The sequence below is a fragment of the Pseudarthrobacter ribosi genome, assembly GCF_055412865.1.
Map to the genome: position 1 here is coordinate 57,672 of NZ_JBVAYZ010000007.1, position 56,321 is coordinate 113,992.

Genomic DNA, 56,321 nt, shown 5'->3' on the forward strand with positions numbered 1-56,321 from the left:
CGGACTCGCCGGTTCGGGATCGCCGATGCCTTCCGTGAAGGAGTCTCCCATGGCCACATAGCGGGTCCAGGGGTGGGTCACGGCGTTCTCTGGAGAGTTCTCCATGGCTTCGGTTTCGCTCACCTTCATATCGTGCACTCTTCCTGCAAACCTACGCCACCGTAGGTTGTTACCTGCGGGTAACTGTAAGAATGGAGCCATGACTCAAGCACCTGCCTTCCCCGCCCCCGTTGTCCTATGGTCCAAGCCCGAGCAGGAGCGTGCCGGAAAGCCGCTCCTGCTCCTGCTGCACGGCTACGGTGCCAACGAAGAGGATCTCCTGGGCCTGGCGGACATGCTGCCGGAGGAATTCGCGGTGGCCTCGGTGCGCGCTCCGATGGTGTCCGGCGCGGGATTCACCTGGTTCCCGCTGACCGCGTCCATCGAGTACTCCCTCGACGCGGTCAAGGACGCAGCCGCGTACGTGGAGGACTGGCTCGACTCGGTCCGGCCGGACCACTCGACCGTGACGCTGCTGGGCTTTTCGATGGGCATGGCGCTGGCCACCACCTTGCTGCGGCGGCGGCCCGCGGACTACGCCGCCGTCGTCGGGCTGTCCGGTTTTGCCGTGGACGCCGGCAGCGACCCTGGCTTCCACGACGCCGAACTGGACGGGACGGTGCCGATGTTCTGGGGCCGCGACCAGCAGGATCCGGTGATCACGCCGGACAAGATCGAGTTCACCATGGGGTGGGTGCGCAAGCATGTGAAGCTCACCAAGGTGCTCTACACCGGGATGTGGCATGGCATCAACCAGCAGGAAATGGGGCACGTCTCCGAGTTCCTCACCCACGGGGTGCTGAACAAATAGCCGCACGACGCCGGGCGGCCGGCCGCCCGGCAACGGCGCTAGGCCTCGGCGGGCGTGCTGATCCGCACGGTCCGGTTGTTCACCGTGACGGTGTCGCCGTGGTGGAGCTGGCGGCCGCGGCGCTCGTCGATCTCGCCGTTGACCTTCACGAGTCCGCTCTTGATCAGTTCCGCGGCCTCCACTCCGTCCTCGACCAGGCTGGCCAGCTTCAGCAGCTGGCCGAGCCGGATCATGTCGTCGCGGATGGGGATCTCTTCAATTTCCGGGTTGCTCATACAAGCAATGATGCCTGACAGAAAGTGGCAGCAATGACGCACCAGCCGCGGCTTCCGTTCCTCGCCGGGTTGCCCCTCGCCGTGGCTGCGGGGCTGCTCATGCCGGTGCAGGGCCGGATCAACGGCGCGCTCGGCGTGGCGCTCGCGGACGGAATCGGCGCCGCGGTGGTGAGCTTCACCACCGGGCTGGTGCTGATGATCGTGGTGTCGCTGGCGCTGCCGCGGGGCCGGACCGGGCTCCGGGCGATCCTGCCGGCGGTCCGGGAACGTAAGTTCCCGCCCTACTACGTCCTGGCCGGCTGCATCGGCGGGTTCTTCGTCTTCGCGCAGTCCTTCACGGTGGGTCTGCTGGGGGTTGCCCTGTTTACCGTCGCGACCGTGACCGGGCAGACCCTCAGCGGGCTGCTCGTGGACCGGATGGGGATCGGCCCGGCCGGCAGGAGGTCCATTACCGGCATCCGGGTGATCGGCAGCATCCTGACCGTCGCCGCCGTCGCCTGGGCGGTGTCGCCGCGCTTCTCCGGCGGAGGGCCAGGGCCGGCCGAGCTGCTCGTTCCGGTACTCCTTCCCGTGCTTGCCGGCTTCCTGATGAGCTTCCAGCAGGCCATGAACGGCACCGCCGCCGTGCATTACGGCACGCCCATCGCCGCGACCTTGATGAACTTCGTCGTCGGGGCGGTCATGCTCTGGGCCGCCTGGCTGGTCAAGATCGCCGTCGCGGGACCGGGCAATCCGCTGCCGGGGGAGTGGTGGTACTACCTGGGCGGACCCATGGGCTGTATCTTCATCGGCGTCGGAGCCGTGCTGGTCCGCAGCCTGGGCGTGCTGGTGACCGGACTCGGCATGATCGCGGGCCAGCTGCTGGGCTCGCTGGGGCTGGACCTGGCGTTCCCGGCGCCCGGCACCGTGGTGGCGCTGCCCACCGTGCTCGGGACCCTGCTGACCCTCGCCGCGATTGTGCTCGCCAGCCTGCCCTGGCCCAGGGGTGCCCTGGGACGGCGGCACCGGCAGCCGACAGGCCGGTAGGCTAGGAGGCGCAGCTTCCTGCGCCGCCATCATTCAGCACCCCTCCCGGGATGTGGGCTTGGTGCGTGTGCAGGGTTCATGTCTAAAATTTGCGTTTTGTAGTGCCCCGTCCGGCAACCAGCCGGGGTCCCGGGGCTGAAACCGCGGACCGCACCCAGCGGCCCTGTAGAAAGTGGAGTTCCCATGGCAGCAAAATCCGTCCTCGACCAGATCATTTCCCTCGCCAAGCGCCGGGGTTTCGTATTCCAGGCCGGTGAAATCTATGGTGGCTCGCGTTCTGCCTGGGACTACGGGCCGCTCGGTGCGGAGCTGAAGGAAAACATCAAGCGCCAGTGGTGGCAGTCCGTGGTCCGCGGCCGCGAAGACGTCGTCGGCCTGGATTCCTCCGTCATCCTGCCGCGCCAGGTCTGGGAAGCGTCCGGCCACGTCGACGTGTTCTCCGACCCGCTGGTCGAGTGCCTCTCCTGCCACAAGCGCTACCGCGCCGACCACCTCGAGGAAGAGTTCGAGGAGAGGAAGGGCCGTCCCGCCGAGAACGGCCTTAAGGACATCGCCTGCGCCAACTGCGGCACCCGCGGCGAGTGGACCGAACCCCAGGAATTCTCCGGCCTGCTCAAGACCTACCTCGGCCCGGTGGCCAGCGAAGAGGGCCTGCACTACCTGCGCCCCGAAACGGCCCAGGGCATCTTCGTCAACTTCAGCAACGTGCTCACCACCTCGCGCAAGAAGCCCCCGTTCGGGATCGGCCAGATCGGCAAGTCCTTCCGCAACGAGATCACTCCGGGCAACTTCATCTTCCGCACCCGTGAGTTCGAGCAGATGGAAATGGAATTCTTCGTCGAGCCCGGCACGGACGAGCAGTGGCACCAGTACTGGATGAAAGAGCGGATGTCCTGGTACACCGGCCTCGGCATCCGGGAAGACAACCTGCGCTTCTTCGAACACCCGCTGGAAAAGCTCAGCCACTACTCCAAGGGCACCACGGACATCGAATACCGCTTCGGGTTCCACGGCTCCGAGTGGGGCGAGCTTGAGGGCATCGCCAACCGCACGGACTTCGACCTGTCCACGCACTCCAAGGCCTCCGGCCAGGACCTGAGCTACTTCAACCAGGCCACCAACGAGCGCTACACCCCGTACGTGATCGAACCCGCCGCCGGCCTCACCCGCTCGTTCATGGCGTTCATGATCGACGCGTACACCGAGGACGAGGCGCCCAACGCCAAGGGCGGCGTCGACATCCGCACCGTGCTCAAGCTGGATCCGCGGCTGGCCCCGGTCAAGGCAGCCGTGCTCCCGCTGAGCCGCAACGAGGACCTGTCCCCGAAGGCCAAGGACCTCGCCGCCCAGCTGCGCAAGAGCTGGAACATCGACTTCGACGACGCCGGCGCCATCGGCCGCCGCTACCGCCGCCAGGACGAGATCGGCACCCCGTTCTGCATCACCGTGGACTTCGAGACCCTGGACGACCAGGCCGTCACGATCCGCGAACGCGACACCATGAGCCAGGACCGCGTGTCCCTGGACAAGGTGGAGGGCTACCTGGCCGCACGGCTGATCGGCGCCTGATCGTGGCGATCACCTACCGTGAATGGCGCGACGGCGATGACCTGGCCCTGCTGGAAATCTGGGGCGGGCCCGAAACCGAGCAGGCCCGGCAGTTCCGCGGCACCCTGGCCCCCTCGGGCAACGCACCGTGGCGCCGCTGCATCGTGGCCGAGGACGTCGTCGACGGCGTGGCCATCCCGGTCGCGGCCGGTGTGGTCCACGAGGCCTCGCTGCACCCGGAACGGCTCTGGGCCTACATCGAGGTCGACCGGCACCACCGCCGCACCGGCGTCGGATCCACGCTGCTGACCATGCTGCGGCACGAGGCGGCGCAGTCGCCGTCGGGCGTCTCCCGGCTCCGGACCAAGGTGGAACCGGGCACTCCCGGGGCAGCCTTCGCCGAGGCGGCGGGGCTGGCCCCGATCCAGCGCTCCCGGCTCGTCGTCGTCGAACCCGGCGCCCTCCGCCTGCCGGTCTTCGGTGACGGTTCCGAGGCTGCCGCCTCCGAGCAGGTCGGGGACCTTGCCACCGGGTCGGTGGAACTCAGCGACGTCGTGGGCCGGTACTACACGTCCGTGCACGGCTGGGACAGCCCCGGGGACCTGAGCATCGCCACGGTCCAGCGGCTGTTCCTCGACGAGCTCAGCGGGGCGCACGGCGCCATTGTGCTGCGGGCGCCGAAGGCCAGCGCCTTCGGCCAGGGCGTGCCGGCCAGCAGGAAGGGCCGGCTCGAGGCGTTCGCCATCAGCTACGCCGAACTGGCCCCCGCCGACAACCCCTCAGGGGACAAAACAGCAGGGGACAACACAGCAGGGGACAAAGCAGCAGGGGAGGGCGCTGCCCCGGCAGGCCAGCCCACCGATGTGTTCCTGGGCCACGAGCCGAAGCTCTCCGCGGAGGAGGCCCGGGCCGCCGTCCGGGACCTGCTGGCGCTGATTGCGTTCCAGCACCCCGTGCTGCTGGAACTGGACGACTCGATGGAGGCGCTGCGCGCCGTCGTCGGGCCGCTGCTGGAGAGCGGCAAAGCCCGCGTCCTGGGCGCCCAGACCCTGGTCGTCTCCGACCCGGCGTAGGTCCGCTTAACCGGACTGACCCGCAGCTGTTGCCGTTATGAAGCGTGATAACGGCCACAGCTGCGGGTCAGTTTGCGTTCAGCGCGGTTATTTGGGCATCACCGGCGGGACGAAGTCGAAGGTCATCCCCAGCAGCCAGACGAGCAGCAGCACCACCGGCAGGTGGAAGAGGAACTGCAGGAATGTGAAGCCGACCAGGTCGCGGGCCCGCAGCCTCAGGACCGCCAGCAGCGGCAGCATAAAGAACGGGTTGATCAGGTTCGGCAGGGCTTCGGCAATGTTGTAGATCTGCACGGTCCAGCCGAGGTTCATCTGCACATCGGTCGCGGACTGCATCACATACGGCGCCTCCACCAGCCACTTGCCGCCGCCGGAGGGGACCAGCAGGCCCAGCAGGGCCGTGTACAGCGCAATGACGACGGCGAAGCCGCCGCCGCTGCCGATCTCCGTGAAGAACTCGGCCAGATGCGCGGAGATGGTCATGCCGCCGTGGCCGGTCGCCTTGGTCAGGATCGCGGCCATCGCGGCGTAGAGCGGGAACTGGACCAGGATGCCGGCCGTCGCCGAGACGGCCTTGGTGACGGCCTGCAGGAAGTTCCGCGGGGTCCCGTGCAGCACCAGGCCCAGGATGAGGAAGACCAGCAGGTAGCCGTTGAGGCTGCTCACCACGGTGAGGAAAGGCTTGGTCAGGAACTGCGAGACCAGCCAGCCCAGGGTCAGGATGCCGGCCAGAATGGGCAGGATCATGCTGTATTCGAGCCATTCGCCCGGGCGGGAGCGCGGCTCCGATTCGCTAGGCTCGTCGTCAAGGTCGACGCCGAGGTCCTCCGCGGTGCGGATCGAGCCGCCCTCGGGGGCCGAGAAGTGCGCGATCACCGTGGTGAGTGCCATCAGGATGGCCAGGGTCAGCAGCGACTGCCAGGTGAAGATCGTGGTGCCGAAGTCCAGGATGCCGGTGATCTTCAGGAGTGCCGGCGGCAGCGAGGCCGCGGTGGCCTGGAGCTGCGCGGCGGAGGAGGACAGGCCGAGCGCCCAGACGGCGCCGAGGCCCATGAAGGCTGCCGCGCCGAGCGCGCGGTAGTCCACGGTCAGGTCCTTGCGGCGGGCGATGGCGCGAGCCAGCAGGCCGCCGAAGATGAGGCTGAGGCCCCAGTTGAGGAAGGACACTGACATGGACATCAGCGCCACGAAGCTCACGGCGGTGCGGGCGGTCGCCGGGATGAGGGCCAGCCGGTTGATCAGCTTTGCCACGGGCGGGGAGGTGGCCACGACGTAGCCGGTCAGCACCACCATGGCCATCTGCAGGGTGAACGCGGTGAGGTCCCAGAATCCGTTGCCGAAGGAATCGGCGATCGACTGGGGCGAGGCGCCGATGGCCAGGGCGGCCACCGCGATGATGATGACGCCGGCGAGGGCGAAGATGTAGGCGTCCGGGAACCATTTCTCGGTCCACGCCGCCATCCGTTGGGCTATGCGGGCGAGACCGCGTTCTTCGCCGATTCCGCTTGTCGTCAGGACTGTGTTTGCCACGGGGGGATACCTCTCCGTTTGGTGGGATTTTGCACCCGGGAGAGTTTAGTCACTAGGTTCGCGGTAACCGGGCTTATCGGCGCCGGCCGCCGGCGCGCCGCGGACCCTCGGCCTCATCCAGGCGCTGCCGTTCCTCGTCGGTGGGCGCTCCGCCGCCGAGGTCCGCCGGCATCCACCACGCACCCGGGGTCGGGGTCAGGGGGAAGTCTGCGATGCAGGCATCGATCCCGGCCTGGAGGACCCCGCGCAGCGCCTCGGTGGCCTGCTGGGCGTCCTGGGCCGGGTCAACGGCCACCGGTTCGCCGACATGGATCCGGACCGGGGCGCGCCAGGCGCGGGCCGGGGAGAAGCCGTGGCGGCGGGTCATCAGCCGGTGGGCGCCCCAGACGGACACGGGGATGATGGGCACTCCGGCTTCGGCGGCCATCCGGACGGCGCCGGTCTTGCATTCCCGCACCCGGAAGCTGCGGCTGACGCCGGCCTCCGGCAGGATCGCGATGTACTCGCCGTCTCGGAGCCGGTCGACGGCGGCGTCATAGGCGTGGGATCCCGAACCGTATCCCACCACGACGTGCCCGGCGGCGCTGACCGCGGGCCCGGCAAACCAGTGGTCGGCGGCCGCTTGGGTAACCAGGAAGCGCATCTGGGTCCGAGCGTGCCGCCACAGCAGCAGCTCGGCGAACGCGAAGTCGAGGTACCCGAAGTGCGTAACGGCGACGACGGCCCCGCGGCCGGGGACGATGCGGCGGGACGAACCGCGCGGGGCATCGTCGAGGCGCTCCGGTGCCGGGAGGTGCTCGCGTCCGGTGACGATGACCCGGATCCGGAACAGCCCGCGCAGCGCCAGTCCGGCGCGGACGATGACGCGGTAGAAACGGTCGCTGGGCCGGGGCCGCCACGGCATGCTAGCGGCCGCCTGACTGGTGTCCGCCGGGCTGGTGTCCGTCCGGCTGGTGTCCGCCGCCGCGGGGGCGGCGGGGCGGCAGGGGCAGGAAGCCCGAGGTGGCTTCCACGTATTCCTTGTAGCCGGGGCGGGCGGACATGGCCTTCTCGGTGAGCGGCTTGCCGGACTTGCCGGCCAGCAGCCAAATCATCAGGACCGGGGAGAGGACAGTCAGAGCCCCCGGCCAGGAATCAGCGGCGACGAGGAAAATCCCGGTCCACACGGCGGCGTCGCCGAAGTAGTTCGGGTGGCGGGTGTAGCGCCAGAGTCCCGTGTCCAGCACCGTGCCGCGCCGGGCCGGATCGGCCTTGAACTGAGCCAGCTGCCGGTCGCCGACCGTCTCGAAGACGAAGCCGACCACCCAGAGCAGCACGCCCAGCCAGGCCAGCCAGCCGAGGCTCCCGGTGCTGAACATCCCGACCTGGACCGTGAGCGAGACGAAGAACAGGATTACGCCCTGCGGCAGGTAGACCTTGCGCAGGGCGTAGACGTTGCGGGACCCGGGGGCCGGGGAGAGCAGCTCCACGTACCGCGGATCCTCGTGACCGCCCCGGGCCCGGAGTCCGATGTGGAGTGCGAGGCGGATGCCCCACACCGCCACGAGCGCCAGCAGCAGCAGGCGGCGGCCGCCGTCGCCCTGTCCGGCCGAGAGGAACCAGGAGATGGCGGCCACAACGACGAACCCCAGGCCCCAGACGGTGTCGATGACGGAATGGCGGCTCTGGCGCACAGCGACGGCGAAAGTGCCGGCCAGCAGCACCACGAGGCCCGCCGCCACCCACGGAAGGCTGGCCAGGAAGGCCCCCAACGGGAAAACGCTGAGCGGAAAGTCCGGCATCACAGCACCACCGGGAGGCTGGCGCCCGAGGCGGGGAGGAGGCTGCGGAACGCGTCGGCGCCGCCCCGGAGATCGCGGCCTGAACTGGCGGCGAAGGTGTCGAGGATGAAGCCGCTGGCGAGTGAGTTCCACAGGCCCACCCGGCGGAACATAAAGTGCCCGGCGCCCTTGAGCGCGACGTAACCCACGGACTTGGCGACGCCGTCGGCCCGGCGGGCGTAGGCGAGTGAGTTCGCCGGGCTGGTCCAGCGGTCCTTGGTGCCGTGGACAATCAGGATCCGACGGCCGGCCACGCGCTCCACCGGGGTCTGGGCATCGAGCCAGGGCGCCAGGGCGACGACGGCTTCCACCTGCGGGTGGTCCGCGACGCAGAGCGCGGTCAGGCCGCCCATCGAGTGGCCGAGGAGGTAAATCGGGACGCCGGGGTGTTCGCGGCTGATCTGGGAGAGCGCCCAGCGGGCGTCCTGGACGGGGGACATGTCCCTCCCGTTCCAGCCCCGGTACCGGTTCCGGAGGGTCCAGACGGCCAGCCCGTCGCGTCCGCCGCCGTTGTGCAGGGCCCGGGCGAAGGGCAGCATCCGTGCGGGACTCAGGTGCGTGCCGCGGACGGATTCGAAGCTGTTGGACCGCCCGCCGTGCAGGACCAGGGCGACTCCCCGGGTTTCTCCGCCGGCCCGGGCAATGCTCAAAACGGCCCTGGCATCCGCCCCGGGACCTGCCGGCCCAGGCTCGCGGTCGTCGATCTTGCGTATGGCCACGCCAATCCTCCACATCGTGTCCGTCATTCCAACCATAGGGCGAAGCGCCCGCAGTTCAAGGTGCGCTGTGCAAGGTCCGCAGCTCGGCTGCCGACCGGCGGGGCGCCCCAAGTTCCGGGGGACATTCCCATTGAACATTCGGAGCGGCGCCGCCCAAAGATGGGACCGGAGGACCGTAGGCCGCGAATCTTCGGGCGCCCGCCGGGAACCTCTTGACGGAGCAGGGCCGGAAGAGTAGGCCTGTGCTGGTAATCCTCCGGACTCCTGCCGGCTGGGAGCACGGGCCACCGTCCGGATCGGGTCTCATGACATTTTCGCCGATACAGAAAATGGGACGGTACGAAAAATGAACGGAAACAGCTTCGATAGCCTGCGCGAGCAAGTCCGCGGGCAGGTCATCACCCCTGGCGACGTGGACTACGACGCGGCACGGGCGGTGCACAACGGGATGATCGACAAAAAGCCGGCCGCGGTGGTCCGGGTATCCCAAGTGGCCGACGTCATTGCCAGCGTCAACTTCGCCCGGGACAACAACCTGGCCGTGGCCATCCGCGGCGGCGGACACAGCGGGCCGGGTTTTGGCACGGCGGATGACGCGTTGGTCATCGACTTTGTGAACACCAGAGGGGTCCGGGTCGATCCGGCCGGGAGGACGGCCAGGACCGAGGCCGGCGCGACGTGGGCCGATTTCAACCACGCCACGCACGCCTTCGGACTGGCGACCACCGGCGGCATCGTGGGTTCGACCGGTGTTTCAGGACTGACCCTCGGCGGCGGCATCGGCTACCTTGACCGGAAATACGGGCTGAGCTGCGACAACCTCCTCTCGGCCGACGTCGTCACCGCGGAGGGGAAGTTCCTCACTGCCAGCGAAAGCGAGCATGAGGACCTGTTCTGGGCGCTGCGCGGCGGTGGCGGGAACTTCGGCGTCGTGACCTCGCTGGAATTTCGCCTGCATCCCGTGGACATGGTCCATGCTGGCATCATCATCTACCCGGTGGAGCACGCCGAAACTGTGGCGAAGTTTTACCGTGAGCAGCTGGCGGCAGCTCCGGAAGAGCTGGGCGCTTTCCTTGCGTTCCATCAGGGGCCGCCGGTTCCATTCCTCCCGGAAGAGTGGCACGGGAAACCGGTTTGCATCGTGGTCGGCATGTGGACCGGTGACCCGGCCGAAGGGCCAGCCCGCTGGCAGCCGTTTCTGGACGCTGCGCCGGTGGCAGGGTCCATGGTGGGGCCGATGCCCTATCCCGCCTTGAACTCCGCCTTCGACGGGATGTACCCCAAGGGACTGTTGGCCTATTGGAAGGCGGCCTTCCTGACGGAACTCAATGACGGGGCCATCAGCGCCCACCTTGATTACGGCAGCCGGGTGCCCAGCGTGCAAACCGCCGTGCACATCTATCCCATTGACGGTGCCGTGCACCGTGTGGGAGCCACGGATACAGCCTTCCCTAACCGGAACGCTAGGTTCTCCCCGGTCATTGCCTGCCATTGGGAGGATCCGCGGGACAGTGAGGCGAACATCGCCTGGGTACGAGATTACGCGGCGGCGCTACAGCCCTACTCGGAGAGTGCGGGCTACATCAATTTCATGGACGGCGACGATTTGACCAGGGTCGCGGACAACTACGGGCCGAACTACCAGCGCCTCCGGGAGGTCAAGGCCAAGTACGATCCGCAGAACCTCTTCCACGTCAACCAGAACATCACCCCGGCCTGACCGGACCGGGCGCGGCCGGGGCGGCACCGGGGGACACCGGCGCCGGCCCGACGTCGTGCGTCATAACGGCGCCGCCGCCGGCTGCCGCGTCAGAACGGTACCGCGAAACGCCGTAAAGTCTTCGGCATGAGGTTGAACTGCTGATGGGCGCCGGACATTCACACACCCCGCAAGGACACGCGGATCCGACACCCCAGGCGCTCGTTGCACGGAAGAAAGCCAACCTCATCCTGGCGGCCATCCTGATCCCGCTGACGCTGCTGACCCTCGTGGCGATGGCGTTGCTGTGGCCCTCGGGCAGTAAGGAGGGGATCACCCTCGCGAGCCCCTACGCGGCCGCGCCGGGCGTCACGTTCGACACCGGCAAGATCCAGCGCGTTGTCACCGGCAGCTGCATGGACGCCCTCCCGCAGGATCAGGCCGGGACGGACGCGGCCCCGCAGCAGGGATCGGAATGCACTTTTGCGTTCACGGACCCGGACAGGGGCGGCAATCCCGTCAAGGTCGTCATCAACCCCGACGTCGCCAAATCCCACGGCGTGAAGACCGGCGACAACATCCGCTACCTGAACCTCTCCAAGGTCCAGGGCGCCGAAGCCCCGGGCACGCCGGCCTATGTCTTCGTCGACTTTGTCCGGACCCTGCCGATCATTTTCCTCGCCGTGCTCTACGCCGCCGTCGTGATCGCCGTGGCGCGCTGGCGCGGGCTGCGCGCGCTGGTCGGGCTCGTCGGCGCCTACGGGGTGCTGGTGTCCTTTATGCTCCCGGGGCTGGTGGAGGGCAAGCCGCCGCTGCTGCTGGCGCTGGTGGGGTCCACGGTGATCATGATCGGGGTGCTCTACTTCGCCCACGGCTTCTCCGCCCGGACCTCGACGGCGCTGCTTGGCACCATGTTCGGCCTGGCGATTACCGCGCTGCTGGCGGCCTGGGCCACCGACGCCGCCAACCTCGCCGGTGTCGGCAGCCACGATTCCGCCACCCTCGCGAACATCTCGGGCAATATTTCCATCTCCGGCATCATCCTGTGCGGCCTCATTATCTCCGGCCTGGGCGTCCTCAACGACGTCACCATCACCCAGTCCTCGGCCGTCTGGGAACTGTGGGAACTGGCCCCGGAAACCTCCGCCCGCCAGCTATTCACCTCCGCGATGCGGATCGGCCGGGACCACATTGCCTCGACCGTTTACACCATCGCGTTCGCCTACGCCGGTGCGGCGCTGCCCGTGCTGATCCTGGTGATGCTCTACGAGCGGCCGCTCGGTGACGCCCTCACCAGCGCCGAGCTCTCCGAGGAAGTGATCCGCACCCTGGTCGGCTCCGTCGGACTGGTCCTGGCGATCCCGGTCACCACGCTGATCGCGGTCCTCGTGGTGAAGGCAACCGGGATCAAGGCCCTGGGCGGGGCGGCGGGAACGGGCCGCGCGACCGGCGGCAGGGCCGGCGTCGTTCCCCCCGCCAGCGCCGCGGACGACGCCGACCCCCGGCCGGAGCTTGGTCCCGTCCGCGGGCGCGGGGTCACCGCCGCCGCGCCCGACTCCGCCCCCGACTCCGCGTCCGACGATGCCCCCGACGGGGCCTTCGCAGCGGCGCCGGCAGGGCGCCGCGGGCGGCGCGCTGCCGCAGTGGACTGAGCCCGGGTTTCCACATAGCAGGGGCGGATCCGGCCGATTTGCCCGGATTTGAGACAATGAACAGGTGACTGTTGTAGCTACCCCTCCCGCCGCCAAGCTGGAACTCCCGCCCCTGAAGCTGGGTCCCATCACGGTGGACACCCCCGTGATCCTGGCTCCCATGGCAGGCATCACCAACTCCGCGTTCCGCCGGCTCTGCCGTGAATACGGCGGCGGCCTGTACGTCGCGGAGATGGTCACATCCCGCGCCCTGGTGGAGCGCACGCCGGAATCCCTGCGCATCATCGCGCACGACGAGGACGAGTTGGTCCGGTCCGTCCAGCTCTACGGTGTGGACCCCGTCACCGTCGGCCAGGCCGTACGGATGCTCGTCGAGGAGGACCGCGCGGACCACATCGACCTCAACTTCGGCTGCCCCGTGCCCAAGGTCACCCGCCGGGGCGGCGGTTCGGCCCTGCCCTGGAAGATCGATCTGTTCACCTCGATCGTGCAGACCGCGGTCAAGGAAGCCTCCCGGGGCAACGTCCCGCTGACCATCAAAATGCGCAAGGGCATTGACGAGGACCACTTGACCTACCTCGACGCCGGCCGGATCGCCCGCGATTCCGGCGTCGCCGCCGTCGCGCTCCACGGCCGCACCGCCGCGCAGTTCTACTCCGGCCAGGCCGACTGGTCCGCGATTGCCCGGCTGCGTGAGGCGCTGCCGGACATCCCGGTGCTCGGCAACGGCGACATCTGGTCCGCGGAGGACGCCATCCGCATGGTCCGCGAGACCGGCGTCGACGGCGTGGTGGTGGGCCGCGGCTGCCAGGGCCGCCCGTGGCTGTTCGGCGACCTCATGGCGGCGTTCGAAGGCAGCGACGCACGCCACAAACCGGCCCTGCGGCAGGTCGCGGAAGGTGTGTACCGTCACGCGCAGCTTATGGTCGAGACGTTCGGTAACGATGAAGGCAAGGCGCTCCGGGAGATCCGCAAGCACATGGCCTGGTACTTCAAGGGCTACGTCGTCGGCAGTGAACTGCGGACCAAACTGGCCATGGTGACCAGCCTCGAGGTCCTGCGCGACACCCTGGACCAGCTGGACCTGGACTCGCCGTACCCCGGCGGGGACGCCGAAGGCCCCCGCGGCCGTGCCGGTTCGCCCAAGAAGCCCGCCCTGCCCAAGGACTGGCTGCTTGACCGCAACATGGACGCCGACCAGTCGCGTGAGATCACCCACGCGGAACTGGACGTGTCCGGTGGCTGAAACCAGGACCACCGCCCCCGTGCTCGACGGTTACGTCGTCCGGGACACCGCCCGCTGGGTGGAGGAGCCACCCAAGTCCACGTACCGGTCCGACTTCGAACGCGACCGGGCCCGGGTGCTGCACTCCTCGGCCCTGCGCCGGCTCGGTGCCAAAACCCAGGTTGTGGCCCCCGACACCGACGACTTTGTCCGGACCCGCCTCACCCACAGCCTCGAAGTGGCACAGGTGGGCCGCGAACTGGGCCTGGCTCTGGGCTGCGACCCCGACGTCGTGGACACCGCCTGCCTCAGCCACGATCTCGGCCACCCGCCGTTCGGCCATAACGGCGAATCGGCGCTGAACGAGGTCGCCCACGCTATCGGCGGCTTCGAAGGCAACGCCCAGACGCTGCGCTTGCTGACCCGGCTGGAGCCCAAGGTCCTCACCACGGACGGACGTCCCGCCGGGCTAAACCTCACCCGCGCCAGCCTCGATGCCGCGGCAAAGTACCCGTGGTCGGCGGCGAACGCGCCCGTCATCCACGGCGAGCGGACCAGCAAGTTCGGCGCGTACGAGGATGACCTGCCGATCTTCGACTGGATCCGCGAGGACGCCCCGGAGCGGCGCTCCTGTCTCGAAGCGCAGGTCATGGACCTCGCCGACGACATCTCCTATTCCGTGCACGACGTCGAGGACGCCATCGTCGCCGGGCACTTCCAGCTGAGGTGGATGGACAATCCGGACCACCGTGCCCGGGTGGTCGGCTACGCCAAGCAGTGGTACCTGCCGCAGAACGACCCGGCCGCGATTGATGCGGCCCTGGCCCGGCTGGAAGCCACCAGCGTCTGGGTGCGCGAGGCCGACGGCAGCCGCAAGTCGATGGCGGCGCTCAAGGACATGACCAGCCAGCTGATCGGGAGGTTCTGCCAGAGTGCGCTGGCGTCCACCCGCGCCGTCTACGGCCCGGAGAACCTGACCCGCTACAACGCGGAGCTGATCGTTCCGGATGAGACCGTGATGGAAATCGCCGTGATGAAGGGCCTGGCCACCACCTTCGTGATGACCACCGAACACCGGCAGCCCATCTACGAACGCCAGCGCGAGGTCCTGCACGCCCTCGTGACGGCGCTGAGCGCCACCGGGGACCGCCACCTGGAGCCCATGTTCGCCGCCGACTGGCGCGACGCGGAGGACGACGGCGCGCGGCTGCGTGTCGTGATCGACCAGGTGGCGTCGTTGACCGACGGTTCCGCGCTGGCCATGTACGAGCGGCTCGTGGGCAGCCTGCCCTCGCTGTGGTGACGGCCCTGGTGACCTTGCCCGCAGTGCCCTGCTATGCGCCATTCCGGTCGGGGCGCGGGACTAGGATGGCACTGTGGCCGGCCTGATCAAACGTGAAGATATCGATGAAGTACGCCAGCGCACCGACATCAAGGAAGTCGTCGACGGCTACGTGACCCTCAAGGGGGCGGGGCTGGGCTCATTCAAAGGCCTGTGCCCGTTCCATGACGAGCGTTCGCCATCGTTCACCGTCCGCCCCCAGGTGGGCAGGTACCACTGCTTCGGCTGCGGCGAGGACGGCGACGTCATCTCCTTCGTGCAGAAACTGGACCACACCACCTTCCACGAGGCCGTCGAAAAGCTCGCCGCCCGGATCGGCTTCGAGCTCCGGTACGAGGACGGCGGTTCCGGACCGAACCGCGAGGACGTCGGCCGTCGGCAGCGGCTGATCGATGCCCACAAGGTCGCGGACGAGTTCTTCCGCGCGCAGCTGCTGACCCCCGCAGCCACCGAGGGCCGCACCTTCCTGCACGACCGCGGCTTCGACCGGGCCGCAGCCGACCAGTTTGGCGTCGGCTACGCCCCGCAGGGCTGGGATTCGTTGCTCAAGCACCTCCGCGGGCGGGGCTACACGGATCCCGAGCTCAAACTCACGGGGATGTTCTCCGAGGGCGGGCGGGGGATCTACGACCGGTTCCGCGGCCGGCTGATCTGGCCCATCCGCGACATCGCGGGGGACACCATCGGCTTCGGTGCCCGCAAGCTCTACGAGGACGACCAGGGACCCAAATACCTCAACACCCCCGAGACAGCGCTCTACAAGAAGTCGCAGGTACTGTACGGAATCGACCTCGCCAAGCGCAGCATCGCCAAGGACCGGCAGCTCGTCGTGGTGGAGGGCTACACCGACGTGATGGCCTGCCATCTCGCCGGGATCACGACCGCGGTCGCCACCTGCGGCACGGCCTTCGGCACCGAACACATCAAGATTGCCCGCCGCCTGCTCTCCGACGACGGCAGCGGCGGCGAAGTCATCTTCACGTTCGACGGCGACGCCGCCGGCCAGAAGGCGGCCCTGCGGGCCTTCGAGGAGGACCAGCGGTTCGTGGCGCAGACCTACGTGGCCGTGGAGCCCAACGGCGCGGATCCCTGTGAGCTGCGCCAGTCCAAGGGCGACGCCGCCGTCCGGGACCTGATCGCAACCCGCCGTCCATTGTTCGAATTTGCCATCCGTGCCGCCCTGAAACGGCACAACCTGGACACGGTCGAGGGCCGGATCGCCGCACTGCGGGAATCCGCCCCGGTCGTCGCGCAGATCCGCGACGCCGGCATCCGTCCCGCCTACGCCCGGGAACTCTCCGGCTGGCTGGGCATGCCGGTAGAGGAAGTCAGCCGGGCGGTGGGCGCCGCCGCCAAGCGTGCCGCCCAGGCGCCGTCGGGCGGAGCCGGGTCCGGCCTGTACCAGGGGCAGGGCCGCGGCCAGGGCTCCGGGTACGCTACGGTGACCGGCGGCGGAACCGCCCCGGGCGTGGCTCCCTTGCCGGCGTCGGCCGCGCTGCCGTCCTTCAACCGTCCGGACCCGCGCGACCCCGTGGCGGCGATGGAACGGCAGGCCCTGGAGGTTGCCCTCCAGCAGCCCGGGATGCTTGAAGGTGAGACCTGGCAGCGTTTCACCGACGCGAGGTTCTCGACGCCGGCGTACCTGGCCATCCACGAGGCCATCCGTGCCACCGGCCTGGCGTTCGCTGGCGACCCGGTGCGCTGGGTGGAGCAGCTGCTGCGGGAGGTGCCCGAGCCGCTGCGCCCGCTCGTGTCCGAGCTGGCGGTGGTCCCGTTGCCGGCCAGCACCGCCGACGGGGTCCTGCGCTACTGCAAGGACATCCTGGCGCGCCTGTTCGAGCTGCAGATCACCCGGGTCAAGGCCGACAAGATGGGACAGCTGCAGCGGCTGGACGCGACAGCCGACCCGGAGGAGTTCCAGCGGCTGAACCGCGAGCTTATGCAGCTGGAGATGCAGAGGCGGTCCCTGCGCGCCGAGGGCTGATCTTCGAGCCCGATTGCCGAGGCCCGGTCGTCCCGTCGGGTTGTCCTGCAGGGGGCAATTTCGCTTCCCGGCAGGGTGTTTGCTAGGCTTAGATCCGCTTCATTCCTCCTTAGCTCAATTGGCAGAGCATTCGACTGTTAATCGAAGGGTTGCTGGTTCAAGTCCAGCAGGAGGAGCGCGCAGTCCCCGTCCCGGGTCACCGGGACGGGGACTTTTTTATACCCGTCAGGGGTATAGGCGGGCAATGACCGGGAGGTCGGAGGGCCGATTTCCTAAGCGGCAAAACCTTTGCTAATGTCGTACCTGCTTCATTCCTCCTTAGCTCAATTGGCAGAGCATTCGACTGTTAATCGAAGGGTTGCTGGTTCAAGTCCAGCAGGAGGAGCGGACAGGTCCCGCAGCCGGTGAATAACAGGCTGCGGGACCTTTTTTGTGCCCTCTTACGGCGGCCTGCTGCGTGCTCAGACGAAGTCCATCTCAACCTGGAGGAACCGCTCCGCCTCCGCCACGGCTGCACTGAAGGCTTCGAGTTCCGTGGGGGACGTGCGGGGTTCCCGGGGGTGCCATTCGTGCGGCGCGGAGTGCACCTGGGTGAAGCCGCCGCCGGGCGGGGCGTAGAAGATGCCGAAGCGCTGCACGGGCCACTCGGGGGACGACTCGGGTGCGACCAGGAGTGCTGAATCGAAGGCCGGGTTGTACCACTGGGCGATCGGGCGCCGGCGGTCTTCGGTGAACAGGCCGGCCGCGAAGAGGGCCGCCGACTGCTGGCTGGTCTGGCTGCACAGGCGATCCCACCACAGAGGCAGGATTCCGGTGTCGCACCGCTGCCACGTGGCCGGTTTGCGCGGAGGATCCTGCCAGTGGGGCACATCAACAACTTTATCGCCCGCCGTGGAGCGGCAACAGGGCCATTGGACAACTGCGCGGCCCCGCCCCGGAGGGACATGCCCAGCGCTAGGGCCGGCGCGTGGACCTAGTGCCCATATGCCCGCCCGTGGCCGCGGAGGCTGGGCATGTCCTCCGCACGGGGTCGTCCTGAGTTTGGCGCTGCCGGGGGACATGTTCAGTGCTTGGGCCGGCGCGTGGACATGGTGCCCATATGCCCACCCGTGGCCGCTAACATAGGGCATGTCCCGCGGGGTGGTGGGGCGCGGGGGTGGCTACTGGATCGGCGGGACCGTGCGGGGCCGCACGATCAGCCAGAGGGCAGCCGCGGCCAGGAAGATGCATGCGGCCTGGACGGCGCCCATCGGGGTGGATGACGTGACGCCGAGCCAGCCCACTACCGGTGAGATGAGGCCTGCCATCAGGAAGGTGGCGGCACCGAGCAGGGAGGCCGCGGTCCCGGCCTGGGCGCCGTGCTTGGCGAGCGCCAGCACCTGGACGCAGGGGAACGTGAAGCCGGCGCCGAGGATGTAGAACCACAGCGGCACCATCACCCCCCACAGACCGAAGCCCAGCTGGTCGAAGAGCACGATCAACAAAGCCATCAGGAACATCCACGCCGTGGAGCACGCCAGGATCCACTGCGGCGGGACCTTGCGGATGAGCCTCGAGCTGGTCTGCACGCCCGCGACGATGCCCAGCGAATTCACGCCGAAGAGCAGGCCGTACTGCTGCGGGCTGAAGCCGTAGACGTCCTGGAACAGGAACGGCGACGCCGACAGGTACGTGAAGAGCCCCGCGAAGTTCATTCCGCCCACCAGCAACAACCCCACAAAGATGCGGTCCTTGAACAGCACGCCGTAGCGCTGCCGGGCAGTCATGCCGGTTTTTCCGCGGAGTTCCCGGGGCAGCGTTTCGCGCACCACGAAGATCGCAGCGATGAGGACGCACATGCCGTAGCCGGCCAGGAAGAAGAAGATCCCCGGCCACGGCATGAACAGCAGCAGCTGAGAGCCGATCACTGGAGCGAGGATCGGAGCCAGGCCGTTCACCAGGGCCATCCGGGAGAACATCCGCACCATGGCGAAACCGCTGAACAGATCCCGCACCATCGCCATGGCCACCACGCCGCCGCCCGCGGCGCCGATACCCATCAGTACCCGGAAGAAGCCCAGCGTCGTGATGTCGGTCGACAGGGCGGCCCCCAGGGAGGCCACAATGTGCACCGCCGTCGCCAGGATCAGCGGCATCCGCCGGCCGAACTTGTCGCTCAGCGGCCCCACCACCAACTGGCCCAGCGCAAACCCGAGCGTGGTTCCGGTCAGCGTCAGCTGCACGGCCGCCTCCGAGACGGCCAGGCTCTCTTCCAGGGCCGGGAAAGCCGGAAGGTACAGGTCCACGGTGAAGGGACCCAGAGCGGTCAGGGCGCCGAGCATCAGAATGTAGAGGAGTTTGCGGCGGCGGCTCAGGGAATCGCCGGGATTGGTGGGTGTAGTCACAGAGGTCAATCCTAGGGCGCAGGACAGCCGACCACGTCTGCAGCGGAGGGCGCGCCACAGCCCGCGCCGCGCGGCGGCCGGGAGCCTGAATGGTACTTTTGACACCGGGGTGTGCGTGAAGCAGCGCAGACCGGCAAGCCCGCGGAAGCGGAATCACAGACGTAACCAGTTAGGCGGGACCGATGAGCGGACGTCACAGCGGCGGGAAAAGCGGAGGGCTGCGCATTTCCGCGCTGCCGAGGACCCTGAAACTGATCTTCAAACTGGCTCCGCGGCAGCTCAGCGACGAGATTGCCCTCGCCAAGGTCGAGATCAAGCGCAAGGGCATGCAGGTCGGCGTTGCCTCCGCCTTCCTCGGCGTCGCACTGGTCTTCGTCGCTTTTCTGGTCACCGGCCTCATCGTCGCCGCCATCATGGGACTCGCGACGATCATGCCCGCCTGGCTCGCGGCCCTGCTGGTCTGCGGCGTGTTCCTGATCATCGCCCTGATCGCCGGCCTGGTCGGGGTCGGCAAGTTCAAGAAGGCCCTGCCGCTGGTCCCCGAAGACACCCTCCGGGGCCTGAAGTACGACCTCGGCATCGCCAAGGAGGGCTCCGCGTTCGATCCTGCCGTGCTGGATCCGGAATCCGAGCAGTACAAGGCCGCCAAGGCCGCCAAGGCAGAAGCCGCTGCCAAGGCCCAGGCCGAGAAGGAAGCCAAGAAGGCCGCCGAGCCGGACCTCGGTCCGCCGCCCACCGAAGCGGAACTGCGACGCCGGCTGGACCAGCGCCGCACCCACCTCACCGGAGTCCGCGACGAACTCAACGAGGAACTGGACGTCAAGACCCAGGCGCAGGCCCTCCTGGCCATTGCCCAGGTTAAGCTGCAGGACGGCAAGGAACAGCTCAGCGGCAAAGTAGCCGAGGTCCGCTCCGCGGCCAGCCGCCGAGCAAAGCGGCCAGCGACGGCGGCCGGCGCCCGTGCAGACTCCGCAGGCGTGGCAGGCCAGCTGGGCCAGCGCTGGAAGCCGCTGGTAACACTCACCGCCTCAGCCGCAGCCCTCGTGTTCCTGCTGCGCAAACTGATCAAGGGCTAGGAAGCCCGCTAAACTGCAACGCCCGGTCGTTGCCGGCCACGGAAAGGGGGACTGGATGAAGTTCATCGGCGCTGGTTCCCGGCCTGGTCAGCCCCAGGTCCACCACGACCGGGTTTTCACCATCCCCAACGTGCTGACCGTCGTGCGGTTTCTCGGCGTCCCGCTCTTCATCTGGCTCGTGCTCGGGGCGCAGGAATACGGCTACGCCGCCCTCGTCTTGGCGATCATGGGCAGCACCGACTGGGTGGACGGCTACGTCGCCCGCCGGTTCGACCAGATGTCCAACCTCGGGCGGGTGATGGATCCGATCGCGGACCGGCTGTCGCTGATCGCGGTTGCCGTGACGCTGGTGATCGCCGGCGTCGTCGAGTGGTGGTACCTCGCAGCGCTGCTGATCCCCGACGCTATCCTGCTCGCCCTGTCGCTGTATTACTTCCACGGCCACCCCGACCTCCCCGTGAGCCGGATCGGCAAGATCCGGACTGCGCTCCTGCTGGTCGGCACCCCGCTGCTTGTGCTCTCGAAACTCCCCATCCCGGGTACCGAGGTCTACCTCACCGCCGCCTGGATCTTCCTGGGGCTGGGGCTCGTGGGGCACTGGATCGCCGGCTACAACTATTTCTGGGCCATCATCCGCAAGGGCAAAAAGCTCAAGCGCGGCCAGCCAGACGTCGACGGCGGCACCCGCTGATGGTGTGGTTCGCTGTCCTGCTTGCTGTGCTGGGAGCGTTTTGCCTCGCGTTCGGCGCCCAGCGCCAGGGCAGTGCTGTCAAGGCGGACACCGGGGGACTGGCGCTCAGCAACCACGGCATGATTCGCCTGATCCGCAACCCGCGCTGGGTGTTCGGACTGCTGCTGCTGTGTGTGGGCATGGCGTTGAACTCCGTCGCCCTGGTGATGGCGCCCCTGACGGTGGTGCAGCCGATCGGGGCGATTGCCCTGGTCATCACCACAATCGTCAACGCCAAGGACCAGGGGCTGACCATCAACCGGGCCACCGTGGTTGCCATCTCCGCCTGCGTTACGGGTTCGGCCCTGTTCGTGATCCTGGCGGTCACCGTGACCCAGGAAACCCATCAGGTCAGCTCCTCCGACGAGCTGACCGTTGTGCTGCTACTGGCCCTGGTTGTCGGATTGTTTGGGACGCTCGCCCTGGTGTTCAGGCAACGGATGAGCGCCTTCATCTACATCCTGGGGGCTGGCATCCTGTTCGGCTTCGTCGCCGTCCTGACCCGTATCATCGGCAAGCACCTGCTGGATCCGAACGGCCTGGGCGTCCAGAATGTGCCGTGGTATTCGGTGGTCGCCATCGTCGCCGCGGGCGTCCTGGGCTCGTGGTTCGTCCAAAATGCCTACTCGGGGGGCCCGCCGGACCTCGTGATCGCAGGACTGACCGTGATTGACCCGATCGTCGGCATCGCGATCGGCATCACGATCCTCGGCGAGCTGCGCCCCGATGTCCACGCCGTGACGGCGATAGCGATGGGGGCGGCCGCTTTGCTTGCTATCGTGGGAGTGATCGCTTTGTCCAGGCACCATCCCGAGGTCACCAAGCGCAAGAAGGACGCGCGGAAGGCCGCGGGGCGGGAGCCGCAGGACGTCAACAGACCTCAGCAGTAGGCCCGGCACGCCTGCGCCGGCGGCCAGCCGGCCACCACAAGTCCCAGCTGCCCGCACCGTGACCACCAGGAGCCCTCCCCGTGACCATGCCTGACAACCAGCACCCGCTGACCATCCTGATTGCCGCGGACACGTACCCGCCCCACGTCAACGGCGCGGCCATGTTCGGCTACCGCCTGGCTAGAGGCATGAAAGCCCGCGGACACGATGTTCACGTGCTTGCCTGCCGACCGGACAAAGGCAAGAGCTACACCGAGTTCAGCGACGAGGGCACGGTCCACCGGATCCGCTCGCACTCAGTTCCCACGCACGAATACTTCCGGATAACCTTCCCCTGGGAAATCAAGAAGGAAATCAGTCTGCTGTTCGACCGGATCCAGCCCGACGTGGTGCACATCCAGAGCCACTACATGATCGGCGAGCACGTGCTCTACGAGGCCGCGAAGCGCGGTATCCGGATCGTGGCAACCAACCACTTCATGCCGGAGAACCTGAACCCGTTCCTGCCCTTCCCGCAGTGGTTCAAGGACCTTGTGGGACGCATTTCCTGGAAGGACATGGGCAAGGTCATGGGCCAGGCCGACGTCGTCACCACCCCGACGCCGCTGGCGGCCAAAGCGATGCACCAGCACGCCTTCCTCCGCAAAGTCCTGCCACTGTCCAACGGCGTCGACTCCGCGGCCTACGAACTCAATCCGGGGGAGGAGCTGGAGCGCCACTCGAGCCCCACCGTGCTGTTCGTTGGCCGGCTCGCCGAGGAAAAGCACATCGATGTCCTGGTCGACGCTGTCGCCAAGACGCCTCGGGAACTGGATGTCCACCTTGAGATCGTCGGCGGCGGCGAAGTGCGCCCGGCTTTGGAGGACCAGGTTGCCAGGCTCGGGCTGCAGGACCGGGTCACGTTCCTCGGCCTGGCCAGCGACGCCGATCTCCGCAAGGCCTACCTGGCCGCTGACCTGTTCTGCATGCCCGGCACAGCGGAACTGCAGTCGCTCGTGACCCTGGAGGCCATGTCGGCCTCCACTCCGGTGCTGCTGGCTGACGCCATGGCACTGCCTCATCTGGTGCACGACGGCGAAAACGGCTACCTGTTCACCCCCAATGACAGCGACGACCTCGCGGCCAAAATGGTCCGCGTGCTGTCGCTCCCCGCCGATGAGCTGGCGGCGATGGGCAAGGCGAGCCGGGGCCTGGTGGAGAACCACAGCCTCGAGCACACCCTGCAGGCCTTTGAGGATCTGTACCGGGGCGCGAGCTACGACGACCTCGTCGTCTGATCCGGGGCACTACTATTGTTAGAGTAATTTTCGCCCGGAAACCCTCCGGCCCCGCGCGGGCAGGAACGATTTCCGGGCGCAAGGGGCTATAGCTCAGCTGGTTAGAGCGCGGGACTCATAATCCTAAGGTCCTCGGTTCAAGTCCGAGTAGCCCTACTGAAATAGAGAGGCCCGGTTCCCGCAAACAATGGGAACCGGGCCTCTTTTCCTGTCCTCTCCGAGCACGCCATGCCGCCGTCTCAACCGGACGACAATCTGATGATGGCCGGTCCAAGGAAAACCACAGGTCCCGTGCTTACCGTGTCGTCGGGACGTGGCACTCATCGGTGACGGTGCCACACGGCACACCCCAGCGAAGTGCCGCTCCCCGAGGCTGGCTCCAGAATCACATGAAACTGGAGCCAGCCTCTGGTACGGCAGACCAAAAAGGGCCGCAACGCACGAGAAGCCCCGCCCCAAGCGAACGGGACGCAACCATGTTCCGACCGCCGATAACGCTAGCTACGGCAGTTTGGCGGGCCTCCTGATGGGTGGGAACCTGCCCCTGGACAATTAGCCCGGGATACCCGGCCCTGAGGTCCCTGCGGCACTGGGCGCATTCCATATGGCCTCCGTCACTTGCGGCGTCCTTCCGGCGTGCGGTAAGTTACTCGTGAGTAACATTCCGCCGGCGCAAGGCCCGCGTTCCCTGGTCGCTGCTGATCTCCCGTGAAGGAACACCATGTCCAAAGCTGACATCGACATCAACAATCTCCCGTACGCCGATGGCGACTTTTTCGCGTTCGAGCAGCTGCTCAGCGGCAAAGAGCAGGACCGGCTCGCGGAGGTCCGCGCGTTCCTTGCCCGCGAGGTCAAGCCGATCGCCGTTGACTGCTGGAACCGCGCCGAGTTCCCGATGGACCTGATTCCGAAGCTTGCCGAGATCGATCTGGTCAGCCCGGTCCGGAGGCAGGGTTACTCCAACCTCTTCGCGGGCATCATGCACGCCGAAGCAACCCGCGCCGACACCTCCATTGCCACCTTCATCGGCGTCCATGACGGACTCTTCACCGGCTCGATCGAGGCGCTGGCCTCGCAGGAGCAGCAGGACGCGTGGCTGCCGGACATCTACTCGCTCAAGAAAATCGGCGCGTTCGGCCTCACCGAACCCCTCGGCGGATCCGACGTCGCCGGCGGCACCCGCACCACGGCCCGCAAGGAGGGGGACAGCTGGATCCTGAACGGGGCCAAGCGCTGGATCGGCAACGCCACATTCTCCGACTGGGTCGTCATCTATGCCCGCGACCTCGCCGACAACCAGGTCAAGGGCTTCCTCGTCGACACCAAGACCGAGGGCTACAGCGCCACCAAGATCGAAAACAAGATCTCGCTGCGCACCGTGCAGAACGCCGACATCGCCCTCGACAACGTCGTGGTGCCCGAGTTCTTCAAACTCGCCCACGCCAACAGCTTCCGCGACACAAACAAGGTCCTCAAGGTCACCCGCCTTTCCGTTGCCTGGCAGGCGGTCGGCCAGCAGCTCGCCACGTTCGACGTTGCCCGCCGCTACGCCGTGGAGCGCAGCCAGTTCGGACGCCCGATTGCCTCCTTCCAACTGGTGCAGCACCAGCTCGTGCAGATCCTCGGCAACGCCGTCAGCTCGATGGGCATGATGGTGCGGCTCTCCCAGCTGGAGGACCTTGGCCAGGCCAAGGACGAGCAGTCGGCACTGGCCAAGGCCTTCACTACGGCCCGCATGCGCGAGAGCGTTGCCCTGGGCCGCGGCCTCCTTGGCGGCAACGGGATCGTCACGGACTACGAGATGGCCAAGATCTTCTCGGATGCCGAGGCCATCTACTCCTACGAGGGAACCCACGAGATCAACACCCTCGTCACAGGCCGGGCGATCACGGGCATCTCCGCGATCGTCTAGGAAAAGGCCCAAGGCGCACGCACCTCCCAAGACGCCCGGCGGTCGGCGCCGCTTCCCGCGGCCCTTCGTCCTGATCCGCCCGCCACGCCCCTACCCGGGCGCCGGATCGAGGGGAGGAAGCAGGACGGAGGGCCGCAGGTCTGTCACGAAGGCCAGCGGATTGAGGTATTCCGCGCCGCGGCGGACGCCCCAGTGGACGCAGGGCGCCGGCGTGCAATGGCCGGGCTGGATCCACCCCAGGACATCCCCCACAACGACGGCGTCGCCCGCCTCGAGATCGCTGAGAACCGCCTCAAAGCTGCTCCGCAATCCGCTGCCGTGGTCGACGGTGATGACGCCACGGTCCGCCACCACGCCGGCAAAGCTCACGGTGCCCGACGCCGGGGAAGTGACCGGGGCGCCGTGGTGCGATGCCCGCAGATCCACACCGCGGTGCCCGCTCAGCCAGGGTTTTGCCGGCGGATCAAAGGCGCGCAGCACACCCGGCCGGGGGCTCAGCGGCCAGCTCCACCCGGCAGCCACCGTGCCGGCGCCGGCCGTGGGGCCCGGCGTGTCGCCCGGCGGGTGACCGGGAGCCGCTTCCGGGCCGGCGGACGCCGTCACGGGGGAGAGCGCCAGAAAAAGTGCGGCAGCCAGGACGGCAGCATACGCCGGAGTTCTCATGAACCCAGCCTGCTGTTGCCGCCTGCTCGGCGGAAGCGCCCCACCGGCGTATGTGGACAGCGCCGCGGAAACGCCGGAGGCGGGGCCCCCGCAAGGTCGCCCGCGCAGGCACGGCGAAGCCCCGCCGTGCCCTCCGGTCTGGGCCTCCGCCGCTCCTCCGCCGGCCCGCCGCCCCTCCTCTGCTGGGCCTCCGGCACCCCGCGGCCAACCCCCGGAAACCGTCCAATCCGGCACCGCCCCTGTAGTACACTTGGTGGAGCAGTTTGCTGTGCCCTCACGCTTGATTACTGTCTTTGTGCTAGCAAGGTAATTGTCTAAGCCGGCACGCCTCATTCAGGGGTGCGGGGGAGCAGCGGCTGACTACGCGTATCCAGCCCTCCTCATTCGAAGCTTGAACTCTTCAGGGTGCGGAGGACTGTGCTTCTTTCGGTCCGGGCCTGTGGTCCGGTGGAGAGGCGCAGTGGATGCCAGGAGCACCGCCCGCCTGGGTGTTGCTATTTAACCGTCAACTATTGGCAGGGTAAGACAGCCCTTGGGCTGTCTCATGAATGACCTGCCGGAAGGAGCGCCGGCATGCCCGTCGTAACTATGCGCCAGCTGCTTGACAGCGGCGTCCACTTTGGACACCAGACCCGCCGTTGGAACCCGAAGATGAAGCGATTCATCTTCACGGAGCGCAACGGCATCTACATCATTGACCTGCAGCAGTCGCTGTCCTACATCGACCGTGCCTACGAGTTCGTGAAGGCCACCGTTGCACACGGCGGCACCGTTCTCTTCGTTGGCACCAAGAAGCAGGCGCAGGAATCCATCGCCGAGCAGGCCACCCGCGTTGGCCAGCCGTACGTCAACCAGCGTTGGCTCGGCGGTATGCTGACCAACTTCCAGACGGTCTCCAAGCGCATCCAGCGCATGAAGGAACTCGAAGAGATCGACTTCGACGACGTCGCCGGTTCCGCGTACACCAAGAAGGAACTGCTGCTCCTTCGCCGCGAACTCACGAAGCTGGAAACCAACCTCGGTGGTATCCGCAACCTGACCAAGGCGCCTTCGGCGCTCTGGATCGTTGACACCAAGAAGGAACACCTGGCTGTCGACGAAGCCAAGAAGCTGAATATCCCGGTTGTTGCCATCCTGGACACCAACTGCGATCCGGACGAAGTCGACTTCCCGATCCCGGGTAACGACGACGCCATCCGCTCCGTCAACCTGCTGACCCGCGTTGTTGCTGACGCCGTTGCTGAGGGCCTCATCGCCCGCAACCAGCGCGCCACCGGCACCACGGAAGCTCCGGAAGAGCCGCTGGCCGAGTGGGAGCGCGAACTCCTCGAAGGCAGCAAGACCGAAGAGGCTGCTGCCGCTCCGGCCGCAGAAGCCGCTCCGGCTGCTGAAGAGGCACCCGCCGCTGCCGAGGCTGCTCCGGTTGCTGAAGAGGCACCCGCCGCTGCCGAGGCTGCTCCGGTTGCTGAAGAGGCACCCGCCGCTGCCGAAGCCGCTCCGGTTGCCGACGACGCCGCCGACGAAGCCAAGTAGTCAGACAGGCTGCTTTTCTCAGCTGACAAATAAATCCGGATCTCCCCGCACGCCCTGCGCGTAAGGGGAACTGACAGGATGGCCGCTCACCGGGTGAGCTGCCGTCCTGTCAGTCCGTACACCACATAAAATTTTCTAGACAGAGGGGTTCACATGGCGAACTACACTGCCGCTGATATCAAGGCTCTGCGCGAGCGCACGGGCGCCGGCATGATGGATGTCAAGAAGGCTCTTGACGAGGCCAACGGTGACGCCGAGAAGGCCATCGAAATCATCCGCATCAAGGGCCTCAAGGGCGCTACCAAGCGCGAGGGCCGCTCAACCGCGGAAGGCCTGGTTGCCGCCAAGGTCGCCGGCGGCGTCGGCGTGATGATTGAAGTCAACTGCGAGACCGACTTCGTTGCGAAGGCTGACAAGTTCATCCAGCTCGCCGACAAGGTCCTGGCCGTTGCCGTCGAGTCCGGCGCTGCCGATCTCGAGACCCTGCTGGCCACCGAGGTCGACGGCAAGCCGCTGTCCGAGGTCGTCGTCGAAGAGGGCGCCGTTCTGGGCGAAAAGGTTGTTGTCCGCCGCATCGCCCGCCTCGAAGCCGCCACGGTCGACGCTTACCTGCACAAGACCTCCAAGGATCTCCCGGCTCAGGTCGGCGTCCTGTTCGCTGTTGACGGCGAAGGCGAAGCAGCTGCCACCGCAGCCCACGACGTCGCCGTTCACATCGCTGCGATGTCCCCGAACTACCTCTCCCGCGAGGATGTTCCGGCCGAGCTCGTCGAGTCCGAGCGTCGCATCGCCGAAGAGACTGCCAAGGCCGAAGGCAAGCCCGAGGCAGCAATGACCAAGATTGTGGAAGGCCGTGTCACTGGCTTCTACAAGGGCGAGGTTCTCCTCGACCAGGCATTCGCCAAGGATGCCAAGAAGTCTGTCGCGCAGGTTCTCGAAGAGGCCGGCGTCAAGGGCACCGCATTCACGCGTTTCCGCGTCGGTTCCTAGCCAGACACCAGTCAGGCACTGAGTCAGACACTAGTCAGACACGCTGAGGGGGTGGTCACTGCGGTGGCCGCCCCTTTTGCATGCACACAGGGTATGCCCGCAGGGCACGCCGGCAGGGTATGGACCGGGAGGCCATCCCGGGGCAGCACCGGGTCCCGGCGGAATGACGCCTTTGGTCCCCGGCACGATACCCTTTTTCAGAGTTCACCAACGGGAAGGCACCATGGAAACCGTCACTACTTCAGTCCAGCCAAAGAAGAGCCGGCGCCGAGTCCTGTTGAAGCTATCGGGCGAGGTCTTCGGCGGCGGGAAGCTCGGCGTTGATCCCGACACGGTCCGCGGCGTGGCCAAGCAGATCGCCGCAGCAGTCCCCGACGTCGAGGTTGCGATCGTCGTCGGCGGCGGGAACTTCTTCCGCGGCGCCGAACTGTCCCAGAGCGGCATGGACCGTTCCCGCGCCGACTACATGGGCATGCTCGGCACGGTCATGAACTGCCTGGCCCTCCAGGACTTCCTGGAACAGGCCGGCGTCGAAACCCGTGTCCAGAGCGCCATCACCATGGGCCAGGTCGCCGAAGCGTACATCCCGCGCCGCGCCATCCGTCACATGGAAAAGGGCCGTGTCGTCATCTTCGGCGCCGGCGCCGGCCTTCCGTACTTCTCCACCGACACCGTGGCCGCCCAGCGTGCCTTGGAGGTCCACGCCGACGTCGTCCTGATGGCCAAGAGCGGCGTCGACGGCGTGTACACCGCGGACCCGAAGAAGGATCCCACGGCCGAGAAACTGCACCACCTCAGCTACGACGACGCCCTGCGCCGCGACATCCGCGTGATGGACCAGACCGCCATGACCATGTGCAAGGACAACAACCTCACTATGGTCGTGTTCGGCATGGAAGGCGAAGGCAACGTCACCCGCGCCATTCTCGGCGAGGACCTGGGCACCGTCGTCACCCCCTAGCAACGGCTAGGATGTTTTCAGGACACTTCCGTTGCCCGGATCCGGGCAGGCCTACGGAACACAACCAAGACCGTGCAGCATCCCGCCAGCGGCGGGTGCACCAATTTCTGAGGAGAGACCGTGATCGAAGAAACCTTGCTCGAAGCCGGGGAAAAGATGGACAAGGCGGTTGAAGTAGCCAAGGAAGACTTCGCCTCGATCCGGACCGGCCGCGCCACCCCGGGCCTCTACAACAAGGTCCTCGTGGACTACTACGGCTCCCCGACGCCGCTGCAGCAGCTGGCCTCCTTCGCCGTGCCGGACGCCCGCACCATCCTCATCACGCCCTTCGACAAGACCGCCCTGCGGGACATCGAGCGTGCGCTGAGCGATTCCGAGGTCGGCGCCAACCCGTCAAATGACGGCAACGTCATCCGGATCACGATCCCGGACCTGACGCAGGAGCGCCGCAAGGAATACGTCAAGATCGTCAAGTCCAAGGGCGAGGACGCCAAAGTGTCCATCCGCAACATCCGCCGCAAGGCCAAGGAAACCCTGGACAAGCTGGTCAAGGACGGCGAGGCCGGCGAGGACGAGGGCAGCCGCGGCGAAAAGGAACTAGATGCCATGACCAAGGCTCACGTCGACGGGATCGATGAGCTGCTCAAGCGCAAGGAAGCCGAGCTGCTCGAGGTCTGATGGCGCAGGAACAGGGGGACCCCGGGGCGGACGTCCGGTCTCGGGGAAAGCAGCGGAGGAATCCGACGCCGAAGGCCGGCAGGAACCTGCCCGCCGCTACGGCGGTGGGCGTTGGCATGCTCGTGTTTGTCCTCGGCGGACTGCTGTTCCTTCCGCTGGGGTTCGTGCTCATTGTCACCGCCTTCGCGGTCTTCGGTGTCTGGGAAGTTTTCCGGGCACTGGAAACCACCGGCACCCGGCTGCCGATCGTTCCGGTGATGACCGGCACCGTTGCGATGCCGGCCGCCGCCTACTTCGGCGGCACCGAAAGCCTCCTGTTCGCGATGCTGCTCAGCAGCGTCGCGGCGCTGATCTGGCGGTCCCTGGAAGGTGCCGCCGGTTCCGCGCGCAGCATCTTCGCCGGTGTCTTCACCCTGGCCTGGATCCCGTTCCTGATCAGTTTCGCCGTGCTGCCGCTCCACACCTTCGTGGGGGAGGCACCGGTGGGGCTGTGGCCCGACGGCGTTGTTCCCCCCGGGGCGTGGCAGATAGCCACCCTCCTGCTGCTGGTGGTCGCCAACGACACCTTCGGGTACCTCGTCGGGGCCTCCCTCGGCAAGCACCCGATGGCGCCGAAGATCAGTCCCAAAAAAAGCTGGGAAGGCTTCGCCGGATCCATCGCCGGCGCCACGGCCGTCGGCGTCCTCGCCGCCGTCTTCCTGCTGGACCGGCCCTGGTGGGTCGGTGTCGTCCTGGCCGTGGGCATGGTGGCCGCGGCCACCGCCGGAGACCTCTCCGAATCCATGGTGAAGCGCGAACTCGGAATCAAGGACATGAGCAGCATCCTGCCCGGCCACGGCGGGGTCATGGACCGGCTGGACTCGATAGTCTTCGCCTGCCCGGTGGCATTCATCCTCTACTCCGTCTTCACGGGCGCGTGAGGCACCACCTGTTCCACCTTCCGGCCCCTAGAATGGTGCCGGGCAAACCAGTCGAACGGCATTGAAGGAAACAACAGTACAGTGGACATTCAACGGCAGATTCCTTCGTCTTTTGACCGCGTGCAGCGGAACGAATACGGCTACAACGCCAAGCAGGTCGATCAGTTCATGCAGCGCGCACGGGTGTCATTCGAGGCGGCCCAGTCCGCCGACCGGCCGGTCAAGAGCGGGGACGTCAGGTCCGTTTCCTTCGACCCCGTCAAGGGCGGCTATGCAGCGGCCGGCGTGGACGCGGCCCTGGACCGGCTGGAGGACGCCCTGGCTCTTCGGGAACGCGATGAACTCGTGGCCGAACGCGGCGAGGAAGCCTGGCTCCGTGAGATCGGCCGGCTCGCCGGCGTGCTCCGCGGTCGTCTGCACCGCCCTGACGGGGAGCGCTTTCGGCGCCCGACCAAGGCCAAGGCCCGCAGCTACAACACCACGGACGTGGATGACCTCTGCCACGACCTGATCGGATACCTCGAAGAGGACAAGCCGCTGAGCGTGGACAATGTCCGCCGCGCCGTCTTCCGTCCCGCCGTCGGCAAGGACGGCTACGAGGAAAACCAGGTGGACGCCTTCATGGACCGGGTCGTCGAACTCATGGCCGCGATCGACTGAGCGTGCTCAGCGCTCGGTGACCAGCGGCCGTTCCGGAGTGTGCAGCCGCGTCATGAGCCGGGTAATGCCCCGCGGCACGCGGGTCCTGGTGGCCCGCGACACAAGGACCATCACGGCAAACGCGGCCGGCACCGTCCAGGCGGCGGGCTGCGCCAGCCACGACGGGGTTCCGCCGGCACCCAGCAGGGCCCCTGCCACCATGGCCCCGCCGCACAGCACAGCCCCCGTCGCCATGCCGGCAATCGCCCCGGAATCGGTCAGCCCGCGCCACCAGATGCCCAGCAGGAGCACCGGGCAGAGCGTGGACGCGGTAAACGCAAACACCATCCCCACGCTGCCAGCCAGCGCGAGCGAACCCGTCATGGACGCCACACCCAGCGGCACCAGCGCCGAGATCACGGCCGCCCGGCGGAAGCCCTTCACGCTGCCGCCGAAGAGGTCCTGGCTGATCACCCCGGCAAGCGAGACGACCAGCCCGGAGGTCGTGGACAGGAACGCGGCGAACGCACCGGCCACCACCAGGGCGGACAGCAGATCACCCGCCATCCCGCCCACCAGCTCCCCGGGGAGCAGCAGCACCACCGCGTCGGCCTGCCCGCTCTGCGCCAGGTGGGGGGCGAACATCCGGCCGATCAGCCCGTACGCCGTCGGGAACAGGTAGAAGACCGACAGCAGGCCCAGCACGATCAAGGTGGTCCGGCGGGCCGACTGCCCGTCCGGGTTCGTGTAGAAGCGCACCAGCACGTGCGGCAGCCCCAGCGTCCCGAACAGCAGCGCCACCAGCAGGGAAATGTTCTGGTACATCCCCGCCGGAGCAGCGCCCGTCGGGTTCACGGACGCTTCCGCCACGGGGGGAGTTCCGGAGTCCGCCAGCACGAAGACCATAAAAAGGATCGGTACGGCCAGCGCCGTCAGTTTCAGCCAGTACTGGAACGCCTGGACAAAAGTGATCGAACGCATGCCGCCCGCCACCACCGTGACGCAGACGACGGCGACCACGGCCACCATCCCCACCCAGGCCGGCAGCCCGGTGGTGATCCGGATCGCCAGCCCCGCGCCGTGGAGTTGCGGGACGATATAGAGCCAGCCGACCATCACGACGACGACGCTCGTGACGCTGCGGACCACCCGGGAGTCGAGCCGCGCTTCGGTGAAGTCGGGAATCGTGTAGGCGCCGGAGCGTCGGAGCGGGGCGGCGACGAAGAGCAACAGCATCAGGTAGCCGGCGGTGTACCCCACCGGGAACCACAGGGCGTCCGTGCCGGAGAGCAGGATCAGCCCGGCCACGCCGAGGAAGCTCGCCGCCGAGAGGTACTCGCCGCCGATCGCGGAGGCATTCCACCAGGGCCGGACCGTCCGTGACGCCACATAGAAATCCCCCGTGGTGCGCGAGATCCGCAGCCCGTAGAAACCGATGACGGCCGTGGCCAGCGAGACGGCGGCGAACGCCGCGATGCCGACGACCGGGTTCACGGTCGCCTCACTTGTCCCCGACGAGATCCCGGTAGCGGGCCTCGTTCCGGGCAGCCGTCCGGATGTACAGCCAGGCGCTGAGTCCGATTACCGGGTAGATCCCGGCGCCCAGCAGCACCCAGTCGAAGGGCAGACCCACGATGGTTGACTCCGCGAGGCCCGGGACCAGTCCCAGCATGAGCGGGAACGCGACCAGGATCAGCAGGAATCCCGCGGCCACGACCACGGCGAGCCGCAACTGCGAGCGGATCAGTGAGCGGACAAACACCTGGCCGGCGTCGGACTCCTCGGCGGCGTCGCGGGAATCGGCGGCCGACCACGTGGCAGGCAGCGCCCCGCTTCCCGGAAGAATCGTGCGGGGGGCAGTGACGCGGACGCGGGTCATGCCTGCGGCCGGATCCGGGTCGTCTCGAGCTTCTCCCGCACGGCGGGCAGGTGACGCCGGCTGATGGGCAACTCGGCCCCCGCCACGGTGACGCTGGGCCGGGCGGCGGCAAGCTTCATGTGGCTGACATGGTTCAGCGCGATGAGGTAGGAGCGGTGGATCCGCAGGAACCCGGCTTCGGCCCACTGCTGTTCCAGATCGGCCAGCGGGACCCGGATGAGGTAGCTGACGTCCGCGGTGTGCAGCCGGGCGTAGTCGCCCTGCGCCTGGACATAGGTGACGTCTTCGCGGCGGATCATCTTCGTGGTGCCGCCGAGGTCCACGGTGATCATCTCCGGCCGCGGGCCGCCGTCCTTGAGTAGCTCGCTGATCCTGCCGATCGACTTCGCCAGCCGCTCGGCGCGGACCGGTTTCAGCAGGTAGTCCACCGCGGCCAGGTCGAATGCTTCCAGGGCGCAGTCCTCATCGGCGGTGACGAAGACGACGGCGGGAGGCTTGCTGCTGCGAGCGATGACGCGGGCGATGTCCAGGCCCGAGAGTGCGGGCATGTGGATGTCGAGGAACACGGCGTCGACCTCCTCGGCCTCGAGGGTCCGCAGGGCCTCGGCTCCGGAGGACGCGCGGTGGATGGTGCCGATCCGGTCGTCCCGGCCGAGCAGGAAGGCCAGTTCCTCCACGGCGGGCAGCTCGTCGTCGGCGACGAGGACGTTAATCATGGTCCAAGACTAACGCCGGACGCGTTTGGCCCCTATCAGGCATCGTGGCGGGGCTGGGACTTGGGGACGCGCATCGTGATCAGCGTGCCTTCGCCGGGCGCCGTCTCGATCACCAGACCGTGTTCGTCGCCGTAAACCTGACGCAGCCGGGCATCGACGTTGCGCAGCCCGACATGCTCGCCGTCGCGGTGCCCGGCAAGGACAGCCTGCAGCTGCGCCGGATCCATGCCCACCCCGTCGTCCTCGATGGTCACCTCGGCGAAGGCGCCGGCATCGTTGGCCGTGATGGAGATGTGGCCGGGGCCCTCCTTGGCCTCGAGGCCGTGCCGGACCGCGTTTTCCACCAGCGGCTGCAAGCTCAGGAAGGGGATCACGGTACTGAGCACCTCGGGGGCGATCCGCAGGCTCACCTGAACACGGTCGCCGAACCGGGCCCGCTCCAGCAGCAGGTACCGGTCGATGCAGCGCAGCTCCTCGGCGAGGGTGGTGAAGTCCCCGTGCCGACGGAAGGAATAACGGGTGAAGTCGGCGAACTCCACCACCAGCTCCCGGGCGCGGACCGGATCGGTATTGATGAAGGACGCGATCGCGTTCAGGGAGTTGTAGATGAAGTGCGGACTGATCTGGGCCCGGAGCGCGCGCACCTCGGCCTCCATCAGCAGCGTGCGGGACGCGTCGAGTTCGGCCAGTTCCACCTGCGTCGCCACCCAGTCGGCCACCTCGCTGGTGGCCCGGACCAGCCCGGCACCGGCCGCAGGGGCGAAGGCTGCCACGACGCCCACCACCCGGGTGCCGGCCCTGATCGGGGCGATCACCGCGGCGCGTTCCACATCCGCGCGGGTCGCCACCGCGCCCTGGCCCTGGGCGAGTTCCTGCACTTCGCCGGCCGGAATGACGGCGGTATGGCCGCCGTCGAGCACTCCGGCCGCGAGCTCCATCAGCACCGGCTTGAGCTCTTCCCCGGCACCGTCCCAGGCCAGCACGCCGTTGGTATCCGTGATTGCAAGCGCGTCGCAGCCCAGTAGGCTGCGCAGCTGCCGGCTGGCCTTGGCGGCACCGGCAGGATTCAGGCCCGTCCGCAGGTGCTGGCCGGCGCGCGACGCCGCGTGCAGCGTCTTGTACGTGGCCCGTTCGGCGTCCGTGCCAAGCTCCCGGAAGGAGCGGAGCACCTTGAGTCCAACGGCGACGACGACGGCGATCGCCGCCGCGATCACGGCGATGGCGGCGGCGATGAACAGGGGAGAGTCGGGCATGGGCCCAGCGTATCGCGGCACCTGCCGGGCAGGGGCTGACGAGCGCCGTACCGGGCTGGAGCCACCGCTGACCGCAGCATCCCGACCGCTGAGCGACGTTGGGCGGGGCGGATATGGATGTTGGCCGCGTCAGGGGAGAGAGTGATTGTAGTCACATTGGCCGGAGGACTGTTTGGAGCAGGCCAAGGCAGCCGGTGTGGACTCAAAAGTCTCAATGAGGAGGAACGATGGGTCACGAAGCCCAAGAAACGGACGCCACGGCGGCCGTGGACTTCAAAGAAGTCCAGTCGACGCCGCGGTTCCAGGAACTGCGCAAGCGTCAGCGCAGCTTTGTCTTTCCGATGGCCATTGCATTCCTGCTCTGGTACTTCGCCTATGTCCTGCTGGCCGACTACGCGGTGGAGTTCATGTCCATCAAGGTCTGGGGCAACATCAATGTCGGCCTGATCATGGGCCTGGCTCAGTTCGTGACCACGTTCGCCATCACCGGCTGGTACGTCAGCTACTCGAATCGGAAGCTTGACCCGATCGCAGCGGAAATCCGCCACGAAATCGAGGGCCACGAATTCGACAAAGACGGCAACCAGATCAGCGGGGTAGAGAAATGACATTTATGGTCCCCGCAGTGAACGTTGCGGATCTCAAGGAAACCACACTGCTGAACATGGGCATCTTCGCCCTGTTCGTGGCGGTCACGATGATTATCGTGATTAAGGCCAGCCGCAACAACAAGACGGCCGCCGACTACTACGCCGCCGGCCGGTCCTTCACCGGACCGCAGAACGGCACCGCCATCGCAGGCGACTACCTCTCGGCGGCGTCGTTCCTGGGCATCACCGGCGCCATCGCCGTCAACGGCTACGACGGTTTTATGTACTCCATCGGCTTCCTGGTCGCCTGGCTCGTCGCCCTGCTGCTCGTGGCCGAACTGCTCCGCAACACCGGCAAGTTCACCATGGCCGATGTCCTCTCCTTCCGGCTCAAGCAGCGTCCCGTGCGCATCGCGGCGGCCATCTCCACCCTCGTGGTCTGCTTCTTCTACCTCCTGGCCCAGATGGCCGGAGCCGGCACCCTGATCTCGCTGCTCCTTGGCATCAGCGACTGGGGCGGACAGGCGCTGGTGATCATCGTCGTCGGCGCCCTGATGATCATGTATGTACTGATCGGCGGCATGAAGGGCACCACCTGGGTCCAGATCATCAAGGCCGTGCTCCTGATTGCTGGCGCTGCCGTGATGACCTTCTGGGTCCTCGCCATCTACGGCTTCAGCCTTTCCGATCTGCTGGGCGGCGCGGTGGAAACCTCGGGCAACCCGAATATCCTGAACCCGGGCCTGCAGTACGGCAAGTCCGAAGTCTCCAAGATCGACTTCATGTCCCTGGGTCTGGCCCTCGTGCTTGGCACCGCGGCCCTGCCCCACGTTCTGATGCGCTTCTACACGGTTCCGACCGCCAAGGAAGCCCGCAAGTCCGTGGTCTGGTCCATCTGGCTGATAGGCCTGTTCTACCTGTTCACCCTGGTCCTGGGCTTCGGTGCTGCTGCGCTGGTTGGCGCTGAAACGATCAAGGGTGCCCCGGGCGGCGTCAACTCCGCCGCACCGCTGCTGGCGTTCCACCTCGGTGGGCCGCTGCTGCTCGGCTTCATCTCGGCGGTGGCCTTCGCCACCATCCTGGCCGTCGTCGCCGGACTTACCATCACCGCGGCGGCATCGTTCGCCCACGACATCTATGCCAGCGTTATTGCCAAGGGCAAGGCCGACGCGGCCACTGAGGTCAAGGTGGCGCGGCGCACCGTGGTCGTCATCGGCCTGCTGGCCATTATCGGCGGCATCTTCGCCAACGGCCAGAACGTGGCGTTCCTGGTGGCGCTTGCCTTCGCGGTGGCGGCCTCGGCCAACCTGCCCACCATCCTGTACTCGCTGTACTGGCGCAAGTTCACCACCCAGGGCGCCCTCTGGAGCATGTACGGCGGGCTCGGCTCCGCGATCATCCTGATCGCGCTGTCCCCGGTGGTCTCGGGTGCGAAGACGTCCATGATCCCGGGCGCCAACTTCGCGATCTTCCCGCTCAGCAACCCCGGCATCGTCTCCATCCCGCTCGCGTTCTTCCTGGGCTGGCTCGGTTCGGTGCTGGACAAGAGGCTGGAAGACACCACCAAGCAGGCCGAAATGGAAGTCCGCTCCCTCACGGGTGTGGGCGCCGAGAAGGCCACCGACCACTAAGCATCAACCGCTGGTGACCCACACCGGCTGGCAAACGGCAGGAGCCCCCGTGCAACCGCACGGGGGCTCCTGCCGTCTTCTTAGACCTCCGCGGAGCCGCGTTCCAGCAGCGGCTGGATCCGGAACGGGATCAGCTCACCCATGGCCAGGGCGGTGTCCGTCCGGTCCACGCCGTCGCAGGCCAGGATCTTGCCGTTGATCCGGAACAGATCCTCGGCGTCGAGCGCCACCACCCGGAGCAGCAGGTCCGCCGATCCGGTCAGGCCGTAGCCCTCCAGGATCTCCGGAATATCGGCCAGTTCCCCCGCCAGCGTGCCAAGCTTCTGCTGCTGGACGTGCACCGAGATGAAGGCCATCAGCGGGTAGCCCAGCGAGGCCGGATTGATGCGCCGCTCAAAGGACAGGAAGACGTGTTTTTTCTCCAGCTGGGCCATCCGGGCCTGCACGGTATTCCGTGACAGCCCCAGCTTCTGGGCCAGTGCCACCACGGTCCGGCGGGGGTCCAGGGCCATGGCCGAAAGCAGGCGGGTGTCGGTGCCATCCAGGGGTTGCATAATGCGCAAGATTAGCACGGTGCCGAGGCGCCGGACAGGGCATAATGCTCAATTAATTCGTAGGTGGTTGTACCCAATGGGCATTGTGAGTAGGGTCACAGATATCCGGGGCAACGGCGCCCGGGCGGCCGGTGCGCACCGGGATCACGAGTCCCGCGGGTACCGGTCAGACGACGTCAGAAGGTGCGGACAACTGTGTTTACCGACGACGCGGGCAAGGGCGGCATTTCCGCCGGGGGCCCCGGAAACAGTGCAGAATCAAACAGGCGTACGGGCGGGGATCTCGTCCAGCTCATCACCCCCGGGGGTGAACGCGTAAGCCATCCGGAGTTCGATCCCTGGGTTCAGGATGTCAGCGACGAACAGCTTGGCGCGCTGTACGAAGACATGGTGGTCATCCGGCGGATCGATGCCGAGGCCACCGCCCTGCAGCGCCAGGGTGAGCTGGCCCTCTGGCCGCCGCTGCTGGGCCAGGAGGCCTCGCAGATCGGTTCGGCCCGTTCCCTGCGTGACGACGATTTCGTCTTCCCCAGCTACCGCGACAACGGTGTGGCCTACTGCCGCGGGGTGAACCCCGAGGACATCGTCAAAGCCTGGCGGGGCAATGCCCTGGCCGGCTGGGATCCCTACACGGTCAACGTCGCAACCCAGCAGATCATCATCGGCGCCCAGACCCTGCACGCCACCGGCTATGCCATGGGAATCCAGAACGACGGCGCCGACTCGGTCGCCGTGGCCTATTTCGGCGACGGCGCCACGAGCGAGGGCGACGTCAACGAGGCCCTGGTGTTCGCTGCCAGCTTCCAGTCCCCGGTGGTCTTCTTCTGCCAGAACAACCACTGGGCCATCTCCGAGCCCGTCCGGCTGCAGTCGCACATCCAGATCGCGGACCGCGCGGCCGGCTTCGGCATCCCCAGCATGCGGGTGGACGGCAACGACGTCCTGGCCGTGATGGCGGCAACCCGGACCGCCATCGACCGGGCACGCCACGGCGGCGGCCCCACCTTCATCGAGTCCGTCACCTACCGGATGGGCCCGCACACCACGGCAGATGATCCCACCCGCTACCGCGACGCGAACGAACTAGAGGACTGGGTTGCGAAGGACCCGATCGCGCGGGTGAAGGCGCTGCTGGACCGCAAGGGACTGCTCACCGAGGACCTCGAAGCCGCCGTCGCCGCCAAAGCGGACGCCGTCGCCAAAGCCCTTCGGGCCGGCACCATCAACATGCCCGAGCCGCAGCCGTTGGACATTTTCAAGCACGTCTACAGCACGCCGCATTCCCCGCTGGACCGCCAGCAGGACCACTATTCCCGTTACCTGGCTTCCTTCGGCGATCCCGCAGAAGCCGCTTCTGAAGAAGGTGCACGCTGATGACGCAGATGACCTTTGCCCGAGCCATCAATTCGGGCCTGCGCAAGTCCCTCGAAAACGATCCCAAGGTGATCCTCATGGGCGAGGACATCGGCGCCCTCGGCGGTGTCTTCCGCGTCACGGACGGCCTGCAGAAGGACTTCGGCAAGCACCGCGTCGTGGACACCCCGCTGGCGGAGTCCGGCATTATGGGTACCGCTGTGGGCCTGGCCTACCGCGGGTATCGCCCGGTGGTGGAGATCCAGTTCGACGGGTTCATCTACCCGGCGTTCGACCAGATCGTCAGCCAGGTCGCCAAGATGCACTACCGCACCCAGGGCGCGGTCAAGATGCCCATCACCATCCGCGTGCCCTTCGGCGGCGGCATCGGATCCCCGGAACACCACTCCGAGTCACCGGAGGCCTACTTCACCCACACCTCGGGCCTGCGCGTGGTCAGCGTTTCCAACCCGCAGGACGCCCACACCATGATCCAGCAGGCCATTGCCTGCGATGATCCGGTGCTCTACTTCGAACCCAAGCGCCGCTACCACGACAAGGGCGAGGTGGACGAGACCCTCGACCTCAGCACCGCCCTGTCGATGGAGAAGGCCCGCGTCGTCACCGAAGGGACCGATGTGACGCTCGTGGCCTACGGCCCGCTCGTCAAGACGGCCAGGGACGCAGCGCTCGCCGCCGCCGACGAAGGCATCTCGATCGAGGTCATCGACCTGCGCTCGCTCGCCCCGGTGGACTTCGCGACCTTGGAGGCCTCGGTCCGGAAAACCGGCCGGCTGGTCATCACGCATGAAGCCTCCCAGACCGGCGGGATCGGCGCCGAGGTGGCCGCCAGCATCACCGAGCGCTGTTTCTACCACCTCGAGGCTGCCCCGGTCAGGGTCACCGGCTTCGACGTTCCGTACCCGTACTCAAAGCTTGAAATGCACCACCTCCCGGGCCTGGACCGCATCCTGGACGGCGTGGACCGCGCCCTGGGCCGCCCCAACTCCCTGAGCGGGCTGGAAGGATGAGCGCCACCATGATCAAGGAATTCAGGTTGCCGGACCTCGGTGAAGGTCTGACCGAGTCGGAAATTGTCGCCTGGAAAGTCGCGGTGGGGGATACCGTCACGCTCAACCAGATCATCGCCGAAGTCGAAACGGCCAAGGCCGTCGTCGAACTGCCCTCACCGTTCGCCGGTGTGGTCGCGGCCCTGCACGAGCAGCCCGGCACCGTCGTGGAGGTCGGCAAGCCGATCGTCTCCTTCGAGGTGGAGGGCGACGACGGCGGCCCCGCCGGTGACTCCGGCACCAACGGAGCTGGGGGCGCCGACGCGCCCACGAAACGCGAACCGAACCTCGTCGGCTACGGCGCCGTCCTCGAGAACTCCGGCCGCCCGGCCCGCCGCGCCCGCAGCTTCGCCGCCCCTGTGGCCGCAACGGCAACCGCGCCTGCACCGGCGCCGGTGGCTGAGCGCGTCGAAGCAGCCCCGGTGGTTCCGTCGGCCGGGCCTGTCGCTGCTCCCGCGGTTCCGGAGGCAGGGCGTGTTGAGGCCCTGCCTGCGTCCGAATCCGCGGAACGCCCGCGGTCCACGCCGCCGGTGCGCAAGCTTGCCAAGGATCTGGGTGTCGACCTCGGCCTGGTCACCGGCACCGGGGAGTTCGGGCTCATCACCCGGGACGACGTCCGCAACTTCATCGGCGGGGGAGACCTGCCGGCCGCACCCCGGGACCTGGCCGGTGTGTCCGCGCAGGCTCCCGCCGCGGCGCAGGGCGAGCGGGAAACCCGGACTCCGATCAAGGGGGTGCGCAAGTTCACCGCCGCCGCCATGGTCTCCAGCGCGTTCACGGCACCGCATGTCACGGAGTTCCTGACCATTGACGTGACCCCGACCATGGAGCTGCTGGCGAAACTCAAGGCCAGCCGCGCGTTTGCCGGCTATAAGCTCACGCCGCTGACCCTGGTGTCCAAAGCCGTGCTCATCGCGCTGAAGAACCACCCCACGCTCAACACCCGCTGGGATGAAGCCAACCAGGAGATCATCCAGTACAACTACGTCAACCTCGGCATCGCGGCCGCCACTCCGCGCGGCCTGACCGTGCCGAACATCAGGGACGCCGACCGGAAGTCGCTGCTGGAGCTCTCCACGGCGCTGACCGAACTGACGGACACTGCTCGTGCGGGCAAGACTGCTCCGGCCGATCTGTCCGGGGGCACGATCTCCATCACGAACATCGGTGTCTTCGGCATCGATGCCGGCACGCCCATCCTCAACCCGGGCGAGGCCGCCATCCTGGCGCTCGGTGCGGTGCGGAAGATGCCCTGGGAGTATCAGGATGAGGTGGCGCTGCGCCAGGTCATGACGCTCAGCCTGTCCTTCGACCACCGCCTGGTCGACGGCGAGCAGGGCTCACGGTTCCTGCAGGACCTCGGCGCCATGCTGTCCGATCCGGGCATGGCCCTCGCCATGGTCTAGCGGCCCCGGGCCCACTCCTGGACTCACGGCTGCCGGCTGCACCCTCACTTGGGGGAGCGGCCGGCAGTTTTGTCTTATGGCGGGTTGTTAGGCGCGGGGTTCCTCTCCGCGGATTTGCCGTCCGGGGGCACTTTGGGCGCAGTATTCGACGTCGGCGGCCCGGGTGCCGGCGTGTCCGCGCCGATGTGCCCCCGGAGCGCTGCCCCCAGTGGATGCCCTGGATGTGGGGGCCCCGAGTTGTGGGTGGGTGAGGCCCGAGGCTGCCGGCAGCCACGGGCTGCGCAGAGTTCTTTGTGCAGAGTTGTATTGGTGCAGAGTTGTTTGTGCAGGATTTGCCGTCCGGGGGCACTTTGGGCGCAGTATTCGACGTCGGCGGCCTGGGTGCCGGCGTGTCCGCGCCGATGTGCCCCCGGAGCGCTGCCCCCAGTGGATGCCCTGGATGTGGGGGCCCCGAGTTATGGGAAGGTGTTGCCCCGGGCCGGGGGGAGCCGGACGCGAGGGGGAAGCCGCTAGCCGAGCGGTTCGGGGACGGCCGAAGCCATCAGGGCCGCCAGTGCCATGCTCTGCAGCAGCGGCCGGGCCCGCTTGACCGCAATCCGCCGCCCGTGGCTGCGCACCGAGTGCGGGGTGGAGTTGATCAGGCCGAAGGTGGCGTGGGCGCGCATCCGGAGTTCAGCATCCTCGGTCCCGGGGTGCAGCCCGGCCAGGACCTCGACCCAGAGCTCCACGTAGTTCCGCTGCAGCGTGCGGACCTCGGCCTGGTCCTCGTCGGCGAGGTTGCTGAAGTCCTGGTCCTGCACGCGGATGACGTCGGGGTTGCTGAGCGCGAAATCCACATGGAACGCCACCAGCCGGTGCAGCGCAACGGCGGAGCCGTCGGAATCGGCGATCACGCGCCGGCCGCCGTCGAGCAGTTCCTGGCTGACGCTCAGCAGCAGCGCGCCCAGGACGGCCTGTTTGCCGGCGAAATGTCGGTAAACCGCCGGCCCGCTGACACCCGCGGCGGCGCCAAGGTCCTCGAGGGAGACGCGGTTGAAGCCGTCGACGGCGAAGAGCGCGGCCGCCGAGGACAGCAGCGCCTGGCGGCGGTTCTCCTTGGCCTGGCCGCGCAGTGTCGTTGGTTGCGTGGCGGCAGAAGGCAGGGGGGCCGAAACTGGGACCGCGGGAGCAGCAGGAGCCCGTGTCGCGGGAGGCAGGGGCGCCGGAGGGCGCATGCCGGCGGGATTCATCTCGATGGGTTCGGTCACCGGCACATCCCTCATTTCAAAAAGCCGTTTCCGTGGCGCCGTGGTGGACATCACAGTTAATAGAGACTAACCTAAATCTCAGTTATGCGGTACTAACCGAAATGGCTGGAACGGGCGCAGTGCAGGCCCCCAGCATGCAGGCCAGGAACGGAAGCAGTCAATGGAGACAATCGCCAGCCAGGTGGACGCCACGAGCGCCGCCTTCGCCGCGAACCGCGAGGCCCAGCTGGGGCTGGCCCGCGAGCTGAAGGAACGCCTCGCCACGGCCGCGCTGGGCGGGCCGGAGAAGTCCCGGGAACGCCATGTGGCCCGCGGCAAGCTCCTGCCGCGCGAACGCATCGACCGGCTGCTGGACGACGGAAGCCCGTTCCTCGAAATCGCGCCGCTCGCTGCCAACGGAATGTACAACGACGACTCGCCCGGCGCCGGTGTCATTGCCGGGATCGGCCTGGTCCACGGCCGCCAGGTCCTGGTCATTTCCAACGACGCCACGGTCAAGGGCGGCACCTATTACCCGCTGACGGTGAAGAAGCACCTCCGGGCGCAGGAAATCGCGCTGGAGAACCGGCTGCCCTGCATCTACCTCGTGGACTCGGGCGGGGCCTTCCTGCCCAAGCAGGACGAGGTCTTCCCGGACAAGGAACACTTCGGCCGGATCTTCTTCAACCAGGCCAAGATGTCCGCGGCCCGGATCCCGCAGATCGCCTCCGTGATGGGCTCCTGCACCGCCGGCGGCGCCTACGTCCCCGCGATGAGCGACGAGACCGTGATCGTCCGCAACCAGGGCACCATCTTCCTGGGCGGCCCGCCGCTCGTGAAGGCCGCGATCGGCGAGATCGTCACGGCCGAGGAACTCGGCGGCGGCGACGTGCACGCCAAGATCTCCGGGGTCACCGACCACCTGGCCGAAAACGATGAGCATGCCCTCCAGATCGTCCGCGACATCGTCTCCACCCTGCCGCGTCCGGCCGCCCCCGCCTGGGAGATCGACACCGTCGTCGAACCCCTGGCGGATCCGGAGGAGCTGTACGGCGCCGTCCCCACCGACGTCAACGCCCAGTACGACGTCCGGGAGGTCATCGCCCGGCTGGTGGACGGCAGCAGGTTCCACGAATTCAAGAAGAACTACGGCACCACCCTCGTCACCGGCTTCGCGAAGCTCCACGGCCACCCCGTGGGCATCGTCGCGAACAACGGCGTGCTGTTCAGCGAATCCTCGCTCAAGGGCGCCCACTTCATCGAACTCTGCGACCAGCGCGGCATCCCGCTGCTCTTCCTGCAGAACCTCTCCGGCTTTATGGTCGGCAAGGACTACGAGCAGGGCGGCATCGCCAAAAACGGCGCCAAGATGGTCACCGCCGTCGCCACCGCCCGGGTGCCCAAACTGACCGTGGTGATCGGCGGGTCCTTCGGCGCCGGCAACTACTCCATGTGCGGGCGGGCCTACTCGCCGCGATTCCTGTGGATGTGGCCGGCCAGCCGGATCTCGGTAATGGGCGGCAACCAGGCCTCCGGCGTGCTCGCCACGGTGAAGCGGGACCAGTACGAGGCCCGCGGCGAGGAATGGTCCGCCGCGGACGAGGAAGCATTCAAGGCCCCGATCAAGGCCCAGTACGAGGACCAGGGCAGCCCCTACTATTCCACCGCCCGCCTCTGGGATGACGGCGTGATCGACCCCGCGGACACCCGCACCGTCCTGGGACTGGCGCTCGACGTCGTCTCCCGCACCCCGCTGCCGGAGACCTCCTTCGGCCTTTTCCGGATGTGAGCCACTTGTGACTATTTCTTTGTCGACTGCACCTTCGACACCCAAGAAGCCCCTGTTCGGCACCGTGCTGGTCGCCAACCGCGGCGAGATCGCCTGCCGTGTCATCCGCACCCTGCGTGCCCTGGGGATCCGTTCGGTCGCCGTCTATTCCGACGCCGACGCCGGCGCCCGGCACGTGCGCGAGGCCGACGTCGCGGTCCGGATCGGCCCGGCCGCCGCCTCCGAAAGCTACCTGAAGATCGAGGCCATCCTGAAGGCGTGCCGCGACACCGGCGCCGAAGCCGTGCACCCGGGCTACGGGTTCCTGAGCGAGAACGTCGACTTCGCCCGCGCCCTGGAAAAGGCGGAGATCACGTTCATTGGCCCCGGCGTCGAATCCCTCAACGTTATGGGCGACAAGATCCGCTCCAAGAACCACGTCACCGGCTACGGCGTCCCCGTGGCCCCGGGCATCGCCGAACCGGGCATGACGGACGCGCAGCTCATGGAGGCCGCGGCCGGCGTCGGGTTCCCGCTGCTGATCAAGCCCTCCGCCGGCGGCGGCGGGAAAGGCATGCACATCGTTGAAGAGGCCGGGGACCTCGAGGCCACCCTGGCCACCGCCCGCCGGGTCGCCGCGAGTGCGTTCGGCGACGACACTTTGTTCCTGGAACGGCTCGTGCTCACCCCGCGGCACATCGAGGTCCAGGTCCTCGCGGACAACCACGGCAACGTCATCCATCTGGGGGAGCGCGAGTGCTCGCTGCAGCGCCGCCATCAGAAGGTCATCGAGGAGGCCCCGTCCCCGCTGCTGGAATCCCTGTCCGACGGCGCGGAAATCCGGGCCCGTCTCGGCGAAGCCGCCTGCAACGCCGCGCGCAGCGTCAACTACTCCGGCGCCGGCACCGTGGAATTCCTGGTCTCGGACAACGCCCCGGACGAGTTCTTCTTCATGGAAATGAACACCCGCCTGCAGGTCGAGCACCCCGTCACCGAGATGGTCACCGGCATCGACCTCGTCGAATGGCAGGTGCGCATCGCTGCCGGCGAGGAACTCACCGTCCGCCAGGACGACGTCGTGCTCAACGGCCATTCGGTGGAAGCCCGGGTGTATGCCGAAGTCCCGGAGAGAAACTTCATGCCCTCCGCGGGCAGGGTCCTGGTGCTGGACGAACTGCGCAGTGATGCAGATGGCGACGCAGATGGCAAAGTCCGGGTCGATTCGGCCCTGGTGGAGGACCTGGAGATCTCCTCCAGTTATGACCCGATGATTTCCAAGGTCATCGCGTGGGGCGTGGACCGCACCGAGGCCCTCGACACCCTGGACCGGGCGCTCGCCGGCTACACGGCACTTGGCATAGACACCAACGTTGAGTACCTGCGGCTGCTGATCAATGACGCAGACGTCCGGGCCGGGCGCCTCGACACCGGCCTGATCGAGCGCAAGATGCCGGACTTCATCTTCCGGCGTGTGGGCGACTTCGAGGTATCTGCCGCTGCCGTGTACGTCGCCGCTATGCAGGAGCATGATGCGCAAGCCCCGGGGACGGGCCCGTGGAACGTCCGCGACGGGTGGAGGCTCGGGGCTCGTGCCCCAAGGCGGATCAGCCTGGGAACGCCCGACGGCGGCGTCGCCACGGTAGAGGTCTCCGGCGCGGTAATGCAGGGCACGGCGGCGGTGAGCGTCGACGGCGGCCCGCAGCGCACGGCGTCGCTTGGTTTCCCCCAGCGGGGCCACGCCGAGTTGATCCTCGGCGGGGTAGCCCGGGTGTACTCGCTGGCACCGGTTCACCGCGGGCCCGTCCGCCCTGCCCCCGACGACCTCATGCCTTCCGAACTCTTCCTCGGCAACGAGGGCTGGTCCTGCCGGCTCGAGGTGCTCACCCGGGAGACCCGGCTGGCCCGGGTCCTCGCGGCGATTGAACGCGAGGAGGGCGCCGCGGACCCGGCCGTGCGCTCGCCGATGCCCGGCACCGTGGTCTCCGTGTCCGTCAGCAACGGCGACACCGTGGCGGCCGGCCAGGTGTTGCTGTCCGTGGAGGCCATGAAGATGGAACACCAGCTCGTGGCGCCCCTGGACGGGACCGTGCACATCAGCATCGCCTCCGGAGACCTTGTGAAGGCAGACCAGGTCCTCGCCACCATCCACCCTGTTCACCCGGCGGAGCCCTCCAGGGCCGAGGACACCATCGAGGAAGCCGTCATCGCCATGGGCGCGGCGGAGTAGCCACCCCGGCGCCGGCACCAGGCCGGAGCCACAGTTCTTAGACAGCACCACAAACAGCACGACAGACAGCACAACAGACGAAGGAGTCATCATGCCGGATTTTGAACTCAGCGAGGATTACCAGGACCTCAGCGACACCGTCCGCGAATTCGCCGACCAAGTGGTGGCCCCGGTCTCCGCCAAGCACGACGAGGAGCACAGCTTCCCCTACGAGATCGTCTCCCAGATGGCGGACATGGGCCTATTCGGCCTGCCGTTCCCGGAAGAGTTCGGCGGCATGGGCGGCGACTACTTCGCGCTCGCCCTCGCCCTGGAACAGCTCGGCCGCGTGGACCAGTCCGTCGCCATCACGCTGGAGGCCGGCGTCTCCCTCGGCGCCATGCCGATCCACCGCTTCGGCAACGCCGCCCAGAAGGAGGAGTGGCTGCCGCTGCTCGCCTCCGGCAAGGCGCTCGCCGGCTTCGGCCTGACCGAACCGGAAGCCGGCTCGGACGCCGGCGGCACCAAGACCACCGCCAAGCGCGGCGGCGGAGAGTGGGTCATCAACGGCAACAAGGAATTCATCACCAACTCCGGCACCGACATCACCCGGCTCGTCACCGTCACCGCGGTGACCGGCCAGCAGGAGCGCCCGGACGGCAGCATCAAGAAGGAAATCTCCACCATCCTGGTGCCCACCGACACCCCCGGCTTCAAGGCTGAGAAGGCCTACAACAAGGTCGGCTGGAACGCCTCGGACACCCACCCGCTGACGCTCAACAACGTCCACGTCCCCGAGGAAAACCTGCTCGGCACCGAGGGCCGCGGCTACGCCAACTTCCTCTCCATCCTCGACGAGGGCCGGATCGCGATCGCCGCGCTGGCCGTCGGCGCAGCCCAGGGCTGCGTGGACCAGTCGGTGAAGTACGCCAAGGAACGCAGCGCATTCGGGCAGAACATCGGCAAGCACCAGGCCATCGCCTTCAAGATCGCCCGGATGGAAGCACGCGCCCACACCGCCCGCCTGGCCTACTACGACGCCGCCGCCCGGATGCTCGCCGGCAAGCCGTTCAAGACGCAGGCGGCCATCGCTAAGATGGTCGCAGGCGAGGCAGCCATGGACAACGCGCGGGACGCCACCCAGGTGTTCGGCGGCTATGGCTTCATCAACGAATTCACCGTGGCACGCCACTACCGCGACTCCAAGATCCTTGAAGTTGGCGAGGGCACCACGGAGGTGCAGCTGATGTTGATCGCCCGCGAACTGGGGCTCTAGCGGGCCCGCTGGCCGCACCCGCCGAGAAAAGGATCACCGATGATTAACAAAGTTGTTGCCAGCGCCGCCGAGGCCGTGGCGGACATCCCCGACGGCGCGTCGCTCGCCGTCGGCGGGTTCGGGCTCTGCGGCATCCCGGTGGCCCTGATCGAGGCCCTGCACCAAAGCGGCGCCACGAACCTGGAGACCGTGAGCAACAACTGCGGAGTCGACGACTGGGGACTCGGGATCCTGCTGAAGGACGGCCGGATCCGCCGCACCATCAGCTCGTACGTGGGGGAGAACAAGGAGTTCGCCCGGCAGTACCTCGCCGGTGAGCTCGAAGTCGTGCTCACACCGCAGGGCACGCTGGCCGAGAAGCTGCGCGCCGGCGGCGCCGGCATCCCGGCGTTCTACACGCCGGCCGGCGTCGGCACCCAGGTGTCCGACGGCGGCCTGCCGCAGAAGTACGACGCCGACGGCAACGTCGCAATCGCCTCCGCGGCGAAGGAGGTGCGCGGCTTCCACGGCGCCGACTATGTCCTCGAGGAGTCGCTGACCCCGGACTTCGGCCTCGTGCACGCCTGGAAGGGCGACCGCCACGGCAACCTCGTCTTTCACGCCACCGCGATGAACTTCAACCCGCTCTGCGCCATGGCCGGGAAGATCACCATCGCCGAGGTCGAGGAACTCGTGGAGCCGGGAGAACTGGACCCCGAACACGTCCACATTCCCGGCATCTTCGTCCAGCGCGTGGTGCTCGCGCCCGGGGTCGAGAAGCGGATCGAGAAGCGGACGGTGGCCTTGGCTGCTCCGTCCGCGCCCGGCAACGCCGCCAACGCCGCCGGCACCGCAGCTACAGCAGCAAACCAGTCAGGAGCGTAGGCCATGGAATCCAACAGCGTGCAGGGGGCGCCGCCCCGGCCCGAAGCGGTCCGCCACGAGTACCGGCCGGCCGCTGTCGATCACCCTGCCGGGGTGGAGAGCAAGGGCTGGACGCGCAACGAACTGGCCGCAAGGGTGGCGCGGGAACTGCACAACGGGCAGTACGTCAACCTCGGTATCGGCATGCCCACGCTGATTCCCAACTACATTCCCGCCGGCGTCGAGGTGGTGCTGCACTCCGAGAACGGCATCCTTGGCGTCGGGCCGTACCCGGCGGAGGACGCGGTGGATCCGGACCTGATCAATGCCGGCAAGGAAACCGTCACGGTCAACAAGGGCGCCGCTTTCTTCGACTCCGCCGCGTCCTTTGGCATGATCCGCGGCGGGCACGTGGATGTTGCCGTGCTCGGCGCGATGGAAGTGGCGCAGAACGGTGACCTGGCCAACTGGATGATCCCGGGCAAGATGGTCAAAGGCATGGGCGGTGCCATGGACCTGGTGTTCGGCGCCAAGAAGGTGATCGTCATGATGGAGCACGTGGACCGGAACGGCCGGCCCAAGATTGTGGAACAGTGCACGCTGCCCCTGACCGGCATGGGCTGCGTGGACCGCATCATCACCGACCTGGCGGTCATCGACGTCGTGACCGAGGGAAGCACCTCCCGGCTGGTCTTGCGTGAACTCGCCCCCAACGTGACCGCCGAGGACGTGGCCGCGGCCACCGGCGCCGAACTCTTCGAGGAAGACCAGGAACTGACCGTATGACGACTGAACCCCGGCAGGAGCGCGCCACCGAATCCCGTGTCATAGAACAGCGCGGGCTCTACTTCGACGAACTCGAGGAGGACGTCATCTACGCGCACCGGCCGGGCCGGACCGTGACCGAGGCGGACAATGTCCTCTTCACCACCATGACCATGAACACCCAGGCCCTGCACCTCGATGCCGCCTGGAGCGCGGAGCAGCCGTTTGGTCAGCGCCTGATGAACTCCATGTTCACCCTGGCCACCGTGGTGGGGCAGTCCGTTCCGCAGTTGACGCAGGGCACCATCATCGCCCAGCTGGGGCTCACGGATGTGGCCTTCCCGCACCCGATGTACCACGGCGACACCCTGTACACGGAGACTGTCGTGACCGGGAAAAGGCTGTCCTCCTCCCGCCCGGGCCAGGGGATTGTGACCATGAAACACACCGGCCGGAACCAGCACGGCGAGGTCGTGGCCCTCGCCACCCGCAGCTGCCTGATGTGGACCCGGGACGCGCACACCGCCGCGCAGCAGGCAACCGCCGCGCAGCGGGAAACCTCTGCGCAGCAGGCACAGACAGCCCGGAAAGAAGCCGCGTCAAAGGGGAGAATAGACTCATGAGTTTCCTGATGGGCCCCGCCCTGCTGTTTTGCCCGGCCGACCGCCCCGAGCGCTACCAGAAAGCCGCCGAGCGCGCCGACGCCGTGATCGTGGACCTGGAGGACGCCGTCGCTCCGGCGGACAAGCAGCGTGCCCGCGGCGCCATCCTCGCCCAGCTCGGCCCCACCGGGGACGTCCCCGAGCTGGACCCGAGCCGCACGATCATCAGGATCAACCCGGCCGGCACGGAGGAATTCGAGAAGGACCTGCACTGCCTCAAGCACACCCCGTACCGGCACATCATGCTCGCGAAGGCCGAGAGCGCGGAGCAGCTCAGGGAGCTGGAGGGCTACAGCGTGATCGCGCTCTGCGAGACGGCGCTGGGGGTCGTCAACGCCGCCCACATCGCGGCCGAACCCAACGTGGTCGGGCTGATGTGGGGTGCCGAGGACCTGCTCGCCTCGCTCGGCGGCACCTCCAGCAGGACGGACGACGGCGCCTACCGCGCAGTGGCGCTGCATGCCCGCTCCACTGTCCTGCTCGCCGCCCGGGCCTTCGGCAAGGAAGCCGTCGACTCCGTCTACGTCAACATCCCGGACCTGGCCGGGCTCGCCGTCGAATCCCGCGACGCCGTCGCCTCGGGCTTCGGTTCCAAGGCCTGCATCCACCCGAGCCAGGTGGCCGTGGTGCGCGGGGCGTACGCGCCGTCCGAGTCCGAGGTCGCGGAGGCCACCGAACTGCTGGCGGCAGCGGCCGCGTCAGGCTCGGGTGTGTTCCAGCACCAGGGCAAGATGATCGACGGGCCCATCCTCAAGCACGCCGAATCAACTCTGCGGCGGGCCGGGCACTAGGTGCTGGAGGTACCGGCCGTGGCCAGGCTCCGCGGGTGTGGGCCTCGTCGATTCGCCACGAATGGCCGCTATGGCGCGTCCAATAGCGGCCATTTGCGTCAGATGGGTGCTCCGTAAGGTCGGTTGGTGGGCCCATAGGGTTTGAACCTCGCCGATTCGCCACGAATGGCCGCTATGGCGGGTCCGGTGGCGGCCATTCGCGTCAGATGGGTGCACAGTGGCGGCCATTTGCGTCAGATGGGTGACTCATCGTTAGCAAACCGGCACTGGTGCTTCACCGCGACGAATGAACATGCTCGGTGCCGCGCCTGAAGACTGGACATGCTCAGCGCTTCCACAAGTACCGGTTCTCCGGCCGCCCTGCAGCACCGTAGCGGGGCGTGAGTCGGACGAAGCCGGCGATGACCAGATACTCAAGGTAGCGGCGTGCGCTGACCCGCGAGAGTCCGAGCTGGAGGGCCATCCCGGCCGCCGAGACGTCCGCCGGGCTGGACTTGAGCGCCTCGATGACGGCATCCAGCGTGGGCCGGGACAAACCCTTGGGAAGCCTCGCCGGGGGCCCCGCCAGAGACTCCGCCACGGGACCCGCGGCATTGGCCCGGCGTGACGGGGCCACGAGCCGGTCGATGCTGTCCTGGTCCAGCGGCCCGGCGGCCCCGCCCGCAGCGAGTTCGCGGCGCAGGAGCAGGTACTCGTCGAGCCGTTCATTCAGGGACTGGGATGTAAAGGGCTTCACAAGATAGTGCAGTACCCCGCCGGCCATGGCGCCGCGGACGGTGTCCAGTTCCCGGGAGGCCGTGATGACCAGGACGTCCAGGGCCTGCTGGCGGCCACGGAGTTGCTGGAGGACGTCCAGGCCGGACATGTCCGGGAGGTGGATGTCCAGCAGGACCAGTTCCGGCCGCAGCTGCGCCGCCAGGTCCAGGCCCTGCTGCCCGGTGTGGGCCAGGCTGACGACGTCGAAGCCGCCGCGGGCCAGCAGGAACCCGTGGTGGATCCCGGCCACTGCCACGTCATCGTCGATGATGAGAGTGCGTATGGAGCTCATTGCTTTATTAGTTCCGCCTCTTTTGTCTGCAGGATTACGGTGAAACAGGCGCCGCCCAGCGCGGAGGACGACACTGACGCCGCGCCGCCCCGGCGCCGGGCCACGCGCTGGACCAGGGCCAGCCCGAAGCCCCGGCTGTTGATGCCTTCCGCCAGTTTGGTGGTGACGCCGGCTTCGAAGACGGCCGCGCGTTCCGGCTCGGGGATGCCGGGACCGTTGTCCTCGACCGTGATGGTGCGTTCGCCGTCGGGTGTTTCATCGAGCCGGACGGCGACCGTGCTGTCGTAGCCCGCAGCGTCCACCGCGTTGTCGATCAGGTTCCCCAGGACGGTGATGACGTCGCCGGTGCCGTCCGCGGTGCACACAGAAGCCGGGCTCACCAGGATCTCGATCCCGCGCTCGGCGCACACCGTGGATTTGGCAATCAGCAGCGCCCGGACGTCGTGGTCGGTGATTCCTGCGGCCAGCGGGCGGTTGACGAAGGCGGCGTCGCTGTGGCTGCGGCCCAGGTACTCCACGGCTTTGGCCTGCTCGCCGAGCTCCAGGAGACCCGAGATAACGTGCAGTTTGTTGGCGAATTCGTGGGCCTGGGCCCGCAGCGCCTGCGTCACGTCCAGGGCGCCGTCGCGGTCGCGGAGGATCGAGTGGAGCTCGGTACGGTCACGCAGGATAAGGACCTTGCCCACTTCCCGGCCGTCCACCGTGGCGGCGTTGACCTTGCCCAGCAGGATCCGTTCCCCGGAGAGCACCAGTTCCTCGGTGGCCGATCCGGCGGCGAGCATCCGGCGGATCCCGGGTTCCAGGGATTCGCTGGCGGGTTTTCCGGTGATCTCCTCACCCACGCCCAGGAGCCGGCGGGCTTCATCGTTGACGAGCGCGACCTTCCCCTCGGCGTCGACGGCGACGAGCCCCTCGCCCAGGCCGTGGAGCATCGCGTCGCGGGTCTCCAGCAACGCCGCAATGTCCTCGGGCTCCAGGTTGTAGATCCGCCGCCACACGAGCTTGGAGATGTACATCGCCCCCAGCGACCCCAGCAGCGCGGCCCCGAGGAGCCAGCCGAACAGTTGCGGCAGGTCCTCGTACAGGTCCTCAGCCAGGGTGCTTTCCAGCACGCCCACCGAGGCCGAGCCGATCACGGTGCCGGCACTGTCAAAGATGGGGACCTTGACCCGCCAGGATTCACCCAGGGTTCCTGTCTGGGTGCCGACATAGATCTCACCGGACAGCGGCACGGACGGGTCGGTGGACACGGGCCGGCCGATTTCCGCGGGGTTCGGGTGGGACTGGCGGACACCGTTGCGGTCCGTCACCACCACGTAGGTGACATTCGAGGCCTGCCGGATGACTTCGGCGATGGGCTGGATGGTCTGGGCCGGCTCCGGTGTCCCGAAGGCATTCACCACGGAGGGCAGCCGGGCCACGCTTTCGGCGACTCCGATCAGCCGGCCCTTGTACGCGTCCCTGAGCTGCTGCTCCTGCATCCGGATGGTCACGGCCCCCACCGCCGTCAGGACAGCCAGCACGATGCCGAGCTGCAGCGCGACCAGCTGGAAGCGTAGGGGGATCCTGTGAACCATGTCACAAGTTTCCCATCCTGGCTGCGCCGCGCCGGCCAATCCCGGGCTCAGGGCCGTGACCAATATGACCACTACTACCTCTACGGCCAAATTCTGGCCCCCGGGCCGGGCCGCTCCTAGTCTCTGGGAAGTGATTCCGATGACGTGCGTCACATTGATACAGGAGAAACCATGACTTCCCAGTCCAATTTCACGCGGCCCACCTTCACCCGCCGGGCTGCGCTCGCTGCCGGGGCGGCCGGCGTCGTCCTCGCCATGTCGGCCTGTGCCGGCGGTGCCACCGGCGCAACGGCAGGCCAGAGCTCGGCCGCGGAGCCGATCAAAAAGCTGAGCATCATTGTTCCGGCCAACCCGGGCGGCGGCTGGGACCAGACGGGCCGGGCCATGCAGCAGGACCTGCAGTCCAACAAACTCGTCACCTCCGCGCAGGTCAGCAATATCGGCGGCGGCGGCGGCACCAACGGCCTGGCGAAGCTCGCCACCGAAAAGGACGTCAACACGCTCATGGTGATGGGCTACGTCATGGTGGGTGCCGTGGAAACCAACGCCGCCAAGACCCGGCTGGAGGACACCACCCCCATTGCGCGACTGACCGAAGAGCCGCTGGTCCTGGTCGTTCCGGCGTCGTCCAAGTACCAGTCCGTCCAGGACCTCGTGGATGACATCAAGGCCAACGGCAAGGGCGTGGCGATCACCGGCGGTTCAGCCGGCGGCGCGGACCACATCCTGGCCGGCCAGATCCTGAAGTCCCAGGGCGTCGAATCCGACAAGTTGAACTACATCGGCTACTCCGGCGGCGGCGAATCAATCGCGGCCCTGCTCGGGAACAAGGTCCAGGCCGGCATCTCCGGCGTGGGCGAGTACGCCGAGCAGGTCAAGGCCGGCAAGGTCCGGGCGCTCGCCGTCTCTGGCACGTCCGAGGCGCCGGCCCTGCCCGGCGTCAAGCCGCTGAAGGACCAGGGCATCGACGTCGTCCTGACCAACTGGCGCGGCGTTGTGGCACCGGGTTCCATCGACGAGGCGCAGAAGGCAAAGCTGACCGAGGTCGTCACCAAGCTGCACGGCACCGAGGCCTGGAAGGCCACCCTGGCCAAGAACAACTGGGACGACGCCTTCCTCGCCGGCGACGAGTTCAAGACCTTCCTGACCGAGGACATCACCAAGGTCAAGACCACGCTGACTGAGATCGGTCTGGTCAAGTAACAATGTCCACCCAAGTCAGCACGCCCGCCAAGCGGCCCACGGGGGAGATCCTCTTCGCCCTGGTGTTCGTGAGCGTGGGCGCAGCGGGCCTCCTGGCGGCGGGGTCCATTCCGATCCCGCCGTCGGAGACCGGCATCGGCCCGCGGGCCTTCCCCTACATCGTGTGCACCATGCTGGTGCTCGTTGGCACCGGCATCGTCGCCCAGGTGTTCCGCGGCAAGGTGGGCCAGGCCGAGGAAAGCGAAGACCTCGACGTTGACGCCAAGACCGACTGGCTGGCCCTCGCGAAACTCGCGGGCTTCGTGGTGCTCCACATCTTCCTGATCGAACCGGCCGGCTGGCCCGTTGCCGCGGCCGTGCTGTTCAGCGGTGCGGCCTGGACCCTTGAGGCCAAGCCGCTCTGGAAGGCGGTCATCATTTCCGTCGCGCTGGCACTCGTGCTGCAGTACGTCTTCGGCGGGCTGCTGGGCGTCTCCCTGCCGCCGGGCCCGCTGCTTGAGGGGGTGCCGTTCTTCAATGGATAGCTTCATGCTGCTCCTCGAGGGCTTCTCGACGGCGCTGCAGCCGGTCTACCTGCTGTACGCCCTGGGCGGCGTCTTCGTCGGCACCGCCGTCGGCGTGCTTCCCGGCATCGGTCCGGCGATGACGGTGGCGCTGCTGATGCCCATCACCTACGCGCTGGATCCCGCGGCCGCCCTGATCGTGTTCGCCGGCATCTACTACGGCGGCATGTACGGTGGCTCCACCACCTCCATCCTGCTCAACACGCCGGGCGAGTCATCCTCGATCGTCACGGCGCTCGAGGGCAACAAAATGGCCAAGGCCGGCCGCGGCGCGGCGGCACTGGCGACGGCGGCGATCGGCTCGTTCGTCGCCGGCACCATTGCCACGGTGCTGCTGACCTTCCTGGCCCCGGTCGTCGCGGAACTTGCCGTGGGCCTGGGACCCGTGGACTACGTGGCACTCATGATCGTGGCGTTCCTCACCGTCGGTGCCCTGCTGGGCGCCTCCGTGCTGCGCGGCCTCGCGTCACTGGCCCTGGGGCTATTCATCGGGATGATCGGCATCGATGACAGCACCGCACAGCAGCGCTTCACCTTCGACAACC

Annotated in this window: 52 protein-coding genes and 3 tRNA genes (2 of these 55 cut by a window edge); 38 read left to right on the top strand and 17 right to left on the bottom strand. The window is 67.5% G+C overall.

Features of this window, described 5'->3' with window-relative positions; all coding sequences use genetic code 11:
• Positions 1-129, bottom strand: the 5' portion of a protein-coding gene (locus ACZYZ5_RS09300) for an SGNH/GDSL hydrolase family protein (RefSeq protein ID WP_463901194.1). The gene continues 747 nt to the left of window position 1, outside the view; the window shows 129 of its 876 coding nt (coding positions 1-129); it begins with the start codon at positions 127-129; the stop codon falls past the left edge of the window.
• A gap of 70 nt (positions 130-199) precedes the next feature.
• Between ACZYZ5_RS09300 and ACZYZ5_RS09305 the strand changes: the two genes are divergently transcribed.
• Entirely contained in the window at positions 200-850 is a 651-nt protein-coding gene (locus ACZYZ5_RS09305) for an alpha/beta hydrolase (RefSeq protein ID WP_463901196.1), read from the top strand.
• A 38-nt stretch (positions 851-888) separates the two neighbouring features.
• Here the strand turns inward: ACZYZ5_RS09305 and ACZYZ5_RS09310 are convergent, their stop codons facing one another.
• On the bottom strand, positions 889-1,125 hold the full coding sequence (locus ACZYZ5_RS09310) for an RNA-binding S4 domain-containing protein (RefSeq protein WP_463901197.1): 237 nt from the start codon (positions 1,123-1,125) through the stop codon (positions 889-891).
• Positions 1,126-1,158: 33 nt separating this feature from the next.
• Here ACZYZ5_RS09310 and ACZYZ5_RS09315 point away from each other — a divergent pair, with 33 nt between their 5' ends.
• The 3 genes from ACZYZ5_RS09315 to ACZYZ5_RS09325 all read left to right on the top strand — a co-directional run bounded on the left by ACZYZ5_RS09315 (position 1,159) and on the right by ACZYZ5_RS09325 (position 4,772).
• Complete coding sequence (locus ACZYZ5_RS09315) at positions 1,159-2,151, top strand: DMT family transporter (protein ID WP_463901198.1); 993 nt, start codon at positions 1,159-1,161, stop codon at positions 2,149-2,151.
• A 183-nt stretch (positions 2,152-2,334) separates the two neighbouring features.
• Positions 2,335-3,720 carry a glycine--tRNA ligase gene (locus tag ACZYZ5_RS09320; protein WP_463901200.1) on the top strand — a complete coding sequence of 462 codons (1,386 nt, stop codon included), beginning with the start codon at positions 2,335-2,337 and terminating at the stop codon, positions 3,718-3,720.
• A 2-nt stretch (positions 3,721-3,722) separates the two neighbouring features.
• On the top strand, positions 3,723-4,772 hold the full coding sequence (locus tag ACZYZ5_RS09325; RefSeq protein ID WP_463901201.1) for a GNAT family N-acetyltransferase: 1,050 nt from the start codon (positions 3,723-3,725) through the stop codon (positions 4,770-4,772).
• Between the two features lie 87 nt (positions 4,773-4,859).
• Here the strand turns inward: ACZYZ5_RS09325 and ACZYZ5_RS09330 are convergent, their stop codons facing one another.
• From ACZYZ5_RS09330 to ACZYZ5_RS09345, 4 genes are all read right to left on the bottom strand, one after another.
• Positions 4,860-6,302 carry a short-chain fatty acid transporter gene (locus ACZYZ5_RS09330; protein ID WP_463901203.1) on the bottom strand — a complete coding sequence of 481 codons (1,443 nt, stop codon included), beginning with the start codon at positions 6,300-6,302 and terminating at the stop codon, positions 4,860-4,862.
• 73 nt (positions 6,303-6,375) lie between these two features.
• On the bottom strand, positions 6,376-7,206 hold the full coding sequence (locus ACZYZ5_RS09335; protein WP_463901205.1) for a lysophospholipid acyltransferase family protein: 831 nt from the start codon (positions 7,204-7,206) through the stop codon (positions 6,376-6,378).
• Position 7,207: 1 nt separating this feature from the next.
• On the bottom strand, positions 7,208-8,083 hold the full coding sequence (locus tag ACZYZ5_RS09340; RefSeq protein ID WP_463901206.1) for a DUF1295 domain-containing protein: 876 nt from the start codon (positions 8,081-8,083) through the stop codon (positions 7,208-7,210).
• Positions 8,083-8,835 carry an alpha/beta hydrolase gene (locus ACZYZ5_RS09345; protein WP_463901477.1) on the bottom strand — a complete coding sequence of 251 codons (753 nt, stop codon included), beginning with the start codon at positions 8,833-8,835 and terminating at the stop codon, positions 8,083-8,085. The genes ACZYZ5_RS09340 and ACZYZ5_RS09345 overlap by 1 nt, the downstream gene beginning before the upstream one ends.
• A gap of 352 nt (positions 8,836-9,187) precedes the next feature.
• Between ACZYZ5_RS09345 and ACZYZ5_RS09350 the strand changes: the two genes are divergently transcribed.
• The 7 genes from ACZYZ5_RS09350 (at position 9,188) to ACZYZ5_RS09380 (ending at position 17,128) form a co-directional block, all read left to right on the top strand.
• The gene (locus ACZYZ5_RS09350) at positions 9,188-10,561 is read left to right on the top strand and encodes an FAD-binding oxidoreductase (RefSeq protein WP_463901208.1); all 1,374 of its coding nucleotides are present in this window, start codon (positions 9,188-9,190) and stop codon (positions 10,559-10,561) included.
• Between the two features lie 143 nt (positions 10,562-10,704).
• The gene (locus ACZYZ5_RS09355) at positions 10,705-12,192 is read left to right on the top strand and encodes a YibE/F family protein (protein ID WP_463901210.1); all 1,488 of its coding nucleotides are present in this window, start codon (positions 10,705-10,707) and stop codon (positions 12,190-12,192) included.
• 64 nt (positions 12,193-12,256) lie between these two features.
• Positions 12,257-13,438 (top strand): tRNA dihydrouridine synthase DusB, encoded by a 1,182-nt coding sequence (gene dusB / locus ACZYZ5_RS09360; RefSeq protein ID WP_463901212.1) that lies wholly within the window; start codon positions 12,257-12,259, stop codon positions 13,436-13,438.
• Positions 13,431-14,720 (top strand): deoxyguanosinetriphosphate triphosphohydrolase, encoded by a 1,290-nt coding sequence (locus tag ACZYZ5_RS09365; RefSeq protein ID WP_463901213.1) that lies wholly within the window; start codon positions 13,431-13,433, stop codon positions 14,718-14,720. The genes dusB and ACZYZ5_RS09365 overlap by 8 nt, the downstream gene beginning before the upstream one ends.
• 73 nt (positions 14,721-14,793) lie before the next feature.
• Positions 14,794-16,743 (top strand): DNA primase, encoded by a 1,950-nt coding sequence (dnaG, locus tag ACZYZ5_RS09370; RefSeq protein ID WP_463901214.1) that lies wholly within the window; start codon positions 14,794-14,796, stop codon positions 16,741-16,743.
• Between the two features lie 103 nt (positions 16,744-16,846).
• Positions 16,847-16,919, top strand: a tRNA-Asn gene (locus ACZYZ5_RS09375).
• 136 nt (positions 16,920-17,055) lie between these two features.
• Positions 17,056-17,128, top strand: a tRNA-Asn gene (locus tag ACZYZ5_RS09380).
• A 76-nt stretch (positions 17,129-17,204) separates the two neighbouring features.
• On the opposite strand, the gene ACZYZ5_RS09385 is transcribed toward ACZYZ5_RS09380, so the two are convergent.
• Together ACZYZ5_RS09385 and ACZYZ5_RS09390 are read right to left on the bottom strand one after the other, a co-directional pair.
• Entirely contained in the window at positions 17,205-17,612 is a 408-nt protein-coding gene (locus tag ACZYZ5_RS09385; RefSeq protein WP_463901215.1) for a hypothetical protein, read from the bottom strand.
• 291 nt (positions 17,613-17,903) lie between these two features.
• Positions 17,904-19,127 (bottom strand): multidrug effflux MFS transporter, encoded by a 1,224-nt coding sequence (locus tag ACZYZ5_RS09390; protein ID WP_463901217.1) that lies wholly within the window; start codon positions 19,125-19,127, stop codon positions 17,904-17,906.
• Between the two features lie 182 nt (positions 19,128-19,309).
• Between ACZYZ5_RS09390 and ACZYZ5_RS09395 the strand changes: the two genes are divergently transcribed.
• From ACZYZ5_RS09395 to ACZYZ5_RS09420, 6 genes are all read left to right on the top strand, one after another.
• Positions 19,310-20,203: a phage holin family protein gene (locus ACZYZ5_RS09395; RefSeq protein WP_463901219.1), complete on the top strand. Its 894-nt coding sequence runs from the start codon at positions 19,310-19,312 to the stop codon at positions 20,201-20,203.
• 55 nt (positions 20,204-20,258) lie between these two features.
• The gene (locus ACZYZ5_RS09400; protein ID WP_463901221.1) at positions 20,259-20,894 is read left to right on the top strand and encodes a CDP-alcohol phosphatidyltransferase family protein; all 636 of its coding nucleotides are present in this window, start codon (positions 20,259-20,261) and stop codon (positions 20,892-20,894) included.
• Positions 20,894-21,823 (top strand): DMT family transporter, encoded by a 930-nt coding sequence (locus ACZYZ5_RS09405; protein WP_463901222.1) that lies wholly within the window; start codon positions 20,894-20,896, stop codon positions 21,821-21,823. The genes ACZYZ5_RS09400 and ACZYZ5_RS09405 overlap by 1 nt, the downstream gene beginning before the upstream one ends.
• Positions 21,824-21,903: 80 nt before the next feature.
• Positions 21,904-23,100: a glycosyltransferase gene (locus ACZYZ5_RS09410; RefSeq protein WP_463901224.1), complete on the top strand. Its 1,197-nt coding sequence runs from the start codon at positions 21,904-21,906 to the stop codon at positions 23,098-23,100.
• An 82-nt stretch (positions 23,101-23,182) separates the two neighbouring features.
• Positions 23,183-23,256: transfer RNA gene (locus ACZYZ5_RS09415), tRNA-Ile, on the top strand.
• A gap of 565 nt (positions 23,257-23,821) precedes the next feature.
• Entirely contained in the window at positions 23,822-25,012 is a 1,191-nt protein-coding gene (locus ACZYZ5_RS09420) for an acyl-CoA dehydrogenase family protein (protein ID WP_463901225.1), read from the top strand.
• A 90-nt stretch (positions 25,013-25,102) separates the two neighbouring features.
• Here ACZYZ5_RS09420 and ACZYZ5_RS09425 read toward each other — a convergent pair whose 3' ends face one another.
• Positions 25,103-25,675 (bottom strand): murein hydrolase activator EnvC family protein, encoded by a 573-nt coding sequence (locus ACZYZ5_RS09425; RefSeq protein ID WP_463901227.1) that lies wholly within the window; start codon positions 25,673-25,675, stop codon positions 25,103-25,105.
• A 573-nt stretch (positions 25,676-26,248) separates the two neighbouring features.
• Here ACZYZ5_RS09425 and rpsB point away from each other — a divergent pair.
• From rpsB to ACZYZ5_RS09455, 6 genes are all read left to right on the top strand, one after another.
• Positions 26,249-27,208, top strand: a complete 960-nt coding sequence (gene rpsB, locus ACZYZ5_RS09430; RefSeq protein WP_463901229.1) for a 30S ribosomal protein S2 — start codon at positions 26,249-26,251, stop codon at positions 27,206-27,208.
• Between the two features lie 153 nt (positions 27,209-27,361).
• On the top strand, positions 27,362-28,198 hold the full coding sequence (gene tsf, locus ACZYZ5_RS09435) for a translation elongation factor Ts (RefSeq protein WP_463901230.1): 837 nt from the start codon (positions 27,362-27,364) through the stop codon (positions 28,196-28,198).
• A gap of 223 nt (positions 28,199-28,421) precedes the next feature.
• Positions 28,422-29,159: a UMP kinase gene (pyrH, locus tag ACZYZ5_RS09440; RefSeq protein ID WP_463901231.1), complete on the top strand. Its 738-nt coding sequence runs from the start codon at positions 28,422-28,424 to the stop codon at positions 29,157-29,159.
• A 120-nt stretch (positions 29,160-29,279) separates the two neighbouring features.
• On the top strand, positions 29,280-29,837 hold the full coding sequence (gene frr / locus ACZYZ5_RS09445; RefSeq protein ID WP_282380703.1) for a ribosome recycling factor: 558 nt from the start codon (positions 29,280-29,282) through the stop codon (positions 29,835-29,837).
• Positions 29,837-30,757: a phosphatidate cytidylyltransferase gene (locus ACZYZ5_RS09450; RefSeq protein WP_463901233.1), complete on the top strand. Its 921-nt coding sequence runs from the start codon at positions 29,837-29,839 to the stop codon at positions 30,755-30,757. The genes frr and ACZYZ5_RS09450 overlap by 1 nt, the downstream gene beginning before the upstream one ends.
• An 81-nt stretch (positions 30,758-30,838) precedes the next feature.
• The gene (locus tag ACZYZ5_RS09455) at positions 30,839-31,417 is read left to right on the top strand and encodes a DivIVA domain-containing protein (RefSeq protein WP_463901235.1); all 579 of its coding nucleotides are present in this window, start codon (positions 30,839-30,841) and stop codon (positions 31,415-31,417) included.
• A 6-nt stretch (positions 31,418-31,423) separates the two neighbouring features.
• On the opposite strand, the gene ACZYZ5_RS09460 is transcribed toward ACZYZ5_RS09455, so the two are convergent.
• Genes ACZYZ5_RS09460 through ACZYZ5_RS09475 form a run of 4 tightly spaced genes read right to left on the bottom strand, consistent with a single transcriptional unit; the run spans position 31,424 to position 35,244 of the window.
• Positions 31,424-32,890, bottom strand: coding sequence for a sodium/solute symporter (locus ACZYZ5_RS09460; RefSeq protein ID WP_463901237.1), 1,467 nt, complete (start codon positions 32,888-32,890; stop codon positions 31,424-31,426).
• A gap of 7 nt (positions 32,891-32,897) precedes the next feature.
• A complete protein-coding gene (locus tag ACZYZ5_RS09465) occupies positions 32,898-33,275 on the bottom strand; it encodes a DUF485 domain-containing protein (RefSeq protein WP_463901238.1) in 378 nt (125 codons plus the stop codon).
• Positions 33,272-33,991 (bottom strand): LytR/AlgR family response regulator transcription factor, encoded by a 720-nt coding sequence (locus tag ACZYZ5_RS09470; RefSeq protein WP_463901240.1) that lies wholly within the window; start codon positions 33,989-33,991, stop codon positions 33,272-33,274. The genes ACZYZ5_RS09465 and ACZYZ5_RS09470 overlap by 4 nt, the downstream gene beginning before the upstream one ends.
• 35 nt (positions 33,992-34,026) lie before the next feature.
• Entirely contained in the window at positions 34,027-35,244 is a 1,218-nt protein-coding gene (locus ACZYZ5_RS09475; protein WP_463901241.1) for a sensor histidine kinase, read from the bottom strand.
• A gap of 227 nt (positions 35,245-35,471) precedes the next feature.
• Here ACZYZ5_RS09475 and ACZYZ5_RS09480 point away from each other — a divergent pair, with 227 nt between their 5' ends.
• Both ACZYZ5_RS09480 and ACZYZ5_RS09485 read left to right on the top strand, forming a co-directional pair.
• Positions 35,472-35,852: a DUF485 domain-containing protein gene (locus tag ACZYZ5_RS09480; protein WP_463901243.1), complete on the top strand. Its 381-nt coding sequence runs from the start codon at positions 35,472-35,474 to the stop codon at positions 35,850-35,852.
• Positions 35,849-37,465 (top strand): monocarboxylic acid transporter, encoded by a 1,617-nt coding sequence (locus ACZYZ5_RS09485; protein ID WP_463901245.1) that lies wholly within the window; start codon positions 35,849-35,851, stop codon positions 37,463-37,465. Before ACZYZ5_RS09480 ends, ACZYZ5_RS09485 begins: the two co-directional genes overlap by 4 nt.
• An 80-nt stretch (positions 37,466-37,545) precedes the next feature.
• Here the strand turns inward: ACZYZ5_RS09485 and ACZYZ5_RS09490 are convergent, their stop codons facing one another.
• A complete protein-coding gene (locus ACZYZ5_RS09490; protein WP_463901246.1) occupies positions 37,546-38,019 on the bottom strand; it encodes an Lrp/AsnC family transcriptional regulator in 474 nt (157 codons plus the stop codon).
• A gap of 195 nt (positions 38,020-38,214) precedes the next feature.
• On the opposite strand from ACZYZ5_RS09490, the gene pdhA reads away from it, so the two are divergent.
• From pdhA to ACZYZ5_RS09505, 3 genes are read left to right on the top strand one after another with little or no spacing between them, the layout of a single operon-like run.
• Positions 38,215-39,393: a pyruvate dehydrogenase (acetyl-transferring) E1 component subunit alpha gene (pdhA, locus tag ACZYZ5_RS09495; RefSeq protein WP_463901248.1), complete on the top strand. Its 1,179-nt coding sequence runs from the start codon at positions 38,215-38,217 to the stop codon at positions 39,391-39,393.
• Positions 39,393-40,403 (top strand): alpha-ketoacid dehydrogenase subunit beta, encoded by a 1,011-nt coding sequence (locus ACZYZ5_RS09500; protein WP_463901250.1) that lies wholly within the window; start codon positions 39,393-39,395, stop codon positions 40,401-40,403. Before pdhA ends, ACZYZ5_RS09500 begins: the two co-directional genes overlap by 1 nt.
• A complete protein-coding gene (locus ACZYZ5_RS09505) occupies positions 40,400-41,848 on the top strand; it encodes a dihydrolipoamide acetyltransferase family protein (RefSeq protein WP_463901252.1) in 1,449 nt (482 codons plus the stop codon). Before ACZYZ5_RS09500 ends, ACZYZ5_RS09505 begins: the two co-directional genes overlap by 4 nt.
• A 509-nt stretch (positions 41,849-42,357) precedes the next feature.
• Here ACZYZ5_RS09505 and ACZYZ5_RS09510 read toward each other — a convergent pair.
• Positions 42,358-43,101 carry an SACE_7040 family transcriptional regulator gene (locus ACZYZ5_RS09510; RefSeq protein WP_463901478.1) on the bottom strand — a complete coding sequence of 248 codons (744 nt, stop codon included), beginning with the start codon at positions 43,099-43,101 and terminating at the stop codon, positions 42,358-42,360.
• A 154-nt stretch (positions 43,102-43,255) separates the two neighbouring features.
• On the opposite strand from ACZYZ5_RS09510, the gene ACZYZ5_RS09515 reads away from it, so the two are divergent.
• From ACZYZ5_RS09515 to ACZYZ5_RS09545, 7 genes are all read left to right on the top strand, one after another.
• Positions 43,256-44,863, top strand: coding sequence for a carboxyl transferase domain-containing protein (locus ACZYZ5_RS09515; RefSeq protein ID WP_463901254.1), 1,608 nt, complete (start codon positions 43,256-43,258; stop codon positions 44,861-44,863).
• 19 nt (positions 44,864-44,882) lie between these two features.
• Complete coding sequence (locus ACZYZ5_RS09520; protein WP_463901255.1) at positions 44,883-47,069, top strand: acetyl/propionyl/methylcrotonyl-CoA carboxylase subunit alpha; 2,187 nt, start codon at positions 44,883-44,885, stop codon at positions 47,067-47,069.
• 91 nt (positions 47,070-47,160) lie between these two features.
• Positions 47,161-48,324 carry an acyl-CoA dehydrogenase family protein gene (locus ACZYZ5_RS09525; RefSeq protein WP_463901256.1) on the top strand — a complete coding sequence of 388 codons (1,164 nt, stop codon included), beginning with the start codon at positions 47,161-47,163 and terminating at the stop codon, positions 48,322-48,324.
• A 39-nt stretch (positions 48,325-48,363) separates the two neighbouring features.
• Positions 48,364-49,188 carry a CoA transferase subunit A gene (locus ACZYZ5_RS09530; protein WP_463901258.1) on the top strand — a complete coding sequence of 275 codons (825 nt, stop codon included), beginning with the start codon at positions 48,364-48,366 and terminating at the stop codon, positions 49,186-49,188.
• A gap of 3 nt (positions 49,189-49,191) precedes the next feature.
• A complete protein-coding gene (locus ACZYZ5_RS09535) occupies positions 49,192-49,953 on the top strand; it encodes a CoA transferase subunit B (protein ID WP_463901260.1) in 762 nt (253 codons plus the stop codon).
• Entirely contained in the window at positions 49,950-50,555 is a 606-nt protein-coding gene (locus ACZYZ5_RS09540) for a MaoC family dehydratase (RefSeq protein WP_463901261.1), read from the top strand. The genes ACZYZ5_RS09535 and ACZYZ5_RS09540 overlap by 4 nt, the downstream gene beginning before the upstream one ends.
• Positions 50,552-51,385 (top strand): HpcH/HpaI aldolase/citrate lyase family protein, encoded by an 834-nt coding sequence (locus ACZYZ5_RS09545; protein WP_463901263.1) that lies wholly within the window; start codon positions 50,552-50,554, stop codon positions 51,383-51,385. The genes ACZYZ5_RS09540 and ACZYZ5_RS09545 overlap by 4 nt, the downstream gene beginning before the upstream one ends.
• 325 nt (positions 51,386-51,710) lie before the next feature.
• Here ACZYZ5_RS09545 and ACZYZ5_RS09550 read toward each other — a convergent pair whose 3' ends face one another.
• Both ACZYZ5_RS09550 and ACZYZ5_RS09555 read right to left on the bottom strand, forming a co-directional pair.
• On the bottom strand, positions 51,711-52,433 hold the full coding sequence (locus ACZYZ5_RS09550) for a response regulator (protein WP_463901265.1): 723 nt from the start codon (positions 52,431-52,433) through the stop codon (positions 51,711-51,713).
• Positions 52,430-54,010 carry an ATP-binding protein gene (locus ACZYZ5_RS09555; protein ID WP_463901267.1) on the bottom strand — a complete coding sequence of 527 codons (1,581 nt, stop codon included), beginning with the start codon at positions 54,008-54,010 and terminating at the stop codon, positions 52,430-52,432. The genes ACZYZ5_RS09550 and ACZYZ5_RS09555 overlap by 4 nt, the downstream gene beginning before the upstream one ends.
• Positions 54,011-54,181: 171 nt before the next feature.
• Between ACZYZ5_RS09555 and ACZYZ5_RS09560 the strand changes: the two genes are divergently transcribed.
• The 3 genes in view from ACZYZ5_RS09560 to ACZYZ5_RS09570 are tightly spaced (at most 2 nt apart) and all read left to right on the top strand, a layout consistent with a single transcriptional unit that may run on beyond the window.
• Entirely contained in the window at positions 54,182-55,213 is a 1,032-nt protein-coding gene (locus ACZYZ5_RS09560) for a Bug family tripartite tricarboxylate transporter substrate binding protein (protein ID WP_463901268.1), read from the top strand.
• Between the two features lie 2 nt (positions 55,214-55,215).
• On the top strand, positions 55,216-55,737 hold the full coding sequence (locus tag ACZYZ5_RS09565; RefSeq protein ID WP_463901270.1) for a tripartite tricarboxylate transporter TctB family protein: 522 nt from the start codon (positions 55,216-55,218) through the stop codon (positions 55,735-55,737).
• Positions 55,730-56,321, top strand: partial view of a tripartite tricarboxylate transporter permease gene (locus tag ACZYZ5_RS09570; RefSeq protein WP_463901271.1) — the 5' portion only. It continues 941 nt past the right edge of the window; the window shows 592 of its 1,533 coding nt (coding positions 1-592); the start codon lies at positions 55,730-55,732; its stop codon lies beyond the right edge, outside the window. The genes ACZYZ5_RS09565 and ACZYZ5_RS09570 overlap by 8 nt, the downstream gene beginning before the upstream one ends.

Excerpts from the sequence above, each read along its gene's own strand:
- ACZYZ5_RS09480 (WP_463901243.1), top strand. The coding sequence starts at position 35,472 with ATGGGTCACGAAGCCCAAGAAACGGACGCCACGGCGGCCGTGGACTTC.
- ACZYZ5_RS09500 (WP_463901250.1), top strand. The coding sequence starts at position 39,393 with ATGACGCAGATGACCTTTGCCCGAGCCATCAATTCGGGCCTGCGCAAG.
- rpsB (WP_463901229.1), top strand. The coding sequence starts at position 26,249 with ATGCCCGTCGTAACTATGCGCCAGCTGCTTGACAGCGGCGTCCACTTT.
- ACZYZ5_RS09335 (WP_463901205.1), bottom strand. The coding sequence starts at position 7,206 with ATGCCGTGGCGGCCCCGGCCCAGCGACCGTTTCTACCGCGTCATCGTC.
- ACZYZ5_RS09555 (WP_463901267.1), bottom strand. The coding sequence starts at position 54,010 with ATGGTTCACAGGATCCCCCTACGCTTCCAGCTGGTCGCGCTGCAGCTC.
- ACZYZ5_RS09505 (WP_463901252.1), top strand. The coding sequence starts at position 40,400 with ATGAGCGCCACCATGATCAAGGAATTCAGGTTGCCGGACCTCGGTGAA.
- ACZYZ5_RS09315 (WP_463901198.1), top strand. The coding sequence starts at position 1,159 with ATGACGCACCAGCCGCGGCTTCCGTTCCTCGCCGGGTTGCCCCTCGCC.
- ACZYZ5_RS09320 (WP_463901200.1), top strand. The coding sequence starts at position 2,335 with ATGGCAGCAAAATCCGTCCTCGACCAGATCATTTCCCTCGCCAAGCGC.
- pyrH (WP_463901231.1), top strand. The coding sequence starts at position 28,422 with ATGGAAACCGTCACTACTTCAGTCCAGCCAAAGAAGAGCCGGCGCCGA.
- ACZYZ5_RS09465 (WP_463901238.1), bottom strand. The coding sequence starts at position 33,275 with ATGACCCGCGTCCGCGTCACTGCCCCCCGCACGATTCTTCCGGGAAGC.
- ACZYZ5_RS09530 (WP_463901258.1), top strand. The coding sequence starts at position 48,364 with ATGATTAACAAAGTTGTTGCCAGCGCCGCCGAGGCCGTGGCGGACATC.
- ACZYZ5_RS09475 (WP_463901241.1), bottom strand. The coding sequence starts at position 35,244 with ATGCCCGACTCTCCCCTGTTCATCGCCGCCGCCATCGCCGTGATCGCG.
- ACZYZ5_RS09310 (WP_463901197.1), bottom strand. The coding sequence starts at position 1,125 with ATGAGCAACCCGGAAATTGAAGAGATCCCCATCCGCGACGACATGATC.
- ACZYZ5_RS09340 (WP_463901206.1), bottom strand. The coding sequence starts at position 8,083 with ATGCCGGACTTTCCGCTCAGCGTTTTCCCGTTGGGGGCCTTCCTGGCC.
- ACZYZ5_RS09565 (WP_463901270.1), top strand. The coding sequence starts at position 55,216 with ATGTCCACCCAAGTCAGCACGCCCGCCAAGCGGCCCACGGGGGAGATC.
- ACZYZ5_RS09355 (WP_463901210.1), top strand. The coding sequence starts at position 10,705 with ATGGGCGCCGGACATTCACACACCCCGCAAGGACACGCGGATCCGACA.
- ACZYZ5_RS09515 (WP_463901254.1), top strand. The coding sequence starts at position 43,256 with ATGGAGACAATCGCCAGCCAGGTGGACGCCACGAGCGCCGCCTTCGCC.
- ACZYZ5_RS09395 (WP_463901219.1), top strand. The coding sequence starts at position 19,310 with ATGAGCGGACGTCACAGCGGCGGGAAAAGCGGAGGGCTGCGCATTTCC.
- tsf (WP_463901230.1), top strand. The coding sequence starts at position 27,362 with ATGGCGAACTACACTGCCGCTGATATCAAGGCTCTGCGCGAGCGCACG.
- ACZYZ5_RS09305 (WP_463901196.1), top strand. The coding sequence starts at position 200 with ATGACTCAAGCACCTGCCTTCCCCGCCCCCGTTGTCCTATGGTCCAAG.
- ACZYZ5_RS09400 (WP_463901221.1), top strand. The coding sequence starts at position 20,259 with ATGAAGTTCATCGGCGCTGGTTCCCGGCCTGGTCAGCCCCAGGTCCAC.
- ACZYZ5_RS09485 (WP_463901245.1), top strand. The coding sequence starts at position 35,849 with ATGACATTTATGGTCCCCGCAGTGAACGTTGCGGATCTCAAGGAAACC.
- ACZYZ5_RS09535 (WP_463901260.1), top strand. The coding sequence starts at position 49,192 with ATGGAATCCAACAGCGTGCAGGGGGCGCCGCCCCGGCCCGAAGCGGTC.
- ACZYZ5_RS09420 (WP_463901225.1), top strand. The coding sequence starts at position 23,822 with ATGTCCAAAGCTGACATCGACATCAACAATCTCCCGTACGCCGATGGC.
- ACZYZ5_RS09470 (WP_463901240.1), bottom strand. The coding sequence starts at position 33,991 with ATGATTAACGTCCTCGTCGCCGACGACGAGCTGCCCGCCGTGGAGGAA.
- ACZYZ5_RS09550 (WP_463901265.1), bottom strand. The coding sequence starts at position 52,433 with ATGAGCTCCATACGCACTCTCATCATCGACGATGACGTGGCAGTGGCC.
- ACZYZ5_RS09425 (WP_463901227.1), bottom strand. The coding sequence starts at position 25,675 with ATGAGAACTCCGGCGTATGCTGCCGTCCTGGCTGCCGCACTTTTTCTG.
- ACZYZ5_RS09450 (WP_463901233.1), top strand. The coding sequence starts at position 29,837 with ATGGCGCAGGAACAGGGGGACCCCGGGGCGGACGTCCGGTCTCGGGGA.
- ACZYZ5_RS09525 (WP_463901256.1), top strand. The coding sequence starts at position 47,161 with ATGCCGGATTTTGAACTCAGCGAGGATTACCAGGACCTCAGCGACACC.
- ACZYZ5_RS09405 (WP_463901222.1), top strand. The coding sequence starts at position 20,894 with ATGGTGTGGTTCGCTGTCCTGCTTGCTGTGCTGGGAGCGTTTTGCCTC.
- ACZYZ5_RS09350 (WP_463901208.1), top strand. The coding sequence starts at position 9,188 with ATGAACGGAAACAGCTTCGATAGCCTGCGCGAGCAAGTCCGCGGGCAG.
- ACZYZ5_RS09545 (WP_463901263.1), top strand. The coding sequence starts at position 50,552 with ATGAGTTTCCTGATGGGCCCCGCCCTGCTGTTTTGCCCGGCCGACCGC.
- ACZYZ5_RS09490 (WP_463901246.1), bottom strand. The coding sequence starts at position 38,019 with ATGCAACCCCTGGATGGCACCGACACCCGCCTGCTTTCGGCCATGGCC.
- ACZYZ5_RS09540 (WP_463901261.1), top strand. The coding sequence starts at position 49,950 with ATGACGACTGAACCCCGGCAGGAGCGCGCCACCGAATCCCGTGTCATA.
- ACZYZ5_RS09560 (WP_463901268.1), top strand. The coding sequence starts at position 54,182 with ATGACTTCCCAGTCCAATTTCACGCGGCCCACCTTCACCCGCCGGGCT.